52 protein-coding genes and 1 pseudogene (2 of these 53 running past the window's edge) are annotated in these 56,917 nt (G+C 57.9%); 24 read left to right on the top strand and 29 right to left on the bottom strand.

Going from position 1 to position 56,917, the window contains the following annotated elements; all coding sequences use genetic code 11:
* The 4 genes from ABWH92_RS18380 to ABWH92_RS18365 all read right to left on the bottom strand — a co-directional run.
* On the bottom strand, positions 1-230 hold the 5' end (the start) of the coding sequence (locus ABWH92_RS18380) for a molybdenum cofactor guanylyltransferase (RefSeq protein WP_375570901.1). The gene continues 334 nt to the left of window position 1, outside the view; the window shows 230 of its 564 coding nt (coding positions 1-230); the start codon lies at positions 228-230; its stop codon lies off the left edge, out of view.
* Positions 231-322: 92 nt separating this feature from the next.
* Positions 323-1,117: an ATP-binding cassette domain-containing protein gene (locus ABWH92_RS18375; RefSeq protein WP_375570899.1), complete on the bottom strand. Its 795-nt coding sequence runs from the start codon at positions 1,115-1,117 to the stop codon at positions 323-325.
* 1 nt (position 1,118) lies between these two features.
* Positions 1,119-2,243 (bottom strand): ABC transporter permease, encoded by a 1,125-nt coding sequence (locus tag ABWH92_RS18370; RefSeq protein ID WP_375570897.1) that lies wholly within the window; start codon positions 2,241-2,243, stop codon positions 1,119-1,121.
* 122 nt (positions 2,244-2,365) lie between these two features.
* Positions 2,366-3,316 carry a sugar ABC transporter substrate-binding protein gene (locus tag ABWH92_RS18365; protein WP_375570895.1) on the bottom strand — a complete coding sequence of 317 codons (951 nt, stop codon included), beginning with the start codon at positions 3,314-3,316 and terminating at the stop codon, positions 2,366-2,368.
* 209 nt (positions 3,317-3,525) lie between these two features.
* Here ABWH92_RS18365 and ABWH92_RS18360 point away from each other — a divergent pair, with 209 nt between their 5' ends.
* Positions 3,526-4,527 carry a LacI family DNA-binding transcriptional regulator gene (locus ABWH92_RS18360; protein ID WP_375570893.1) on the top strand — a complete coding sequence of 334 codons (1,002 nt, stop codon included), beginning with the start codon at positions 3,526-3,528 and terminating at the stop codon, positions 4,525-4,527.
* 149 nt (positions 4,528-4,676) lie between these two features.
* Here the strand turns inward: ABWH92_RS18360 and ABWH92_RS18355 are convergent, their stop codons facing one another.
* From ABWH92_RS18355 to ABWH92_RS18340, 4 genes are all read right to left on the bottom strand, one after another.
* Entirely contained in the window at positions 4,677-5,390 is a 714-nt protein-coding gene (locus ABWH92_RS18355) for a DNA helicase (RefSeq protein WP_375570891.1), read from the bottom strand.
* A 261-nt stretch (positions 5,391-5,651) separates the two neighbouring features.
* On the bottom strand, positions 5,652-6,809 hold the full coding sequence (locus ABWH92_RS18350) for a Gfo/Idh/MocA family protein (RefSeq protein ID WP_375570889.1): 1,158 nt from the start codon (positions 6,807-6,809) through the stop codon (positions 5,652-5,654).
* 12 nt (positions 6,810-6,821) lie between these two features.
* A complete protein-coding gene (locus ABWH92_RS18345; protein WP_375570887.1) occupies positions 6,822-7,727 on the bottom strand; it encodes a TIM barrel protein in 906 nt (301 codons plus the stop codon).
* Positions 7,728-7,738: 11 nt separating this feature from the next.
* A complete protein-coding gene (locus ABWH92_RS18340; protein ID WP_375570885.1) occupies positions 7,739-8,863 on the bottom strand; it encodes a Gfo/Idh/MocA family protein in 1,125 nt (374 codons plus the stop codon).
* 190 nt (positions 8,864-9,053) lie between these two features.
* Here ABWH92_RS18340 and iolD point away from each other — a divergent pair, with 190 nt between their 5' ends.
* From iolD to iolG, 6 genes are read left to right on the top strand one after another with little or no spacing between them, the layout of a single operon-like run.
* Positions 9,054-10,949: a 3D-(3,5/4)-trihydroxycyclohexane-1,2-dione acylhydrolase (decyclizing) gene (gene iolD, locus ABWH92_RS18335; RefSeq protein WP_375570883.1), complete on the top strand. Its 1,896-nt coding sequence runs from the start codon at positions 9,054-9,056 to the stop codon at positions 10,947-10,949.
* Complete coding sequence (locus tag ABWH92_RS18330; RefSeq protein WP_375570881.1) at positions 10,949-11,788, top strand: phytanoyl-CoA dioxygenase family protein; 840 nt, start codon at positions 10,949-10,951, stop codon at positions 11,786-11,788. Before iolD ends, ABWH92_RS18330 begins: the two co-directional genes overlap by 1 nt.
* The gene (locus tag ABWH92_RS18325) at positions 11,788-12,801 is read left to right on the top strand and encodes a PfkB family carbohydrate kinase (RefSeq protein WP_375570879.1); all 1,014 of its coding nucleotides are present in this window, start codon (positions 11,788-11,790) and stop codon (positions 12,799-12,801) included. The genes ABWH92_RS18330 and ABWH92_RS18325 overlap by 1 nt, the downstream gene beginning before the upstream one ends.
* A 34-nt stretch (positions 12,802-12,835) precedes the next feature.
* Complete coding sequence (locus tag ABWH92_RS18320; protein WP_375570877.1) at positions 12,836-13,678, top strand: 5-deoxy-glucuronate isomerase; 843 nt, start codon at positions 12,836-12,838, stop codon at positions 13,676-13,678.
* A 10-nt stretch (positions 13,679-13,688) separates the two neighbouring features.
* Complete coding sequence (locus ABWH92_RS18315; protein WP_375570875.1) at positions 13,689-14,534, top strand: class II fructose-bisphosphate aldolase; 846 nt, start codon at positions 13,689-13,691, stop codon at positions 14,532-14,534.
* On the top strand, positions 14,535-15,524 hold the full coding sequence (gene iolG, locus ABWH92_RS18310; RefSeq protein ID WP_375570873.1) for an inositol 2-dehydrogenase: 990 nt from the start codon (positions 14,535-14,537) through the stop codon (positions 15,522-15,524).
* Here iolG and ABWH92_RS18305 read toward each other — a convergent pair.
* On the bottom strand, positions 15,521-16,093 hold the full coding sequence (locus ABWH92_RS18305) for a nucleotidyltransferase family protein (protein ID WP_375570872.1): 573 nt from the start codon (positions 16,091-16,093) through the stop codon (positions 15,521-15,523). The genes iolG and ABWH92_RS18305 overlap by 4 nt on opposite strands.
* A gap of 7 nt (positions 16,094-16,100) precedes the next feature.
* On the bottom strand, positions 16,101-17,054 hold the full coding sequence (locus ABWH92_RS18300) for an XdhC family protein (RefSeq protein WP_375570870.1): 954 nt from the start codon (positions 17,052-17,054) through the stop codon (positions 16,101-16,103).
* A gap of 161 nt (positions 17,055-17,215) precedes the next feature.
* Between ABWH92_RS18300 and ABWH92_RS18295 the strand changes: the two genes are divergently transcribed.
* From ABWH92_RS18295 to ABWH92_RS18260, 8 genes are all read left to right on the top strand, one after another.
* Positions 17,216-18,091, top strand: coding sequence for an AAA family ATPase (locus tag ABWH92_RS18295; RefSeq protein ID WP_375574287.1), 876 nt, complete (start codon positions 17,216-17,218; stop codon positions 18,089-18,091).
* A 5-nt stretch (positions 18,092-18,096) separates the two neighbouring features.
* Positions 18,097-19,371 (top strand): VWA domain-containing protein, encoded by a 1,275-nt coding sequence (locus ABWH92_RS18290; protein ID WP_375570868.1) that lies wholly within the window; start codon positions 18,097-18,099, stop codon positions 19,369-19,371.
* Between the two features lie 101 nt (positions 19,372-19,472).
* A complete protein-coding gene (locus tag ABWH92_RS18285; RefSeq protein WP_375570866.1) occupies positions 19,473-19,934 on the top strand; it encodes a CoxG family protein in 462 nt (153 codons plus the stop codon).
* A gap of 85 nt (positions 19,935-20,019) precedes the next feature.
* Positions 20,020-20,490: a (2Fe-2S)-binding protein gene (locus ABWH92_RS18280; protein WP_375570864.1), complete on the top strand. Its 471-nt coding sequence runs from the start codon at positions 20,020-20,022 to the stop codon at positions 20,488-20,490.
* Positions 20,491-20,513: 23 nt separating this feature from the next.
* Positions 20,514-22,871 (top strand): xanthine dehydrogenase family protein molybdopterin-binding subunit, encoded by a 2,358-nt coding sequence (locus ABWH92_RS18275; protein WP_375570862.1) that lies wholly within the window; start codon positions 20,514-20,516, stop codon positions 22,869-22,871.
* Positions 22,872-22,882: 11 nt separating this feature from the next.
* Entirely contained in the window at positions 22,883-23,680 is a 798-nt protein-coding gene (locus ABWH92_RS18270) for an FAD binding domain-containing protein (RefSeq protein ID WP_375570860.1), read from the top strand.
* A 232-nt stretch (positions 23,681-23,912) separates the two neighbouring features.
* Positions 23,913-26,282 carry a methyl-accepting chemotaxis protein gene (locus tag ABWH92_RS18265; RefSeq protein ID WP_375570858.1) on the top strand — a complete coding sequence of 790 codons (2,370 nt, stop codon included), beginning with the start codon at positions 23,913-23,915 and terminating at the stop codon, positions 26,280-26,282.
* Between the two features lie 239 nt (positions 26,283-26,521).
* Positions 26,522-27,148, top strand: coding sequence for an outer membrane protein (locus ABWH92_RS18260; RefSeq protein WP_375570857.1), 627 nt, complete (start codon positions 26,522-26,524; stop codon positions 27,146-27,148).
* Positions 27,149-27,342: 194 nt separating this feature from the next.
* On the opposite strand, the gene xylB is transcribed toward ABWH92_RS18260, so the two are convergent.
* The 9 genes from xylB to ABWH92_RS18215 all read right to left on the bottom strand — a co-directional run bounded on the left by xylB (position 27,343) and on the right by ABWH92_RS18215 (position 36,539).
* Positions 27,343-28,782, bottom strand: a complete 1,440-nt coding sequence (gene xylB, locus ABWH92_RS18255; RefSeq protein WP_375570855.1) for a xylulokinase — start codon at positions 28,780-28,782, stop codon at positions 27,343-27,345.
* 10 nt (positions 28,783-28,792) lie between these two features.
* On the bottom strand, positions 28,793-30,421 hold the full coding sequence (locus ABWH92_RS18250; RefSeq protein WP_375570853.1) for a dihydroxyacetone kinase subunit DhaK: 1,629 nt from the start codon (positions 30,419-30,421) through the stop codon (positions 28,793-28,795).
* A gap of 11 nt (positions 30,422-30,432) precedes the next feature.
* On the bottom strand, positions 30,433-31,440 hold the full coding sequence (locus tag ABWH92_RS18245) for an ABC transporter ATP-binding protein (RefSeq protein ID WP_375570851.1): 1,008 nt from the start codon (positions 31,438-31,440) through the stop codon (positions 30,433-30,435).
* Positions 31,433-32,542, bottom strand: coding sequence for an ABC transporter ATP-binding protein (locus ABWH92_RS18240; protein WP_375570849.1), 1,110 nt, complete (start codon positions 32,540-32,542; stop codon positions 31,433-31,435). Before ABWH92_RS18240 ends, ABWH92_RS18245 begins: the two co-directional genes overlap by 8 nt.
* Entirely contained in the window at positions 32,535-32,954 is a 420-nt protein-coding gene (locus ABWH92_RS18235) for a DUF1801 domain-containing protein (RefSeq protein WP_375570847.1), read from the bottom strand. The genes ABWH92_RS18240 and ABWH92_RS18235 overlap by 8 nt, the downstream gene beginning before the upstream one ends.
* Positions 32,955-32,959: 5 nt before the next feature.
* Positions 32,960-33,148: a hypothetical protein gene (locus ABWH92_RS18230; protein WP_375570846.1), complete on the bottom strand. Its 189-nt coding sequence runs from the start codon at positions 33,146-33,148 to the stop codon at positions 32,960-32,962.
* A gap of 5 nt (positions 33,149-33,153) precedes the next feature.
* Positions 33,154-34,089 (bottom strand): carbohydrate ABC transporter permease, encoded by a 936-nt coding sequence (locus tag ABWH92_RS18225; protein WP_375570844.1) that lies wholly within the window; start codon positions 34,087-34,089, stop codon positions 33,154-33,156.
* A complete protein-coding gene (locus tag ABWH92_RS18220; protein ID WP_375570842.1) occupies positions 34,086-35,033 on the bottom strand; it encodes a carbohydrate ABC transporter permease in 948 nt (315 codons plus the stop codon). Before ABWH92_RS18220 ends, ABWH92_RS18225 begins: the two co-directional genes overlap by 4 nt.
* A gap of 168 nt (positions 35,034-35,201) precedes the next feature.
* Positions 35,202-36,539, bottom strand: a complete 1,338-nt coding sequence (locus ABWH92_RS18215) for an ABC transporter substrate-binding protein (protein WP_375570840.1) — start codon at positions 36,537-36,539, stop codon at positions 35,202-35,204.
* A gap of 402 nt (positions 36,540-36,941) precedes the next feature.
* On the opposite strand from ABWH92_RS18215, the gene ABWH92_RS18210 reads away from it, so the two are divergent.
* On the top strand, positions 36,942-38,255 hold the full coding sequence (locus ABWH92_RS18210) for a diguanylate cyclase (protein ID WP_375570838.1): 1,314 nt from the start codon (positions 36,942-36,944) through the stop codon (positions 38,253-38,255).
* A gap of 33 nt (positions 38,256-38,288) precedes the next feature.
* Here ABWH92_RS18210 and ABWH92_RS18205 read toward each other — a convergent pair whose 3' ends face one another.
* Both ABWH92_RS18205 and ABWH92_RS18200 read right to left on the bottom strand, forming a co-directional pair.
* Entirely contained in the window at positions 38,289-38,882 is a 594-nt protein-coding gene (locus ABWH92_RS18205; protein WP_375570836.1) for a GNAT family N-acetyltransferase, read from the bottom strand.
* 76 nt (positions 38,883-38,958) lie between these two features.
* Entirely contained in the window at positions 38,959-39,903 is a 945-nt protein-coding gene (locus ABWH92_RS18200; protein ID WP_375570834.1) for a homocysteine S-methyltransferase family protein, read from the bottom strand.
* Positions 39,904-40,090: 187 nt separating this feature from the next.
* Between ABWH92_RS18200 and ABWH92_RS18195 the strand changes: the two genes are divergently transcribed.
* Positions 40,091-40,705 carry a TetR/AcrR family transcriptional regulator gene (locus tag ABWH92_RS18195; RefSeq protein WP_375570832.1) on the top strand — a complete coding sequence of 205 codons (615 nt, stop codon included), beginning with the start codon at positions 40,091-40,093 and terminating at the stop codon, positions 40,703-40,705.
* Positions 40,706-40,717: 12 nt separating this feature from the next.
* Here ABWH92_RS18195 and ABWH92_RS18190 read toward each other — a convergent pair whose 3' ends face one another.
* The 4 genes from ABWH92_RS18190 to ABWH92_RS18175 form a co-directional block, all read right to left on the bottom strand.
* Positions 40,718-41,122 (bottom strand): hypothetical protein, encoded by a 405-nt coding sequence (locus ABWH92_RS18190; RefSeq protein WP_375570830.1) that lies wholly within the window; start codon positions 41,120-41,122, stop codon positions 40,718-40,720.
* A 41-nt stretch (positions 41,123-41,163) separates the two neighbouring features.
* Positions 41,164-42,339, bottom strand: a complete 1,176-nt coding sequence (locus ABWH92_RS18185; protein ID WP_375570828.1) for a Gfo/Idh/MocA family protein — start codon at positions 42,337-42,339, stop codon at positions 41,164-41,166.
* Positions 42,340-42,342: 3 nt separating this feature from the next.
* Entirely contained in the window at positions 42,343-43,401 is a 1,059-nt protein-coding gene (locus ABWH92_RS18180; RefSeq protein ID WP_375570826.1) for a sugar phosphate isomerase/epimerase family protein, read from the bottom strand.
* Between the two features lie 65 nt (positions 43,402-43,466).
* Positions 43,467-44,495 carry a LacI family DNA-binding transcriptional regulator gene (locus tag ABWH92_RS18175; RefSeq protein WP_375570824.1) on the bottom strand — a complete coding sequence of 343 codons (1,029 nt, stop codon included), beginning with the start codon at positions 44,493-44,495 and terminating at the stop codon, positions 43,467-43,469.
* Between the two features lie 148 nt (positions 44,496-44,643).
* Between ABWH92_RS18175 and ABWH92_RS18170 the strand changes: the two genes are divergently transcribed.
* Entirely contained in the window at positions 44,644-45,753 is a 1,110-nt protein-coding gene (locus ABWH92_RS18170; RefSeq protein WP_375570823.1) for an S-(hydroxymethyl)glutathione dehydrogenase/class III alcohol dehydrogenase, read from the top strand.
* Positions 45,753-46,595, top strand: a complete 843-nt coding sequence (fghA, locus tag ABWH92_RS18165) for an S-formylglutathione hydrolase (protein ID WP_375570821.1) — start codon at positions 45,753-45,755, stop codon at positions 46,593-46,595. The genes ABWH92_RS18170 and fghA overlap by 1 nt, the downstream gene beginning before the upstream one ends.
* Here the strand turns inward: fghA and ABWH92_RS18160 are convergent.
* The 3 genes from ABWH92_RS18160 to ABWH92_RS18150 form a co-directional block, all read right to left on the bottom strand.
* Entirely contained in the window at positions 46,592-47,404 is an 813-nt protein-coding gene (locus tag ABWH92_RS18160; RefSeq protein WP_375570819.1) for a hypothetical protein, read from the bottom strand. The genes fghA and ABWH92_RS18160 overlap by 4 nt on opposite strands.
* 2 nt (positions 47,405-47,406) lie before the next feature.
* Positions 47,407-48,738 carry a hypothetical protein gene (locus tag ABWH92_RS18155; RefSeq protein WP_375570817.1) on the bottom strand — a complete coding sequence of 444 codons (1,332 nt, stop codon included), beginning with the start codon at positions 48,736-48,738 and terminating at the stop codon, positions 47,407-47,409.
* 96 nt (positions 48,739-48,834) lie between these two features.
* Complete coding sequence (locus ABWH92_RS18150) at positions 48,835-50,292, bottom strand: methyl-accepting chemotaxis protein (RefSeq protein WP_375570815.1); 1,458 nt, start codon at positions 50,290-50,292, stop codon at positions 48,835-48,837.
* 322 nt (positions 50,293-50,614) lie between these two features.
* Between ABWH92_RS18150 and ABWH92_RS18145 the strand changes: the two genes are divergently transcribed.
* Positions 50,615-50,905, top strand: coding sequence for a hypothetical protein (locus ABWH92_RS18145; protein WP_375570813.1), 291 nt, complete (start codon positions 50,615-50,617; stop codon positions 50,903-50,905).
* Positions 50,906-50,972: 67 nt separating this feature from the next.
* Here ABWH92_RS18145 and ABWH92_RS18140 read toward each other — a convergent pair.
* Positions 50,973-51,930 (bottom strand): annotated as a pseudogene (locus tag ABWH92_RS18140) (DUF808 domain-containing protein).
* 152 nt (positions 51,931-52,082) lie between these two features.
* On the opposite strand from ABWH92_RS18140, the gene ABWH92_RS18135 reads away from it, so the two are divergent.
* The 4 genes from ABWH92_RS18135 to ABWH92_RS18120 all read left to right on the top strand — a co-directional run.
* On the top strand, positions 52,083-53,255 hold the full coding sequence (locus ABWH92_RS18135; RefSeq protein ID WP_375570811.1) for a nucleotide sugar dehydrogenase: 1,173 nt from the start codon (positions 52,083-52,085) through the stop codon (positions 53,253-53,255).
* Between the two features lie 5 nt (positions 53,256-53,260).
* Positions 53,261-54,292 (top strand): NAD-dependent epimerase/dehydratase family protein, encoded by a 1,032-nt coding sequence (locus ABWH92_RS18130; protein WP_375570807.1) that lies wholly within the window; start codon positions 53,261-53,263, stop codon positions 54,290-54,292.
* A gap of 207 nt (positions 54,293-54,499) precedes the next feature.
* On the top strand, positions 54,500-55,474 hold the full coding sequence (locus tag ABWH92_RS18125) for a TAXI family TRAP transporter solute-binding subunit (RefSeq protein WP_375570805.1): 975 nt from the start codon (positions 54,500-54,502) through the stop codon (positions 55,472-55,474).
* An 84-nt stretch (positions 55,475-55,558) separates the two neighbouring features.
* Positions 55,559-56,917, top strand: partial view of a TRAP transporter permease gene (locus ABWH92_RS18120; RefSeq protein ID WP_375570803.1) — the 5' portion only. The gene runs 561 nt beyond the window's last position; the window shows 1,359 of its 1,920 coding nt (coding positions 1-1,359); it begins with the start codon at positions 55,559-55,561; its stop codon lies off the right edge, out of view.

The raw sequence follows: 56,917 nt of genomic DNA, 5'->3' as shown, positions 1-56,917 counted from the left end.
GCCAAAGCGCCAAAGATGCCAGCAAGCGGTCCTCGAAAGGCTGGATCGTCAGAAATAATTGTAAGGCCGGTGCCGTAGTCGGTTGGCCCGACCAAACAAACCTGATCCACCTGGGGTGAAACCCGCGCGATGACGCGGTCCACCAACCGCTCACCACCCAGATCAAGCAGAGCTTTGTCTTCGCCCATGCGGCGGCTTTTCCCGCCGGTCAGGATGGCTGCAATACGCATTCTTTCTGTTTGGCGGATTTGGTCGCAAAGCGCAAAATAAATCCCGCGCCAGCCTTCGCCAACGCGGGATGTTTAAGGTGCTGAAAGAACGCTTACACGGTGCCGCCAAGCGATCCTTCCAGTGTGGCAAGCTCTTGGCCACCGGCCATCAAGTCTTGCAGCTCTTCCGGCGTGATCTGACCGCGCTGCGCTGTGCCAAGCGTTTGGCCGCGATTGAGCACGGTGAAACGATCCCCCACCGCCATCGCATGGCGCACATTGTGGGTGATGAAGACCACGGCGACATCCTGCTTGCGCACCTTGTCGATGGTGGCCAGCACATTGGAGGTCTGTCGCACACCAAGGGCTGAGGTTGGCTCATCAAGGATGAGAACCTTGGCGCCAAAGTGCACCGCGCGTGAAATGGCCACCGTTTGGCGTTCACCGCCGGACAGCGTTCCAACGGCCTGATCAGGCCCACGGAGATTGATGCCCATTTTGCGCATCTCATCCATGGTGATTTGATCAGCCTGCTTGCTGTCAAAGAATGAGATGCCCATCACCTTCTTCGTGGGCTCATTGCCCATAAAGAAGTTGCGGCTCACCGACATCAGCGGGATCATCGCCAGATGTTGGTGCACCGTGGCAATGCCTGCATCCATGGCATCGCGCGGGTTCTCAAAGTTCATCGGCTTGCCTTCGAAGTGAATCTCTCCCTTCGTTGGCTTGTGCACGCCCGACATGGTTTTGATGAACGTAGATTTGCCGGCGCCATTGTCACCGAGCAGGCAGTGGCATTCGCCTGGATAGATATCCACCGAGACGCCAGCCAGCGCGATCACCGAGCCGAAATGCTTCTCAATGTCTTTCATCTGGATGATGGGAGCGTGTGTTGTACGAGTGTTCATATCAGCGCTCCCCCGTGATCATGCGGCGGATGTAGGTGTTCAAGATCACCGCACCGAGCAGAATGACACCCAGGAAAACGCGGAAGAGCGAACTCTCCACCCCGGCGAAGAATAGGCCTTGCTGGACAACACCGAAGATGAGGGCGCCCAATGCCGCGCCGATCACAGAGCCGTAGCCGCCGGTTAGCAAAGCGCCACCAATCACCACGGCGATGATGGCTTCGAACTCTTTGAGCAAGCCACGGTCAGCACCAGCCGAACCAAACTCCATCACCTGGCAGGTGGCAAAGACGGTCGCGCAGAACGCGGTGAACATGAACATCAGGATTTTCACCCGGTTCACCGGCACACCGGAGTTGCGTGCGGATTCAGCATCGCCACCAGCGGCATAGATCCAGTTGCCGAAGCGGGTTTTGGTCAGCAGCACATGTCCAAACACAACCAGAATAATCGCCCAGACGATCAGCATTGGAATGCCGTCGATCACCGCCTCGCCAGCACGGTTGCCGCGCTCAAAGGTTGCGATCAGATCGTTGTCACCCAGCCATTGGAAGAATCCGCCACCGACTTTGCCGCCAAACACTGGGGCCAGCCAATCGCCTTCAGCCGCATCACGGATGCCGCCAATGATGGTTTTGTTTTCAATCGTCTGCGGCAGGTAGATCGTGAAACCGCGCAGAATAAACAGGAAAGCCAGCGTCACAATGAAGCTCGGCAACCCCGTTCGGATCACAATGAAGCCGTTGAGCGCGCCGATCGCCAAGCAGATCGCAAAGGTCAAGATGATCGAAATCCAAATCGGCCAGCCCAGCGTGACGCCCATAATGGCGATCATCATGCCGGCAAAGCCGATCATGGAGCCAACAGAAAGATCGAACTCACCGGCGATCATCAACAGACACGCGCCGACGGCAATGATCATGAATTGGGCCGAAACAATCGACCAGTTGAGAACGCCTTGTGCGGCGAACATGCCGCTGTCGAAGGCAAACAGTAAGAAGAAAGTGAAAACGGCAAATGTGCCGACGATACCGCCCAGTTCGGGCCGGATGAGTGCCTTGCGAAACGCCGACATCTCTTTGACGCGTTCATCGCTCGCTTCAGGCGTTGTGGCCGCCTCTGACATGATGGTCCCCCTATCGCGCGTGTTTCGGCGCTTTAAGCAAAAGAGGCCACGCCAGGGGCGTGGCCAGGTGACGAATGGGAGGTGGGTGCTCCGAAACACCCACCCCCTACGCTGCAGGGAGGTTAGCGATATTCGCCAGCAAACTCTTCAACCAGCTCCAGGCCATCAGCGGTCACAAAACCTGGGCCGGAGTTGATGTTGTTGCCTGGCAGCACGCCGTAGCGATCATAGTTGGCCAGAACCACAACAGGCAGATAGGCCTGCAGGAATGGCTGCTGGTCGATGCCCCAGTTGATGGTGCCATCTTTGATGGCTTCCACAATCTCTGCGCCCAAATCGAAGGTGCCGAAGTGGATGTCACCGGCCATGCCGTTTTCTTCCAGAGCCGCAATGGTTGGATCGGCAGAGACAGGACCGAGGGTCAGGATGCCATCGGTGTCAGGGTTGGCTGAGAGGTAGGCCAGAACCTTGTTCTTGATCTCCGCAGGGTCCGTGCCGGAGTCCATCATCGAATCGCCGAGATCCACACCTAGACCGTCGGCATAGCCGCGGCAGCGCTCACCAACAGTTGGCTGCTGAATAGCGTGGTTCACACACAGGAAGCTCGTCACGCCTTCGTCAGCTGCGCGCTGTCCAGCGGCGAAACCAGCATCATATTCGGGCTGACCGACATACATCAGAGCGCCCACTTCACGGGCCTGCTCAGGCGTACCGGTGTTCATGATGATGACGTTGATGCCTTGGTCGACCGCATTGGTGATTGGGCCTTGCAGCACGTCATAATCAGCCAAGGTAGTGATGATGCCATTCGGGCTGGAAGCAGCGGCCTGCTCGATGATGCGTGCCATGTCGGCAATGTCACCGGTTGGCGGGTTGCGATACTCAACTTCAACGCCAAGCTGCTCACCGGCCAAAGCGATGCCATTCTTGATGGTGTTCCACCAGCTATCGGAGTCAGGTGCGTGGCTGACCAGCACATAACGCTCGCCTTCGGCATGGACCACGGTTGCGCTCATCATCGGCGCAGCGATGACGGCAGTTGCAAGTGCAAATTTCGCGAGAAGCGATTTCATGATTGTCCTCCCAGACAATGTGGTTGTTCTTGCTTGCGAGGGGGTTGCTCCCCTTCATCGCGGAGCAAAGCACAGCGCGACTGTATTTGCAACCGGTTGCAAAATTGAAGCTACACCGCCATTCTTTCTGGTGGTAGTTCAAGCGCTTGGAACGCGGGAGCTGGAAGGGAACGCGCCGGGCAAGTCGCCGTGTCGCGATGGAAATGGGCATGAATGTAACGCTGAAGGATGTGGCGCTGCGAGCTGGAGTTTCCCGCTCGGCGGTCTCGCGAACGTTCACCGATGGTGCGTCGGTATCGGCCAAGATGCGCCAGAAGGTGGAGCGTGCGGCACGGGAGCTTGGCTATCACCCAAACGCGCTGGCCTCATCGCTGACAACCGGTCGTACCAAGCTGATCGGACTGATTTCAAACAACTTCCACAACCCAATCTTTTTGCAGGTCTTCGATCTTTTCACCCGCGGACTTCAGGACCGGGGCCTTCGACCATTGCTGGTCAATCTGACCGATGAAACCGATCCCGAAAAATCGGTGCGCATGGTGCGGCAATACTCGGTCGACGGGGTGATCGTCGCCTCATCCACCCTCAGCCCGGATTTCGCCAAAGCGTTCAAAGAGGCGGGCATTCCGGTGGTCCATTCTTTTGGGCGGCATACAACCAGCCCGAAAGTGCATGTTGTTGGCATCGACAATGTGGAATGCGGACGGATGGCAGCGCGCGAGTTGATCGCTTGTGGCTACACCGATGTTGCCTTTTTGGGTGGCCCAGAATCAGCGACCTCGACCCAAGATCGTTACACTGGTTTCACCACCGAGATCGCGCGCCATTCGGGCATCAAGCTGCGCTACAGCTTTGCCAAAGCCTATTCGTTCGATGCCGGTCGCGATGAGATGACGAGGTTGCTGAAAGATCAAAGCGCGATGGCGCAGGCCTATTTCTGCGGCGATGATGTGTTGACCATCGGCGTGCTGTCGGCGCTTCAGCATGCCGGCAAGAAAGTACCCGAGGATATTGGGCTGATCGGCCTCAACGATATGGAAATGGCCCGCTGGGAGAACATTGATCTCAGCACCATTCACCAGCCGATTTCGCAGATTGTAAGCTCATCCATCGAGCTTGTGGTGTCCATGCTCGACGAGCCTGACCGCTACCCCGAAGCGCGGCTCTTTCCTTGCCGGGTTGTACGAAGGGGGACCTTGCCGGAGGTGTAGGCCGATGGTGTTACCAATTCGCTCGATCGTCATCCCGGACGGCCATAGGCCATCCGGGATGACGAAATGGGAGTAGGTTTCGTTCAGCTCGGCGCGGTCGTCAGGTCGGTGGACCTTCACCGAACGTCCGCGAAGTAGGTTAAACCAGTCTATGCTGCCATCTCTATCTGGACTTTGCCGTCATGTAAGAAGCATTTTTTATCGAAAAGCGACAGATCGACGGGATTTGGCAAGCGGATGTCATCAATGCCTGGCAAGCCAATTGAGGATAGCTCAAATGCCCGGTCGATCTGTGAGATCATGACGACAATCGCCCCACGTTCGGTGGCAAACGTCTTTAGCGCCCGGACTTGTTCATCAAGTGGTGGATTGCTTCGCTTTTGATCTAATAGCTGTAAGTAATCGACAACGATCAATGCCTGATCGAGAGTTTTTTTGAGGCGCTCGATAATATGTGCTGCGCAGATGTTGTCCGAGGTATCAACGAAAACGCGACCATCAGATTCTCTGGGATTAAAGCCAAGCTTTTCAAACCGATCCCAGACATCCGTTTCATTGTAGTGCAACGTGAAAATATAGCCCGTTCGATTGATTCTTTCAGCCAAAGCAATCAGTTCCAACCCCAAAAGGGTTTTGCCGTGTCCCGGGCGAGCACCGATAAGCACCATATCGCCGGAACTCATCTGGCGAATGATCTTCTCGGCAGGTGTCGTTTCGGAGTAGTTGGAGGCCAAGTGGCTCCAATCCTTGAAGCCTTCTTTGGTGGCAATCTGGTTGAGTGCCTCGTGTAGTCGAATGTTGTTGTCGCGTGCCAGCAACTTTGCCCGACGCTTGAGCTTATAGATTGGTGATGACAGTTTCATCTTGAACCTCCTCTTTCGAGCGGTCTCCGCAATCCCTCCTTATGCGCGGGCTCGAACAGGTTGGGTTCGAATTGGTATCGCTCCGCATGTGAGATGCTGCCCCGGTGGAGGGGGGAGGCCCGAGCAAGGCCGCATGCACATGCTACCCTGATCGTTTGAAACACTCAATTGAGCTTCAGTCATTCGCTGCACGCTGACGAAAATCCAGGTTGGGCTCTAAGCCGCCGCTGACACCCTCACTCTAGCTTCTGGCAACCACCCCTACCGAAACATTGGCGGTCTTGCATCCACCCAGGCGCCTTTCTGTTTGGCCGATTCCACGCTGGCATAGACCGCTGCCATAGAGCGCAGACCGTCCTCAGCTTTGGGAAAATGGTTGGCCACTGGATCAAGCGCCTCGCCAGACTTCTGCGCGTGAATTGCTGCCGCCAAATCCACGTAGATGTTGGCCACAGCCAGCGGGAAACCTTCTGGGTGGGCAATCGGCACACGGGATAGGCGCGCGGCCATGTCGGAGATGCCAGCTTCGCCTTTCTCGATGATCTGCGTGCGGCCTCCTAGCGGGCTCCAATAGACCTGGTTTGGCTGTTCAGATGCCCAGCGCAGGCCACCTTTCTCGCCAAAAATTTGAATATCGAGGCCGTGCTGACGGCCAAGCGCAATCGTGGATGTCCACAGCCGCCCGACCGTGCCTTTGGCGGTGCGAAAGTTCACCATCGCATCATCTTCCAGCACCCGGCCTGAAACCGTGGAGGCGAAATCAGCCGACAGCTTTTCAACCTCATCGCCTGCAATAAAGCTCGCCAGATGCAGGGCATGGATGCCGCAATCGGCCATCTGCCCGGACACGCCCGCCTGCGCCGGATCATAGCGCCAGCGCACGCGCGGATTGTCCGCATCATCGCCTGCTGCGTGATGGCCATGGCTGAAATTGGCAACCACCGTGCGGATGGCACCAAGATCTCCAGCATCCACCATGTGCCGCATGTGGCGGATCATCGGATAGGCGCTGTAGGCGTAGTTGACGGCACACACTTTGCCTGACGCACGCACGGTGCGCACAATGTCTTCGCCCTCTTCCACGGTCATGGTCATCGGCTTTTCACAAAGCACGTGAAACCCAGCGTCCAGGAAGGCTTTGGTGATCTCATAGTGGGTGGAGTTGGGTGTCGCGACGGTCACAAGATCGATGCGGTCCGGGCGGTCCTTCTCACCCTTCAGCATTTCTTTCCAGTCGCCATAGGCACGGTCTTCAGCGATGCCAAGCGTTTGCGCATAGGCGCGCCCGGCCTCTGGATTGTGGTCCAGCGCGCCCGCAGCCAGCGTGAAGTGCCCATCGGCCATGGCTCCCATACGATGCGCCGGACCGATCTGACTGCCTTCGCCACCGCCGACCATACCCCAAGATAGACGTTTCATAGTTTGAGCCTTCTAAAAACCGATGGAGGCGAGATAGTCGCGATTGTATTTGGCGTCGGCCAGCGGGTCGGTGTTGCCGAGCGTTGGATCGATGTCTTGTTCCACCGTGCACCAGCCCTCAAAGCCTGCATCCAGCAACACCTGGTGGACTTCGGGAAAGTCCACATCACCCAGCCCAAGTTTGCAGAAAATGCCTTGTCCGCACGCGTCATAAAAGCCGGTGCGCTTGGCGATTACATCGGCCTTCACCACCGGGTCGATATCCTTGAAGTGCATGTAGGAGATACGGTCCATATGCCGCTTCATGAACGCCACCGGATCAAAGCCCGCATAGGAATGGTGCCCTGTGTCGAAGCAGATTTTGAGGATGCTCTCGTCCACCTCATCCAGTAAGCGTTCCAGCTCCGGCTCAAAGTCCATGAAACCGCCCGCATGGGCGTGGATGCCCACCGTCAGCCCATACTCTTCGGCTCCCATTTTTGCCACATGGGCGATGCGGTCGCGATAAGCTGCCCACTCGGTCGGGTCCATCTGTTCAGCGGCATCGGCGCGGCCTGCGGTCGGTGCGCGGCGCGGCGAAATGCTGTCGATGATCACCAGATGCTTGGCGCCATGGGCGGTGAGCGCTTTGCAGGTGCGCACCGACCCGTCGAGCACATCGTCCCACTGGGCGGGGTCGTGAAAGGCGCGGAAGATCACACCACCGATCAGTTCCAGATCGTGCTCGGCCAAGGCATCGGCCACCTGCGGCGGATCCTCGGGCATGAACCCGACCGGACCCAGTTCAATGCCTTTGTAGCCCGCTGCCGCATTGTCTTTCAGCACCGATCGCCAATCGGGGTTGCGTGGATCGCCTGCAAACTCCACGCCCCAGGAGCAGGGTGCATTGCCGATTTTAATGGCTGTGGGGGTAGTCATTGGGAATATCCTTAGGAAGAGGCCACGGGTGCCCAAGTCTTGTTGGCTTTGGAGGCGCGGATGGCCTCGATCACTTCGCTCACCGCCAGCCCATCCTTGAACGTGGGCCAGACGGCTTTGCCGGTTTCAATGGCGGTCAAAAAGTCCCGCGCTTCAATGATGATTTGGTCTTGATAGCCGGTGCCGTGGCCTGGGCCCTGGCAGAACGCCAGATAGTTGGGGTGAGCCGGGCCGGTCAGAATCTTTGTAAAGCCGCGCTGCGCCTCCGGCCCTTCGGCCTTGTAAAGCCAGAGTGCGTTCTGATCTTCCTGGTCGAAGCGGATTGCGCCTTTGGTGCCATGGATCTCATAGGCGTAGCCCATCTTCCGGCCTGTGGCGATGCGGCTGAAGTAAAGGTGCCCCATAGTGCCGCGCGTGAACCGGCACATCATCTGAGCGTGATCATCATTCTTCACCGCCACACCACCGCGCGATGTGTGCACGGTTTCAAAGTCACCCATCACGCTCTCGATAGGGCCAAGCAGCGCCAAGGCACAATTGATCATGTGTGGGGCCAGGTCCCCCAGCGTGCCGGACGCATCATCTTCGGTGCGCCAATTGGCGGGCAGTCCAGGGTCAGCCAAAAAGTCTTCGGTGTGCTCGCCGCGGAACCAGGTCACGTCTCCGATCACACCCTCTTCGATGAGCTGGCGCGCATAAGAAGAGGCAGGCGTGCGGATATAGTTGAACCCCACCATGTTGGGTTGGCCAGAGGCTTCCGCTGCCGCGACCATGGCCCGCGCGTCGTCTATGGAGGCGCCGAGCGGCTTCTCGCAGAACACAGGTTTGCCGAGCGCAAAGGCGGCCTCTGCAATCTCACGGTGAAACGCTTGCGGTGAAGCAATCACCACCGCTTCAACGGCAGGATCGTTGACCAACTCGCTCCAGTCAGAGGCAGCGCGCGCAAAGCCAAACGCATCAGCATAGCGCTGCGCAGAGGCCTGACTGGAGGCAGCGATCATCTCAAGGCGCGGGCGCAGTTTGGTTTCAAAAACCGCGCCAACAGCGCTCATCGCAGCGGCGTGAGCCTTGCCCATATAGCCGCCACCGACAATGCCGATGCCTATGTCTTGGCCAATCTCCTGGCTGTTTTGCATGAGGCTCACTCCCGGAAATCCGTTGTTTCGGACCTGTTTTCGTCGGTTGCGGGTGAAAACATATTGCAACCGGTTGCAAAAGCGGTATCCTCACATCGCGTTTTGGTCAATGGGCAAGTTTGCTGGGGCAAGTTTGATCCGCTGTTCAATGCGCCAAAAACAAATGAGTTGATCACAGGGGATGGACACGATGTCCCAAGGTTCGCAAGCAAGCGAAACCATCACGCTGACAGTAGCGCAGGCTATTGTCCGCTATCTGACGGCGCAGTTCATCGAGATTGATGGCCAAAAAACGCGGCTTTGCGGCGGTGGCTTCGGCATCTTCGGTCACGGCAATGTGCCGTGTCTGGGTGAAGCGCTCTACGATGTGCAGGATATCTTGCCGCTCTATCGCGGGCAGAATGAGCAGTCGATGGGCTTCGCTGCAGCCGCTTATGCCAAATACCATCTGCGCCAGCGCTTCATGTTCTGCACCGCCTCAGCTGGCCCAGGTACCGCGAACCTTTTGACCGCTGCAGCGCTGGCCCATGCCAACCGCCTGCCCATGCTGATGCTCTGCGGCGACACGTTCTTGACCCGCTTGCCCGATCCGGTGCTCCAGCAGTTGGAGCATTATGGCAACCCGGCGCTTGGCCTCAATGACGCTTTCAAGGCCGTCAGCCGATACTGGGACCGCATCACCCACCCGGCGCAGATCCTCCAAAGCTTGCCAGCTGCCATCGCGACGATGCTAGACCCTGCCGATTGCGGCCCGGCTTTTCTCGGCCTGCCGCAGGATGTGCAAGGCTGGACCTATGACTATCCTGTCGCCTTCTTTGAAGAGACGACCCACCGTATTCGCCGCCAATCACCTGATGTTGCCGAAGTCACCGATGCTGCTGCTGCCCTGAAAGGCGCGCAGCGACCGGTCATTCTTGCCGGTGGCGGTGTGCAATACTCCCGCGCCGTTGCCGAACTCACAGCCTTCGCTGAAGCCCACAACATTCCGGTGATCGAAAGCATCGCAGGCCGCGCGAACTTGGTCGCCACGCACCCGCTTAACATCGGTCCCGTCGGTGTGACCGGTTCCAACAGCGCCAACACCATTGCCGAGCAAGCCGACGTGATCCTTTCGGTCGGTTGCCGCCTGCAGGACTTCACCACCGGATCGTGGACGGCTTTCGCGCTGGATGCGCAGATCATCGGCCTCAACGCCGCGCGCCATGATGCGGGCAAGCATCGCTCGCTGCCTGTTGTCGGCGATGCCAAACTCGGGCTCAAAGCCCTTGGTGCGGCGATCAGCGGCTACACCGCCCCAACCGCGTGGACCGATAGCGCCAAAGCCGAACGGGCCAAATGGGACGCCTATGTCGCCGACAATGTCAGCACCACGGCCACCGATGGGTCCAATCGACCCAACTCTTATGCGCAGGCGATTGGCGTCGTGAACGCACTTTGCAACCCACGCGACCGTGTTGTGACGGCCGCCGGCGGTTTGCCCGCAGAAGTCGCCGCCAACTGGCGCACGCTTGATATCGGCACAGTGGATGTAGAGTTCGGCTTCTCGTGCATGGGCTATGAGATCGCCGGCGGCTGGGGCGCACGCATCGCCCAAAGCGAAAACGAGCCGGACGCTGAAACCATCGTCTTCGTTGGCGATGGCTCTTATCTGCTAATGAACTCCGACATCTATTCTTCGGTGCTCACCGGCAAAAAGCTGATCCTTTTGGTGCTCGACAATGGCGGCTTTGCGGTCATCAACAAGCTGCAAAACAATATGGGCCAAGAGAGCTTCAACAACCTCATTGCCGACTGCCCAACGGTGCCTGAACCTTTCAATGTGGATTTTGCCGCTCATGCCGCCTCCATGGGCGCGCTGGTCGAGCGCGTGGACAATCCCGCCGAGCTTGGCGAAGCCTTCGAGCGCGCCAAAGCTGCCAACTCCACCAGCGTCATCGTCATGAATGTTGACGCCTATGAGGGCTGGACCAAAGAGGGCCACACCTGGTGGGAGGTCGGCACGCCGTTCGTGTCCAACAAGCCCAACGTGCGTGTGGCCAATGCTGAGGTGGAAAGCGCCCGTGACCGCCAACGGAAGGGTGTCTGATGAAACGCTTCACACAGGACACGCTTGACGTCGACGCCATCGTTCAAGAGCTGCTGAACGGTGAGGGCGCAGTTCTGATCTCTGGGCTTTTCACGCCTGAGCAGATCGCTGACGCCCGCGCCATCATCATGGAGCACTCTGAGCAGGCCGCCGATAAAGTCACCCATTTCCAAGGCGCTGCCGAAGCTGAAGGAACAATCAGCCTGCAACGACGGGTGTGGAACCTGCTGGCCAAAGGCGAAGTGTTCTCAGAAATGGCCGCCCATCCGGTGTTGATGCAGATCCTGCGCAAGTTTCTTGGCAGCGAGTTCATTATGGGTTCCATCGCTGCCAACCGGCTTTTGCCGGGTGGGCCGGGTCAAGAGCCGCATGTCGACTATCCTTATTGGGATTTCCATTCGCCCGAGACGCACCCGATTGGGCTCAATGGAACTTTCCCGATGAACGCCCAAGTGTCGATTATCTTGGACCCGTTTACCGAGGAAAGCGGCGCGACGGCCTATGTGCCGGGGTCCCAGAAGGAACTGCGCTACCCGCAAGAAAGCGACAAGTTTTTCGAGCGCTGCAAACGTATGCTCGGCGAGCCAGGCGACACGGTGCTTTTCTATGGTGTCACGTGGCACTGCGCCATGCCCAACCGATCCAATCACGACCGCAATGCGGTGCTGATCAATTACCTGCCGAAGTTCGTCAAACCTCTGGAAGACATGCCCGCAGCTTTGCCTCAGGCATTTCTTGACCAAGCCAGCGCCGATATGCGTCAGCTGCTCGGTTTCAACTATCCTTATCCTGAGGTCTTGGATGCGGCTCAAGCTGGCAATGCAGAAGGGCGTGTTTAGTGAGTGCTCACCTCACCATGGAAACCCTTCTGGCGGGTCTTGCCAAAAATCGGTTCATCATTGTTGGGCGTGTTGGCATGGATGTTATTGCCGATCCGCCGGGCACGCGCACCGAAGACATGCAAACGGCCATCGTTGCCATGGGTGGATCCTCCGCCAACATCGCCGCAGGCATCGTCAAGCTGGGTGGCCATGCTGATCTGGTTACCCGCGTCTCTGATGACTCAATCGGTCGCTACTGCACCAATCAGCTCAAACACTATGGCGTTGGAACGCAGTATGTGCAGCCGGTGGGTGGCGAACATCGCTCATCATTGGCTGTCTATGAAAGCACGATCGAAGACCACCAAACGGTCATCTATCGCAATGGTGCCGCGGACTTCGCCCTATCGGAACAGGATGTCGAGGCCGTCGATTACAGCGCTTATGGCGCCTTGATAACGGCTGGCACCGTCTTCGCCGCTGAGCCTTCAAGGTCTGCCACCTTCCGCGCGTTTGAACTGGCCAAGCAGGCCGGTCTGCCGATCATCTTTGACGTGGATTACCGACCTTACTCCTGGCCGTCGCGTGAAGTGGCGGCGGACGTGCTCTCGCGCGCCGGTGCCTTGTCGGATGTGATCGTCGGCAATGATGTCGAGTTCGGCTTTATGGCGGGCGACTATGACAAGGGACTCGATAAGGCGCGCGAGCTGGCCGAACAGAGCGCCATCATCACCGTCTACAAAATGGGCGAGAAGGGCGCGATCACCTTTGCTGGCGGCGAAGGCAGCATCAGTGAGGTGCGCACCGGCATCTATCCGGTGGATGCGCTGAAACCAGAAGGTGCTGGTGACAGCTTCATGGCGGGTTTCATGGCCTCAATGGCATCTGGCCATGGATTGAAAGAAACCCTGCTGCGCAGTTCTGCCTGTGCTTCAATCACCGTCTCCAAACCAGCCTGTGCCCCGGCCATGCCCACAATCGCCGATCTGGACGCGTTTTTGCAAACTCATCCTGGCCCGACCCAAGCCTAAGAAGAAAAAGGCCGAATGGCCGAAAGGACACGCCATGCATATCCCGCCCTATGACAACAAGAACGAGCCCATTGTCGATGTGGAAGATGGCGTGGTGCCGCTCAACTATTTCAACATCGTCAAGCTGAAAAAGGGTGAGAGCTTCGGCTATGCCGTGCCTGGCTATGAGACCTGCATCGTACCCGCCACCGGGCTGATCGATGTTTCGGTTGGTGGGTTTGACGCCAAGAACCTTGGCGGTCGTGGCGTTGATGTTTGGGATGGAGAGCCGGAAGGGGTTTACGTACCCACGGCTGCCCAAGCGCGTTTCACATGTCTGTCCGATGAGGCTGAGGTGTTTATCGCCGGAGCAAAGTTCGAAGAGACCTTGGAGCCGTTCGCGGTCCGTAAGGACGAGCTAGACCTGGTGCAGTATGGCTCCGATGACACAAAAACCCATCGCAAGATCAAACACATTCTTGGTCAGAAGCAGAAAGACCAGGTGGGCCGCCTGCTGGTGAGTGAGCTCTACACGGTGGGGCAGGGCGGATGGTCTGGCTTCCCCAGCCACAAGCACGACACGGATCGCCTGCCGGATGAAACCCGGCACGATGAAACCTACAATTTCCGTTTCCGCCCGAACTACGGGTCAGGTGTTCAGATGTTGCAGCGTGTCGATAACGAACCTGGCGACGCCTACCACATCGTTGACGGGTCCACGATTTGTCTGGACAAGGGCTACCACCCCTGCGCGGTGCTGCCGGGCTATGAGATGTACTATTTCACCATTCTTGGTGGCCTCTCGCAGCGCTCGCTGATCCAATACTTCCAACCCACACACGCGGCGCAACTGCACACCATTCCAGGCATTCTCGATATGGTGGCGAAATTTAAATGAGCCTTTTGAAATGACGGTTGCGACCCTCGCTGAGGTTCTTCAGCCTGCCCTAAAAAACGGCCATGCCGTTGGCGGTCTTGTGTGCCTTGGTTGGGAAGATATGCGCGCCTATGTGGCCGCCGCTGAAGCAGAAAACGCGCCGGTGATCCTGCAAGCTGGGCCAAGTTGCCGCGAACACACCCCGTTGCCGGTGTTGGGTAAAATGATGCGCCATCTGGCGGAAAACGCATCTGTGCCCGTCGTGCTGCACCTTGATCATGGTTACACGTTTGAAGAGTGCCAGGAGGCCTTGGACAGTGGCTTCACAAGCTTGATGTTCGACGGTTCGCGCAAGCCACTGGCCGACAACATCACCGAGACCGCGCGCATTGCTGAGCTTGCCCACGACGCCGGTATCTCCTGCGAAGGCGAGATTGGTTTCGTCGGCTATGACGGCGGTGAAGCATCGGCAGGCACCGATCCGCAAGAAGCCGCCCAGTTCGCCCGCGAAACAGGCGTTGATGCTATGGCGATCTCGGTTGGCAATGTGCATCTCCAGCAGGAAAGCAACGATGGCCTGGATGAAGATCGTATCCGCGCCATTGAGGCCCTGAGCGACACACCGCTTGTGATCCATGGCGGCTCTGGCGTGCCGATGGCGCAGCGCACGCACCTGGCAACGACATCCAAAATTTGCAAGTTCAACATCGGCACCGAGTTGCGCATGGCGTTTGGGCAGGCGCTACGAACGGCGGTCAGTGCTGACCCGGATCGCTTTGATCGGGTGCAGATTTTGAAAGAAACCCATGACCCGGTGGAGCAGGCCGCTCGGGCGGTTATCCGGGCCTTTCGTGCGCCCCCTCAAAGGAATGTTTAGATGCTGCGTATCGGACTTTTAGGCTGTGGTCGTATCGGCCAGGTGCATGCTCTTACACTGGCCGGTGTGGAGGGCGCAAAGCTCACCGCTGTCAGTGATGCGATGCCCGCTGCTGCCAACGCCTTGGGCGAGAAATACGATGTGCCGGTCATGGCATCACAAGAGCTAATCGTTTCCGGTGAAGTGGACGCGGTGGCGATCTGCACACCGACAACCACACACTTTGATCTGATCCATGAGGCGGCACGGGCTGGCAAGGCGATCTTCTGCGAAAAGCCCATCGACCTTTCCACCGAGCGCACGCGCCAATGCATCGCGGCTGTCGAGGCCGCTGGCGTGCCGTTCATGACCGCCTTCAACCGCCGGTTCGACCCAAGCTTTGCCCATTTGGAAAGCCAGCTTCGTCAAGGGGTTGTGGGCGATATCGAGCTAGTGACAATCCTCTCGCGTGATCCATCGCCACCGCCTGTTAGTTACATCGAGCAGTCCGGTGGTTTGTTCCGCGACATGATGATCCATGATTTCGATATGGCCAGGTTTCTTCTGGCCGAAGAACCGATCCGGGTGCATGCGGTTGGATCAAGCCTTGTCGATCCGGCAATCGGACAGGCCGGCGACGTCGATACCGCCGCTGTCACCCTACAAACGGCATCGGGTCGCATCTGCCAGATTTCCAACTCCCGCCGCGCCACCTATGGCTATGATCAACGCATCGAAGTGCATGGTTCCAAAGGTCTTTTGAAGGGCGAGAACCAGCACGAGCACTCCGTTGTTCTTGCCAATGGCGATGGGTTCCAAGGCGCGCCAACGCAGCATTTCTTCCTGGAACGCTATGCTCGCGCCTACGCCCGTGAGATGGAGCATTTCGTGGAGAGCGTTGGCAAAGGCGCAACGCCATCGCCATCGATCCATGATGGACTACGAGCCCAGATGCTTGCCGATGCAGCCCAGCAATCGCTGGAAACCGGCCAGGCGGTGGATATCAGCTAGTCGAGGTCGGCTACTGTATCCACATCCTTGAGCATCGCAGGCGAGGCATGCACCAGTGCTTCATCGGGCAGGGCTTTGAGCAACGGTCCGGCACCGCGATCACCGGTGACCTCCAACAGATCATCGATCTTTGAGGCCGGAAAACAGGCTGGTGGCATGCGGCGTTGTCCATCGGTGCTAGCAGACGCAGAATGATCTGTGCAGCGATCCACAACGGCGCGCAAATGATCGCTCGTGACCAAGGGCATATCACCCAAAATGACCAGAATTCGCGGCGGACGGTCTGCTAAAGTGAGCGGACTAAGGGCGGACCAATGCAGAATTCCGGCCTTTAAACTGGCGGACTGGGGCAGACCGTCCGCCGTTAGTCTGCACAGATCGAAACCATCGAGCAGCTTCGCGACCTGATCATCGCTTACCACTGCAATCAGATGATCGAGCTTAGCATCACGCATCGCATCTGCAGCATGGCTCACCAAAGGCTTCCCGCGATAGGGGGCAAGCAATTTGTTAACCTCGCCAAACCGACGCGAGTGTCCGGCGGCAAGCAGCAGACCAACGGTCGTCATGTTTGGGTCATTGTGAGGTCATTTTGGGGGTCATGGCGCGAGCAAGCACCTCAGCCAAAACCGAGACAGCCAACGTGCCAGCGTCGCGTGCTGACGGGATCAGCCCGACCGGTCCAACCAGCCGCTCGAGGTCAGGCTCTGCAACGCCCATGGCTGTCAGTGTGGCCAAGCGTGCATCGCGAGCGCGCTGGCTGCCTTGCGCCCCGATGTAAAATGCGTTGGTTTTTAGCGCACCTGCCAAAAGCGGCGGCTCCCAATCATGATCGTGAAAGAAAAGCACCACCGCGGTGCGATCATCCACGGCCAAATCCTCCGGGAAAAGCTGACGTGTCAAATGCTGTGTTGGGCAGCCGGAAGCCCTGCCATCAGCCAAGGTTTCAGCATCAGGCGATAGCAGCAGGTTGGGATACCCCGCAGACTGCACCAGCGCAGCGAAGGTGCTCGCTTCAGGTCCCTTACCGAACACCAGAAAACGAATGTCGGGCTCCAAATGCACGCGCAGCATGTCGCCGTTGCGCCCTGTCTGGCCTTGGTCTTCCAGGCTCATCGCTCCGGTGATGAGATCGATCGCCAGCGTGCAAGGGGTCCGCGCCTGCCGGTTCTCGGCCACTTGGGCCAAAACAGTTCGGTCCGGCTTTGGAAGCAGCGCGATGTCCAAGCCACCACCGCAGGGCAGCTGAATGTCCATGAAAGGCGATCCCTGCCCGTAACGCACAACGGTGGGCTGACCCTTTTCGCGTGCATCCATCGCATGCAGCGCAATGTCAGATTCCACGCATCCAGACGATAGCGTGCCCGCGCGTTCACGTGGGCCAAGCACACTCATCATCGCACCCACCGGACGATAAGACGGGCCCTCAACACCAGCAATCACGGTGAGCACAGCATCGTCCGGCCCATCCAAAAGCGCCTGGATAGGGTCTTTTGCCGGGCTGGTCGTGGCATCAAGAATCGTCATCATTGCTCTTTTGGCGGCCTTTCTAGACACCGCCATGTGCTCCGTTTTAGGGTCGCGATCCACATCGTCTCTCCAAGACAAAGCAAAACGGACGCGCCTTGACCAGCCCCAATGCACCAACCACCACAACATCGCCGCCTTCTTCCATCGATGCGACGATCAGCATGCTGGCTGGAGAGAACTATGTTTGCGGGCGCGACCTTGCGACCGTGGCGTTTCTCTCGCTCTCGCTTGGCAAGCCCCTTTTTCTGGAAGGCGAAGCTGGCGTCGGTAAGACCGAGATTGCCAAAGCGTTGGCAAGCGGCCTTGGGCGAAAGCTTATCCGCCTGCAATGCTATGAGGGATTGGATGCTGCTTCAGCGATCTATGAGTGGAACTTTGCCGCGCAGATGATCACGATCCGCACCGCTGAAGCGGCGGGCAATGCCGATCGTGAAGAGCTTCAAACGGAGCTGTTTTCCAGCGATTACCTTATTCGCCGTCCGCTGCTTGACGCTTTGCAGCCGCATGCCGAAGGCCCACCGGTACTGCTCATCGATGAGGTGGATCGTACCGATGAACCCTTTGAAGCGTTTCTTCTGGAAGTGTTGTCGGACTTCCAGGTGACAATTCCAGAGCTTGGACCGATACGGGCTGTCGAACCCCCTGTCGTGATCCTTACCTCCAATCGCACACGAGAAGTCCATGACGCGTTGAAGCGCCGTTGCCTCTATCATTGGGTGGATTATCCAGCATTTGAGCGCGAGCTGGAAATCGTTAGGGCGCGCGTGCCCGAAGCCACCGAAACACTGTCAGCGCAGGTCGTGGCGTTCGTGCAAGGCTTGCGCAAAGAGGATCTCTTCAAAGGGCCAGGCGTTGCTGAAAGCATTGATTGGGCTCGATGCCTGGTGGCGCTTGATGCCGTTGCGCTGTCACCAGAGCTGATCACTGACACGCTGGGCGCGGTGCTGAAGTATCAGGATGACATCGCTCGTATCGCAGGCGCTGAAACCACCCGCTTGCTGGACGAGGCGCAGGCGACGCTCGCCAAGGCTTCCTGACTTCCATGGTCCAGACCACCCGCCACCTGTCTGATCTTGATGGGCGCTTGGTGGAGAATGTCATCCATTTTGCCCGCGCATTGCGCAAGGCGGGCATTCGTGTTGGCACAGCGCAAGTGGAAACCGCGCTCCGGGCGGTTGAGCAGGCAGGCTTCACCAGCCGCATTGATTTCTACCACACGCTGCGCGCGACCATGATCCACCGCTCCGACCAGTTGGAGGTGTTCCACCAGGTGTTCGCCATGTTCTGGCGTGATCCAGAATTCTTGAACGCGATGATGCATATGCTCTCGCCACAGCTGCAGGACACAACGCCGCCGAAAAAGCGCGATGCTGGTGCGCGCCGGGCCGCCGATGCCTTGGGCGATCCGCCGCCTCCGCCGCAAGATGTGCCCGAAGACAACCAGGTTGAAACCGAGGCTGCTCTGAGTTGGTCAGCGCTTGAGGTGATCCGCACCAAAGACTTTGAGCAAATGTCTGCCGCCGAACTGCGCGAGGCCGAAAAGGCTGTCGCCACGCTTTCGCTGGATGCGCGCCCGCTTGCCTCGCGGCGTCTTCGACCCACCACACGGCGGGCTCGACCCGATGCGCGCGCGACCCTGCGGGCCTCCATGCGTCGTGGCGGGGAGTTGGTCCGCATCGCGCAGCGTGCGCCAGAGGTTCGTCCGCCCGATCTGGTGGCAATCTGTGATGTGTCGGGGTCCATGGCCACCTATGCTCGCATGGTGATGCGCTTTCTCCATGCACTGGGTCATGCATCACGAGCGAGCAGTAACACTGGCAAAGGCCAATGGGGTCGCTTGCACGCTTTTACCTTCGGCACAGAACTGACCAACATCTCGCGTGCCATGGCCCGTGGTGATGCCGATACCGCGTTGGAACATGTTGGCCAGGAGGTACGCGATTGGGAAGGCGGCACGCGCATCGGCCCAGCGCTGGAGGCGTTTAACAAGCGGTGGAGCCGCAGGGTGCTGGGGCGTGGCGCGATTGTCTTGTTAATCACCGATGGGTTGGAACGCAGCGAACTTGATCTGCTGGATGCGCAGATGGAGCGGTTAGCCCTCTCTTCGCGCCGTCTTATCTGGCTCAATCCCCTGCTCCGCTGGGATGGCTTTGCGCCCGTGGCCGGCGGCATTCGCACCATGCTGCCCCATGTCGATAGCCTGCATGCATGCCACTCGGTAAGCTCGTTGATCGAATTGGCGGAGGCTCTGGGAGACCCAGGCAGGGTGCAAACAACCCCGTCGATGCATAAGCATGCTGCGGTGCATCCAGCCTAACGTTGCATAAGCAACCCCGTTCTTGCGCCGTGTTGTCGCTTGATTTCTTGTTTTCACAAGATACGCTCCGGGTAACGAGAATAAGATCGGGAGGTTTTGCAGTGGACATGCAAGGCGAACACCGCATCGCTGCACCGCGTGAAGCGGTGTGGGAGGCACTGAACGATGATGACGTTTTGCGGGCCTGTATTCCTGGCTGTGAAAGCCTGGAAAGAACCTCAGACAATGAGTTGCACGCCGTTGTGGTGCAAAAGATTGGTCCGGTGAAAGCCCGCTTTGAGGGTGAGGTGGAACTGGCCAACATCAATGCGCCCGAAAGCTACACCATTCAGGGCGAAGGCAAGGGCGGTGTGGCTGGCTTTGCCAAAGGCGGCGCAGATGTCACCCTGACCGAAGAAGATGGCGAGACCATCCTTTCCTACACGGTGCACGCCATGGTCGGTGGCAAGATCGCCCAACTTGGCAGTCGCCTGATCGACTCCACCGCCAAGAAGTTGGCGGGCAAGTTTTTCGACAATTTCCAGGCTCACCTCAACCCTGAGCCTGTTGAAGAAACCGCCTGACAAACCGGGCAGAATAACCGCCGGGCCAACCGGCGCGGACAAAGGATGCGGGGGCAAACCCTCGCTTGATTGGGAGAAACCTTAGATGACCAACGTCTCAATGACGGTGAACGGGAAGGCTGTAAGCCACGATGTCCCTGACACCACCCTGCTTTCAGAGTTTCTGCGTGAAGCTTTACGCCTTACCGGCACACATGTTGGTTGCGATACCAGCCAGTGTGGCGCTTGCGTGGTGCATGTGGATGGCAAAGCTGTGAAGTCTTGCACAGCGCTTGCCGTATCGCTGGAAGGGGCCTCAGTCACCACGGTTGAGGGCGTTGCCAATGGCGATCTGCACCCCATGCAGACAGCGTTCAACGAGCATCACGGCCTGCAATGCGGTTTTTGCACGCCGGGCATGATCATGACCGGTATCGATATGGTCAATCGTTACAAGGCCGCCGGCAAGACACTTGATGAAGCTGCCATTCGCGATGAGCTGGAAGGCAATATCTGCCGCTGCACCGGCTACCACAACATCGTCAAAGCAATTGAAGACGCCGCCGCCAAAATGTGAGCGAGCCTTAAGGGAGAAACACAATGAGTGACGGAATTGGCGCCCGCGTAAAGCGCAAAGAAGACAAGCGGTTTCTGCTCGGCAAGGGCAAGTACACCGACGATATTCGAGTTGAGAACCAATCCTACGGGGCTTTTGTGCGCTCGCCCCACGCCCATGCGCGCATCAAGGGTATTGATGCCTCCGCCGCGCTTGCCATGGACGGTGTGATCGCTGTTCACACTGGGCCAGAGCTGAAAGCCGACGGTATCGGCGACATCATCACCGGTTGGGCCATCACGTCCAAAGACGGTGAGGCGATGAAAATCGGTGCCTGGTCACCGCTGGCCACTGAAAAGGTGCGCTATGTCGGTGATTCCGTGGCCATCGTGGTTGCCGAAACACAAGCCTTGGCGCGTTTGGCCGCCGAAGCGGTTGAGGTGGACTATGAGGAGCTTGCTCCGGCAGTTGCCACCGGCGAGGCGATGAATCCAGGCCAGCCGCTGGTGCATGATGAGATCGCCAACAATATGTGCTTCGACTGGGAAGTGGGTGATGAGGCCAAAACCGATGCCGGGTTGGCAGGCGCTGCCCACGTCACCGAGATCGATCTGATCAACAACCGCTTGTCGCCCAATGCCATTGAGCCGCGCTCGGCCATTGCGGTCTACGATGACGCTGAGGATCACTACACCCTCTACTCCACCTCGCAGAACCCGCACGTCGCGCGTCTGGTGTTGTCGGCGTTTTACAATGTCGCGCCAGAGCACAAGCTTCGGGTGATCGCGCCGGATGTCGGTGGCGGCTTCGGGTCGAAGATTTACATCTATCCTGAAGAAATCACCTGCCTATGGGCGTCGATGAAGACTGGTCGCAGCATCCGCTGGACGGCGGAGCGCTCTGAATCTTTCATGACCGATGCGCACGCGCGTGACCACGTGACCACGGCAAAGATGGGTTTTGATGCCGATGGCAACATCGTTGGCTTCAAGGTCGACACCATTGCCAACATCGGCGCGTATGCGTCGCTGTTTGCCACCGCCACGCCGACATACCTTTATGGCACGCTGCTTTCGGGCCAGTACGCCATGCCTGCGATCTACTGCAATGTGAAGGCGGTCTACACCAACACGGTGCCGGTGGATGCCTATCGCGGGGCAGGGCGCCCTGAGGCCACCTATGTGGTGGAACGCATCATGGAGAAAGCGGCCCGCGAGATGAACATGGATGTGGCGGAACTGCGCCGCAAGAACTTCATCCGCGAGTTCCCTTACCAGACCGAAGTGCTGCTCGCCTATGATGCTGGTGACTTCGATGCCGTGCTCAACATGGCGCAGGAAGCAGCTGACGTTGCCGGTTTCCCTGCACGCCAGGCAGAGGCTGCCTCGCGCGGCAAGATGCGCGGGATCGGCTATTCCTGCTTCATCGAGGCCTGTGGGTTGGCGCCATCGGCAGCGGCCGGTTCACTTGGGTCGGGCGTTGGTCTTTGGGAATCCGCTGAGGTTCGGGTGAACCCGGTGGGCACCATTGAAATCCTTACCGGTGCGCACAGCCATGGCCAAGGCCACGAAACGACCTTTGCCCAGCTCGCCGCCGATCGCTTCGGCCTGCCCATCGACAATGTCGCCATCGTTCATGGTGACACTGACAAGGTGCAGTTCGGCATGGGCACGTATGGATCGCGTTCCGGCCCGGTGGGCATGTCAGCGGTGATGAAAGCGCTGGATAAGGTTGAAGCGAAGGTGAAAAAGATCGTCGCGCACAGCCTGGAAGCTGCCGAGGATGACATCGTCATCGAAGGCGGTGAAGCGAAGATCGCTGGCACTGACAAGAAGATGGCGTGGCATGAGATCGGCCTTGCCGCCTACATGGCGCACAACCTGCCTGAAGGCATGGAGCCGGGTCTCAAGGAGACCAGCTTCTTCGATCCGGTGAACTTCTCCTTCCCCTCTGGCTGTTTCATCTGTGAGGTTGAAGTGGACCCTGAAACAGGGGTTACGCAGATCGTCCAGTTCGTGGCCGCTGATGATTTCGGCACCATCATCAATCCGATGATTGTCGAAGGCCAGGTGCATGGCGGCGTGACGCAGGGCATCGGCCAAGCGCTGATGGAAGGGGTCGTCTACGATGATGATGGGCAACTGCTCACCGGTTCGTACATGGATTACACCATGCCACGCGCCGATGACGTGCCCAGCTACACCATTGGCCATGGCTGCACCCCATCCCCCAACAATCCGTTGGGCTTGAAGGGTTGCGGCGAGGCAGGTGCCATCGGCTCACCGGTTGCTGTGATCAACGCGATTGTCGATGCCATCGGCACCGATGTTGAAATGCCCGCCACACCCAGCCGTGTTTGGGCTGCCATCCAATCCTCCGCCATGCCGCAAGCTGCAGAGTAGGGAGACGCACAATGTATGCATCCAACTATCATAAGCCATCCTCGCTCAGCGAAGCGGTCTCGGCCTTGTCGTCCAATGAAGATGCCAAAGTGCTGGCGGGAGGACAGACGCTTCTGCCAACCATGAAGCAACATCTGGCCGCTCCATCCGATTTGGTGGACATTCGTGCCATCGACGGGATGGTCGGTGTGTCGGTCTCAGGTGACACAGTGACCATTGGTGCTGCCACAACCCATGCAGAGGTCGCCGCCAGTGCCGATGTGCAGGCGCACATTCCGGCACTGGCATCGCTGGCTGAAGGCATTGGTGATCCAGCGGTTCGCCATATGGGCACCATCGGCGGTTCTATCGCCAACAATGACCCAGCGGCTGACTACCCGTCTGCGGTTCTCGCCCTCGATGCGACAGTGGTGACATCGAAACGCGAGATCGCAGCGGATGATTTCTTCGATGGCATGTTCGCCACAGCGCTCGATGAAGATGAGATCATCACAACGGTGAGGTTCCCCAAACCTGCTAAAGCAGCTTACGCCAAGTTTCCCAACCCGGCGTCACGCTATGCGATGGCAGGCGTGTTCGTCGCTCAAACGGGTGGCGGGGTGCGCGTTGCGGTCACAGGGGCAGGTGCCGATGGTGTGTTTCGCCACAATGGCATGGAAGCTGCCTTGTCCGGCAACTTCTCAGAGGCAGCCGCCGACGGGGTGGCGGTCTCTGCCGATGATATGCTGTCGGACATTCATGGAGACGCAGCCTATCGCGCCAATCTGGTAAAAGTGATGACCAAACGGGCGGTGGCCAGCGCACGCTAATTGCCATTATCTTCGTTACAATAAGTAAGCCGGCGCAGTGTAAATTTGCGCCGGCTTATTTTTGCGTTATGTAATTAACGTTACGTCATAAGCATAAGTATTGATTTGTAATATTGAAAACGGAAAAAATGAAACCGTTTTTATTGTCAAAATTGAGTAACGTATTGTGGTTACTAGGATTGTATTAAGAATGTTGGGCAAAAGGTAACTTCTCACGTAAGGGGAAGATGCCATGGCTCGCATGATGCTTAACGTCAACATTTATACACGTATTCTCATTTTGTGTATGATCCCACTTGTCGCGTTGATCGGTTTGGGTGCTTCAAAGCTGATCAATGAGCGCAAGTACATTGTGTCTTCGACATCAGTTCTGGGTGTTGCTGAACTTGCCCCAACCGTTTCCCACTTGATGCATGAGCTTCAAAAAGAGCGTGGGATGTCGGCGGGGTTCATCGGATCGGGCGGTCAAGCATTCGCCGACACGATTGAGGCGCAACGCGCATTGACCGACCGCGAGTTGGCCGCATTCCAAGCGGCGTTGGCGCAGATCGACTCCGAGGCCAAAATCCATGTGATTGATGAACCTGTGCAAAGCGCTCTGACAGCACTGGCAGATTTGCGCGCACGCCGTGCCAGTATTGATGCGCTCGAAAGTACAGTTGGAGAGATGGCAGGGTACTATACGCCCGTCATACGCGACCTGTTGGGCGTCGTGTCCAGTATGGCAACCGTGATCGATGATGCTGCGATGCTGCGCCCAGTGCTCGCTTACATCGGGCTCTTGGAAGGCAAGGAGCGTGCGGGCGTTGAGCGCGCCATGGGCACGGCAGGTTTTGGCACCGGCACGTTCTCTCAAACGGTGTACGACAACTTCATGCGCCTGGGTGCCATGCAGGAAGTCTACTTCGATGTCTTCCACTTCAATGGCCACCCCGATGATATCGCTTTTTTCGATGAACAGATGGCAGGCCCAGTGGGAGCCGACGTGGAAGCCCTGCGCGCGTTGGCCGCTGGTGAGCCCTTTGGAACAGACATATCGGGCGTGACCGGTCCACAATGGTTTGAGGTGAGCACGCGCCGAATCGATGCTCTTAAGCAAGTTGAAGACCGTATTGCCATACATCTTGGCGAGGCTGCCGCCGCCAACGTCGCCGCCGCCCAGCGGGAGTTTTGGGCCGTGGCAGGCATTCTGCTTGCGCTCATTATCTTCACATCGCTTGTGTCCTACTATGTGGCCAAGTCCATAGCGCCTCCCATTCGCAAACTGGCGGCCACGATGCGTTCGATCGCAGCCAACAATTTTGAGACTGTTGTTGAAGGCGCTTGGCGATCTGATGAGATCGGCGAGATGGCCAAAGCAGTTGAGGTGTTCCGAGAGAATGGCCTCGATCGACAGCACCTTGAACAGAAGGCCCAAAACGACCGCGAGCAACAGCTGCGCAGGCAGGAACATGTCGAAACGATCGTTGAAGGATTCCGAGAAAACATTGCCAGCTCAACCGAGCAGGTTGCTGAGCAAACTGGGGAGATGCGCGAGCTGGCCGCTCGCTTGATGGGCGTGGCAGGCAACGCTTCAGACGAGGCGCAGACTGCTCATGCTGCTTCCAACGGCGCGTCATCAAACGTTCAAACCGTCGCCGCAGCGACAGAAGAACTCACCGCATCCATTCGTGAGATTGCTACCCAGACAGACCGGGTGAGCACACTCATGGATGCCGCTGCTCAGCGTGCATCTACCACCAATGAGGATGTCGGCCACTTGTCGCAATCGGCTGATCGCATTGGTACGGTGATCGGACTGATCAGCGACATCGCCGAACAGACCAACCTGTTGGCGCTCAATGCAACCATTGAAGCGGCACGAGCCGGTGAGGCTGGCAAGGGCTTTGCAGTTGTTGCTTCTGAGGTGAAAGAGCTGGCGACGCAGACCGCCAAAGCCACCGAGGAGATCGGGCTGCAGATTGCAGGCATTCAGACATCGACGACAGGGACCGTGGAATCGATCCAGGCGATCACGGACTCTGTCGATGAGATCCGGCAGCTGACCACGGCTATTGCTGGAGCGGTTGAGGAGCAAGAGGCTGCAACCCGAGAAATCGCCAACTCTATTGGCGCAGCGTCGGACGGAACGGAGACTGCTGCTGACAAAGTGGCTTCAGTGAGCAAAGCCATCGATGAAACCGCTGCTGAGGCCAATACAGTCAACCAAACGGCCGATATTCTTACCGAGCACTCCAAAGACCTAATGACGCAAGTGGAAGGCTTTCTGACGGAAGTCTCCAAGGATGTTGAAGAGCGTCGCGGCGCTCTGCGCGTGAAGATGTCTGAGATTGTCATCATCTGTGATGCTGGCCGTCGGCGGAGAACTCAACTGGTTGATGCCAGCAAGACAGGCGCCAGGGTCGCACCGGTGGAAGGTATGGAGGTTGGCCAAAAGGTCAGCGTTGAAATGGCTGATGGTCGCACGCTCATAGGCACGGTGCGGCGGAACAGCGATGATGGGATCGGCTTGGAGTTTGATGAAGCGATTGACGATCCCACCTATCTGATCGGGCAAGGCTTGAAAGACGATGGCGGCGCTGAAGAATCAAAAGCTGCCTAGCAAATCGACCTCACCGTTCATGATGTGAGCGCTGTGGCCACCTTTGGTTTCTGACAAACCAAGGGTGGCCACACTTTCAATGATCACCACAATTTTGTGTGGGATGCGCCTGCAACAGACAGGCGGAAAGTGCTCGCAAACCCCCGTAGCCAGGCGCTTCGGGGTTTCATGCCTTGTCTCTGGCGCGCGCTGGCTCCTACGCTTGAGCCATCAGATCGCACAGATAGAAAGGCTCAGTCATGCGACGTTCAATGCTCGCGGCGGCGTGCTTTGCAGCCAGCGTGGCGTCTGCTCAAGCAGCAGATGCGTATTCGTTCTCACCCACACCGATGGCCTACAATTGGACCGGCTTTCACATCGGCATCGTTGCTGGCCTTGCCGGCGGTCAATTCCAAAACAACGCACCAACCAACATTGGTCCACTGGATGAAGGCGGTGGTTTCACAGGTGGTGCAGTCATCGGCTACACGCACCAGCTCAGTCCGAATTGGGCGGCGGGTATCGAAGGCGATATCTCCTACCTCGACATCGATGCGCGCACCGGCACTGCCTCTTTCGAAGAGCAATGGATGGGCACGTTGCGTGTGCGCGCAGGCTATACATGGGATCGCTATTTCGCCTACGCCACGGCCGGTGTTGCGATGACTGATGTTGAAGTGGGGCTTGGCACCGCTTCCAACTCCGACACGGTTGTCGGCTTCACGGTGGGCGCCGGTCTGGAGGGATACATCACCGGCAATTGGACCGGGCGGATTGAGTATCTGTTCGTCGATGTTCCCGAAGAAACCTTCACCATCACCGGCGGACCCATTGTTGGTGGTTCGAACAACCATGTTGGCCGCGTTGGCGTGTCTTACCGTTTCTAACCGCCTAACCTAAGGAGACTTACCATGCTTAAAGTGCGCACATTCCTTGTTCTCACATCCCTGTCTGTCCTGCTGATGGGCTGTGTTGGCGGCATGACCTAACCAACTCTCTGGGTGGCGCGGCGTCGCATCAAAGGCTGCGCCACCTGTTGTGAAGACACCTGATACCAAGCGCAGACTCTAAAAGAACGCGCCTAAGCGAGCCCTCCTATCGCGTCGCGTGCAGCAACGTAGCGCCCATATCCATCCTCAAAGGCACTGGCGAGGGCAGCATTTGGCTCAACGGATCGGGCCATGGTGGGCTGCGTTGCAATCTCAGCGCCCGCGCCCGTCGCTGCCATAAGGCCGAGGCGTGCTGCGCCGAACGCACCGCCCAGGTCACCGGCAACTGGCACATCAATGCGCACACCGAGGGCCGTGGCGATCGCAGCAAGCCAGTAGTCCGATGCGCTGCCACCGCCCACTGCAATCACACTGTCCAGCGTGGTGCCCGTCGCCGCCAGTGCTTGCTGGCAGTCCTTCAGGGCAAACGTTACACCTTCAAGCACTGCGCGCGTGGCAGCGTGTCTGTCCGTGGCATGCTCCAGGCCAAGAAACGCACCGCGGATGGCAGCATCGTTGAGTGGCGTGCGTTCCCCGCCAAGGTAAGGCAGGAAGAGCGCTTTGCCTGGCGCTTCAAGATCGCCCAGAGCCCCAGTCAGGCTGGCTGGATCATCGTCGACGAGCCCAGCATACCAGGCCAGCGCGTCGGTGGCCGCCAGGATCACGCCCATCTGGTGCCACGTGCCTGGTACCGCGTGGCAGAATGTGTGCACTGCCGTGTCAGCATCCGGTCGGTAGCTGTCATTGGCAGCGAAGAGCACGCCCGACGTGCCCAGTGAGACGAAGGCTTCACCGGCTTTTACCACACCCACACCAATTGCAGACGCGGCGTTGTCGCCTCCGCCACCGGCAACGACTACCCCTTTAGAAAAACCAAAACGCTGAACCAGATCCTCGCGCAAGTCTCCGGACACCGCTGATCCTTCAACCAGCATTGGCATCTGGTCGCGGGTGAGGTGGCATTTGGCTAGCAACGTGTTTGACCAGTCGCGGGCACCGGTATCCAGCCAGCTTGTACCAGCGGCGTCCGACATGTCGGAGGCATAGGTCCCCGTCAGCCAAAGCCGCAGATAGTCTTTCGGCAGCAGAACTTTGGCAATTTTCTCAAAGATGTTGGGATGATGCCGACGCAGCCAGTCCACCTTAGGCGCTGTGAAGCCTGGAAAGACAATGTTGCCGGAAAGCGAGCGGAAATCAGGGTCAGCATCCATCGCGGCAGCTTCTTCAGCCGAGCGCGTGTCGTTCCAAAGAATGCTGGGCCAAAGAACCTCGTCCGCCGCATCCAAGGCAGTTGCGCCATGCATCTGACCAGAAAGCCCAATGCCGCGAATGGCAGCCATATCCAGTGAGCCCTGAAGCTCGGCGAGCACCGCTTCACAGGCAGAAATCCAGCTCATTGGGTCTTGCTCTGACCAGCCCGGATGCGGGCGTGAAACCTCCAGATCAGCTTTGGCAGAGGCGACAAGCGCCTGTTCATCATCAATGACAACGGCCTTTAGGCCTGAGGTTCCAAGGTCCAGTCCAAGATACATGAGGTTTTCGTCACTCCGCTGTTGCTGCAATCTGTTCTAGCAGACGAGCGACAGCCTCGGCACCTGGATCATTGTGACCAGCGAGTTTTTCCTCAGAGATATAGGTGGCACGACCAGCCTTAGCTTTGGTGATCCTCGCCGTACCATCAGCGCCAGCACGCGCAGCGACCGCCGCAGCTCCCAGACCTTGCGGTAAAGCTTCCAGGGCCGGTTGCAGCGCGTCGATCATGGTGCGGTCCCCAACGCCTGCACCTCCGACCTGGGAGATACGATCAAGCCCTGCTTTCAGCGCGTCCATCGTGTTGGTGCCATTGGCCGAGGCATCGCCGGCTGCAGCGAAAAAGATAGCCAGTAACACGCCCGATGACCCGCCCATGGTTTGGCTGAGCTCTTGGCCAATGGCGCGGTAAAGCTGCGTGGTATCTGCCAGAGGCAGGCGCGGCATGGCATCGATCAGGGCGCGCGACGCTGTTGCCAGTGTCGAGCCAGTGTCGCCATCGCCCGACTTGGCATCCAGCGCATTGAGGTCATCCTCGGCGCTAATCAGAATGGTGCAACAGCGGGTCAGGAAATCCTCTGTCCGTGCGTGGGCGGAGGGGGTTGGCTGAATAGGAGTCAAACCGTCAGGTAACGGAAGCACAGCCTCAGCTGCCACAGGCAGGCAGCCTGGCCATGCATGCGGCGCAACAGGTGCCAACAAAGCTGCCTGATCACCCTGCGTCATAGGCAGCAAGGACACCGAAAAGCCCTGCATGTCCAGTGATGTCATCAGCGGTGCTGGGCCTACCATCCAAGTGATTTGCTCGCCGATAGAAGAGCGGGCCAGCTCTTCGGCCAGGACCGACATTTCAAGCGGTGTCGCGCCGCCCAAATTGTTAAGCAGTGCCACATGCGGTCCATCGCCGATGTTCGGCGCAAGTTTGTCCACCACCATGGCCATCGCTTCTTGCGCGCCGGAATAGTCAACCTGCTCGATACCAGCTTCGCCATGGATGCCGAGGCCAAGTTCAGCTTTGCCGAACTCGATCCGCGCCTCTTTCGGCGAGCCTGGAATGGTGCAGGTGTCCAGTGACATGCCAATCGACACCACTTTGGAAATCACGCCGTGAGCAGCTTTGGTCACCGTCTCAAGATCAGCGCCTTGATCGGCCAAGGCCCCAGCGATTTTGTGGACGAACAAAGTGCCAGCCACGCCGCGCGCCTGGGGTAGATCGGGCAGGGCCACATCATCATCAACAACAACCATCGAGACCCGGTGTCCCAGGGCACGTGCCCGCTCGGCGGCTAGGCCAAAATTCAGCCGGTCACCGGTGTAGTTTTTCACGATCAACAGACAGCCCGCTGGGCCGGTCACAGCCAAAATTCCAGCCAACACCGCATCAACCGATGGCGAGGCGAAAATGTCACCGCACACTGCCGCCGTCAGCATGCCTTGGCCGACAAAGCCAGCATGGCTGGGCTCATGGCCAGAGCCACCGCCTGAGACTAAAGCCACCTTGGACCTGTCCCAGTCCGTGCGCACGACCACTTTGATGTGTGGATAGCCATCCAGCCGCGCCAGCTTGCCATCAGCCGTACGCAGAAGCCCATCAATGGCTTCGGTGACCAACGTCTCTTTGGTGTTGATGAACTGTTTCATGATCGGTGTCCTCAGGCTAAGCGAGCGCCATCAGCGGCAAAATAGAGTGGTTTGCGTGGTTGAATGGCCAGCGTGTCGCCGGTCTCCAGCGAGGTGTGCACATCGGTGAGGGTAATGATGTCATGGCCTTCCAAGGAGAGGTGCAGCCGCGTTTGGTCACCCAGATGCTCAACGCGAACCACTTTGGCTGGTTTACCAAAAGCGCCTTCGGCACCTTGTTGGATGTGCTCTGGGCGCATGCCGATGGTGGCCGCACCATCGGGCGCTCCAGCAAACAAATCGGCCGGCAAGAGGTTGATGCGTGGCAGACCTAAGCGACCGGCGACATAGTGGCTGACTGGGTTCTCATAGATCTCGCGTGGCGAGCCAAATTGCACCAGCTTGCCTTCATCCAGAACGCCCACATGGGTGGCCATAGTCATGGCTTCGATCTGGTCATGAGTCACATAGAGCAACGTTGCGCCCAGGTTGGCTTGAATACGTTTCAACTCCACCCGCAGGTCGGTCCGCAGCTTGGCATCAAGCGACGACAGCGGCTCGTCCATCAGATAGATGGATGGATCGCGAACCAGTGCCCGGCCAATGGACACGCGCTGCATTTCACCACCGGAAAGCTCTGTCGCCTTGTTGTCCAACTTGTGCGGGATCTGCAGCACCTCGGCCACCTCCTGCACTTTCTTGGCAATCTGATCTTCCGGCGTTCTGAGGATGGGCGAGCGCAACGGAAAAGCCAGATTGTCCCGCACCGTCATGTGCGGATAGAGCGAGTATTGCTGGAACACCATAGCCACATCGCGCTGCGCTGGGGTGAGACCGGTGACCGAATGACCACCGATGCGGATGTCGCCAGCATCAGGTTTTTCAAGGCCAGAAATCAGCCGCAGCGTGGTGGTTTTGCCAGCACCGGTTGGGCCGAGCAGCACCACAAAGGCCCCATCAGGAATATCCATGGTGATGTCATGAACAGCTTGCGTCGATCCGAACGCTTTGCTGATGCCTGAGAGCGATACCTCAGCCATGAGCACCTCCCATGCCGAGAACGCCAATGTTGAGATTGGAGCGCAGGGCGTTGCCGGTTTGGCTGTTGAACAGCGTCAGCGTGGAGGCGTTGAAGGCAAGGCCCACAGTATCGCCAACGTTCGCGCGGCGCTCTGAGCCGATACGCGCCTTCAGCTCACCTGCGTCTGTCGCAAGGGTTACAATCTGCGTGGTGCCCAAATACTCAGTGGCGAGGATTTCCCCGCGATAAGACCCCTCGTCCGACAGACGCACATGCTCTGGCCGCACGCCCACGGTGATGTCGCCATCAAAAGGCTCACGCATCTCCGGAATGAGTATGGAATGATGACGCAGGTTCACCGCCGTCGCGCCGACATCCAGGGTGCCATGACCTTTTAAGAAGTTCATCGGCGGTGAGCCGATAAAGTTGGCGACAAACATGGTGGCCGGTTTGTCGTAGATATCCTGTGGTGTGCCAAATTGCTCAATCACACCATGGTTCATGACGACGATCTTGTCGCCCATCTGCATGGCTTCCAGCTGATCATGGGTTACATAGACCGTCGTTGCGCCCATGCGGTCGTGTAGGGCGCGTAGCTCTTCGGCCATATGTTCGCGGAATTCAGCATCCAGCGCCCCAAGAGGCTCATCCATCATGAACGCTTTGGGATCGCGCACGATGGCACGGCCAAGAGCAACGCGCTGACGGTCACCCCCTGAGAGACCGCCAACGGATCGATTGAGAATATCTTCAATGCCAAGGATTTTTGCGACTTCGGCCACTTTCTCCTTCACCTGAGCGCCAGGCATGCCTTGCGAAACAAGCGGGTAAGAGATGTTCTTGCGCACATTCATGTGCGGGTAGAGCGCGAACATCTGGAACACCATGGCAATGTCGCGTTGGCTGGCAGGCTTTTGGCTGACCTCTTCGCCATCGATGTAGATCTCGCCAGAGGTTGGCAATTCCAGACCGGCAATCATGCGCAACGTGGTTGTCTTGCCGCAGCCTGATGGCCCAAGCAGCATGAAGAACTCGCCATCCTCGATCTTGAAGGAGGAGGACTGCACCGCAGTGAAATCGCCGAACTCTTTGCGCAGGTTCTTGATGATAATCTCAGCCATGCTGCGCTCGCTTGCTGCTGTGATAGGTGAGCGCCGCGCCGATGCAGAGTGAGAGTTCTTCGGTTGGCAATGGGCCTTCGGGGTCAATCAAGACGGCTCGGTTTCCTTCATAGGCAAGGCGGTCGCCAAAGCGGCTGCGCCAGTCGTCGACAAGGCTTGTTTGGCAATGGACGAACAGTTTGGCGCCGCCCGTCACATCGTCAGCACCAAGGCGAATGGTCGTGCCAGAACGACCAGGCAGGTAAGATGGCTGGCCCCATTTGAGTGTTTCTTCCAGAGGAGCGATGCCGCGCGTACTGGCTTCAGCAAGCACTAGGTCGCGCAGTTGCAGAACCCGCGCGCGTGATGGTTCTGGCATGGCGTTGATCGCCTGGGCGACATCGGCTGGCATGGTGTTCGGTATCTTGGCCATGCCCGCTACTCCCGGAAATGGCTGACAATGATGAACATCACTGTGCCCACCAACGTGACGATGAAAGAGTAGGTATAGAGCTCAATGGCAAACGGCTGCATGAGCATCACCACACCGGTAGCGATGAGGATGGTGGCAACCATTTCCCAGGCGCCACGACGAAGACCAAAAAGGCCGGAGAAGAACTTGGTCATCGCCATCATTTTCTAACTGCCCCAAACGTAATGCCTCGTAAGAGGTGCTTGCGCAGCATCACCGTGAAGATCATGACCGGCAGCAAGAAGATCGTTGCGCCTGCCGCAACAGCTGGCCAATCGAGCCCACCCACACCGATTATGGTCGGGATGAACGGCGGTGCGGTCTGCGCCGTACCGGAGGTGAGCAGCACGGCAAACGCGTACTCATTCCACGCGAAAATCAGGCAAAAGATAGCCGTGGAGGCGATGCCGGTGGCAGCCTGTGGCAGCACGATCTTGTAGAAGGCTTGGAAGCGTGTGTAGCCGTCGATCAGTGCCGCTTCTTCGTACTCGCGCGGGATCTCGTCGATGAAGCCTTTCAGCAGCCAGACGGCGAGCGAGATGTTCACCGCCGTGTAGAGCAGGATCATGCCCAGATGCGTGTCCGACAAGCCAAGCTCGCGGTACATCAGGAAGATCGGGATCGCCACCGCAATGGGCGGCATCATGCGCGTAGAGAGAATGAAGAACAGCAGATCATCGGCAAGCGGTATACGGAACCGGCTAAAGGCGTAGGCTGCCAGCGTGCCCAGGAACACCGATAGGAACGTGGAACCAAACCCGATGATAACGGAGTTGAGAAAGCGCTCGCCGAACTTCGATGGGCCGACGATCACCATGTCGTACTGGCGCACGATCTCATCGTACCATTCTTCCGGTGGGTTGGCGTCCAGAAACTCCTGTGTTTGCCGCGTGCGCTGGGTGAAGAGGTTCACATAGCCTTCCAGCGTCGGCTCAAAGATCACCTGCGGCGGATAAGAAATCGCATCGGCGGGCGACTTGAAGCCGGTGATGAAAATCCACGCCAGCGGGATCATCGTGATCACCGCATAGAGAATGACCAGTGTTCCAGCGAACCACTTTTGGCGCTTGGACGGTTCGGTGATGGAAAAGCTCATCGTTCTTTCACCTTGTTGAGCGCCTTCACATAGATCGAGGCGAGGCCAAACACTGTGACGAACAGAATAATCGCGTAGGCCGAGGCATAGCCGGTGCGCCATTTCTCAAACGCTTCACGCTTCAGATTGATGGAGGTGAGTTCGGTCACCGAGCCCGGACCACCGCCGGTGAGCTGTACCACCAAGTCAAACATCTTGAAGTTTTCAATGCCGCGAAAGAGCACTGCCAGCATCAGGAAGGGCAGCACCATCGGCACGGTGATCGTCCAGAACTGTCGCCACTTGGACGCTCGGTCGATTTCGGCCGCCTCGTAAATGTAGTCGGGAATGCTCCGCAGCCCGGCGAGGCAAATCAGCATCACGAACGGCGTCCACATCCAGGTGTCGACAATGATGATGGACCAGGGCGCTAGGCTAACGTCCCCGATCATCTGGAAAGAGGACGGATCAACGCCGGTGAAGAACGAGATCACATAGTTGAAGAGCCCAATCTGGGGTTGGTAGAGAAACGTCCAAAAATTGCCGACCACAGCAGGCGATAGCATCATCGGCAGCACGATGATGGTGGTCCAAAGATCATTGCCCTTGAACTTCTTGTTGATCAGGTAGGCGAGCGTGAAGCCGATCACCACTTGCAGCGCGATGGTCCAGAACAGGAAGTGCGCTGTGGCCTGCATTGTCAGCCAGATATCGCTGTCGGTGAGGATGCGCTCATAATTGCGCAGGCCGATATACTCCACCTCGCGATTTGGCCGATTGGCGCGAAAATTGGTGAACGACAGATTGATCGTCCAGATCAGCGGAAAGATGTTGATCGCCAGCAGCAGGAAGATCGACGGTCCGACGAAAATCCAGGCAATCGCGCGATCGCTAAGCCCCCGGATTTTGCGCGCAACGGAGGGCGGCGTCGCTCTAGCAGCGCGCTCTATCGTGTTCTCTGACACCGGTCGATTTCCTTAGGTTTTCGACGTCTTTGGGCATGGGCAAAGGCTAAACCCCACCATGCCAGCCCTACAAGCCCAACAGCGATAGGCCGCTGGAAGATGGGCCGCCCAGGGAAGGGTGGGGCGACCCAAGGTTTTCGCGAGGCCAAAGCCTGGCGGGGAGGATGCTTAGAGCAAGCCCTCATCTTCGAAGACTTCCGTCCAGTCTTCCACCAGAAGATCCAGTGCTTCTTGGGCCGTGCCTTGATCGGCGACAATGTAGTCGTGCAGGCGCTTTTGCATGGCCAAGAGTAGCTCAGCATAGGCTGGCTCCTGCCAGAAGTCCTGAACGCCAGCCATCGCCTCCAAGAAGTCGCCGGCAAACGGCGCGCTATCGACAAAGCCTGGGTCGTTCAGCACCGAATTGTGTGCCGAGTAACCACCAAGCTCCCACCACTGCGCCTGAACCTCAGGCTGAGCGAACCAAGCGATGTATTCCAAAGCGGCGTCTTGCTTATCTGAGTAGGAGACAACCGAAATGCCCTGTCCGCCCAGCGTGGAGGCTGCGACCTCTTGTGGTGGATTGACGAAGAAGTCGATCGTGTCGCCGCCAATATCTGGATCGGCATAAAGGCCGGGAAAGAAGGCGAACCAGTTCATTGCCATGGCCACCTGGCCTGACTTAAACGCGTCCAGCGACTCGCCCATATAGCTGTCGGTGTAGCCAGGAGGCGTCGCGGTCTCGTAAAGCTCTTTGTAGAACTCCAGCGCTTCAACCGCGTTCGGGCCGTTGACAACACCTTGCATGTCATAGGAGCCCGGCTCGCTTTCATACTGGAAGCCCCAAGCATAGAGGGCGCCAGTCGCTCCCATCGTGATGCCTTCAGAGCCACGTTCGGTGAAGATGGCCGCGCCATAACGGGTCTGACCGTCGATTTCGCGCTCCTGGAAGAACTGCGCGATTTGCAGAAGTTCACGCTGCGTTTGTGGTTCGCGCAGTTCCTGACCGGTTTCGGCCATATAGGCCGCGCGTATGTCCTCACGCTCAAACCAGTCGCGACGATAGAACCAGCCATTGGCATCGCCCATGGCGGGCAGGGCGTAATAGTTTTCTGAACCCTTCGGCCAGGTGGAATAGGCATAGACGGTCGCCGGCGCGAAATCATCCATCGAGATGCCTTCATTGTCGAAGAAGTCGTTCAGGCGCACATAGTGGCCGTTCTCTGCGCCGCCGCCGATCCACTGGCTGTCACCGATTAGCAGGTCGCAGAGTTGACCGCCCGAGTTCAACTCGTTGAGCATACGGTCGGCAAAGTTGGGCCATGGCACAAACTCAAAGTTCATGGTGTGGCCTGACTCTTCTTCAAATTGTTTGGAAAGCTCAACCAGCGCATTGGCAGGGTCCCAGGCGGCCCAGCACAGCGTGAGGTCTTCAGCTTGCGCGGCGGTGGCCGGAAGGCCAACAGCGCCAGTAAGGCCGATCGCGCCGGTGAGCGCGGTTGCAGCCATGAATTTCAATGTCTTCATAGGAACAGTCCTCCCGTTACATCCCCTGCCGCCTTTTGCGGCGTTTCTCGAGGATTGCTGAGAACCTAATTGAGGTACGCACCTCAAAGCAAGAAAAAAATGAGGTGCGTACCTCAAAAATCACGCTGATGTGCTTGGCGACCGACTGCTTGTGCGCAGAAATGGCCGTGTTTCAGTCGGTTGGAGACAGACCAAAGATGAGAAGGGGGAAAGCAAAAACGGTCGTAGTAAAGTCTCTATACAACTTCAGGTTTTACTTGTGAAAGACTCAATTTTCCTATCAAAATCAAGATTTTGTTAAATGTGACCGGGGGATACTTTGCTGGCGTAAGAGTGACGGTGGAGTAGGTCGAAGCAATGAATCCAGCAACAACTATGGCCCCTAACAAGCATGGCCAAAGGATGAAGCCCGTTCTGATCGCTGGTCAGGTTCGCATCGCGGGCCTCCTGATGGCCGCCTTGGTCCTTATTGTTGCGCCACTCGACACTCTGTTTGGTCTGTTTGATCAGCTTTACGCTGAGGGACATGCCCCGCGTACCCATCCACTGACATGGACCTGCCTGCTGCTGGCCATGATCGCGACGTTGAGCCAGCGCCCATTGCGCACAAGCACGCCTCTTGAACGCTCCATGTGGGTAGGGGTGCTTGTGTTGGCGGCGGTTAAACCGTGGCTTGGGCCATTCATCAACCAACTGGTCCCGGATGTTCGCCTGGGTTCTATGGGTTGGAACACAGCCATTGGGTTCGCCTTGGTAGCCTCCGGCCAATTGCTACGCCAATACCAACCCAAGGTCGGCATGACTGTTGCCATCGGTGGTGTGTTCATGGCCTGTGTTGCGCTGAACGGATTGGTGCTTGGCAATCACAATTTTTATGGTGAAATGGCCGCGCCAACAGCGCTTGCGATTTTTGGCATCGGTCTGGCCAACCTGCTGCGCTTCAGCCGCCGCTCTGGCTTCAGGTTGATCCTAAGTGACACCCCTGCCGGCCGTCTTGTTCGTCGCCAGGTCATGCTGTGGGTGGGATTGGCCTGCATCATGCCACTTGCCCTGCGCTCAATGCAGTTTTCCGATGGGGCAAGCTTCGCGCTTCTCTACACGGCGCAGATGGCAGCGGTGCTTGTGGGCATCCTGTATTTTGGCGTGCGTTTCGCCGGACTGCTCGACAATGCGCGGCGTCTTGAACGCGAACTTGTACGCGATGTTGAAACCGACCCGCTGACCGGTGCCGCCACACGTCGCGCCGCGATTTCTTACTTCGTTAAAAACAGCTGGCGCAGCACGATGGGTGTGGTGCTTTTGGACCTTGATCATTTCAAGCAAGTCAATGACGAGCATGGGCACGCAGTCGGTGACCTGGTCTTGCAAGCCGTTGTTCGCGCCCTGCGCAAAGAGGTGCGCATAACCGATCTGATCGTTCGGTGGGGTGGTGAAGAGTTGTTGGTGCTCATCCCGGCCAGCGACACAAAAACACTGCGCGTGCGCGCTGAAGCTCTGCGGGTCGCCATTCAAATGGAAACAGCAGCTGATCCATCCATTCCAGGTGTCACGGCATCCTTTGGCCTGAGCATCGCCAAGCCGGGCCTGGAGCCCGACATGACGGCCGTCTTGGATAAGGCAGACCAGGCGCTCTACCAAGCCAAAGCCGCTGGTCGAAACCGTGTTGTGGTCTTTGGTGATCCGTCAGCAAAGCTGACGTTGGTCAAGGCCGCTTAGGCGGCGAGCATCGACGGCTTTGGTGTTGATGCCCTAGGAGTTCAAAGGCTTGAGCAGAAGCAGAACATCCTCATCATAGTAGGGTTGGCAAGGGTGCTCGCGTACGCGTGCTCGCGCATGATCGCGGTAGCCAAGTCGCTGATAGAGCTGCACTGCACCCGCATTCTGCGAGTAAACCTGGATACTCATCGATCCGTACCCAGCCTTTAGCGCTAGATCTTCAGCAGCTTGCATAAGCGCTGAGCCGACGCCTGCGCCGCGCCAGCCAGCCGAAACGGCCAGCGCATTGACGTACCATGTGCCAACCGATTGAGCCTCTAACTCGACGAAGGGCGCGATAGGTGCAGGCAGATCATCGGGATCGTCGTCAGGTGCCGTGTCGATAGCATAGCTGAGCACCATGCCGATCGGCCGACCGTCCCGCTCTGCGACAAGCGCGTTGCGATAGGAAAAGCCACCTTCGGTGCGATGCGCGCGCTCCGCGCCAACGTCCAGCGGGTCTTGGCGATCGGAGCTGGATCGACTCCAGAGCCAGCGTGGGATGCCCTCGCCAGCAATATCAATCAGCTTGGCAAGGGTGGGCGCGTCGGATGGCTCGGCCGGACGGATACGAGGTGATGGGGACATTGTGTTTCACTCAAACTCTTGGAGGGGAAGCGGGGGCCTGGGCAGAGAAGCCGCCCAGGCATGGGGCGATTAGGGGCTAGGCCGCAGAGCGAACATCGTGGTGATGGGCCATGCAGCCGACATGGCGATGATCGGTGCCACAACAGCCACCGACAACGCGAACATTTGGCAGCAGTTTTAGAAGCTCCATGCTCAGATCGCTCAGTTCAACGGGGTTTCCATCATCCAACTCTTCAGCTTCATCCAGCTCGGCATGGCTCATCCGTGAAGCATTGCAGCGGATGCCGCCAATACGAGATGTCCAAGCTGCGCTGTCATCGAGCACATCGCGGAAATGGTCCGGATGGGCACAGTTGATCATGTAATAGAGCGGCGCTGACCCTGTAGCGGCGTCTACCTGAGCAATCGCCTCATGCAGCGGCTGGCCGGACGGCAGGCGACCATCGGTTTCCAGTGTGAAGGCAAGGACAACCGGTAGATCAATTTCTTTGGCCGCGCGTGCCATGCCACTCGCTTCGTCAGCGTTGGTCAGCGTCATCGCGCTGATCATATCCACACCAGCTTTGCCAAGCGCATGCACTTGCGGCGTATGGATCTCGAATGCTTCACCGTCGCTGAGCAGCGTGCCAGGTGCATAGGCATCGCCTGCCGGACCCACCAAACCGTTCAGAACAATAGGCAGTGTGCCACTTTCATGCTGATCTCGGATGGCAGAGACAAAGGCGACCGCACGTGTGTTGATCGCCAAGACGTCATCAACTGACAGGCCAAGCGGTTCCGCCCAGGCAACACCAGCACGCCACGTTGGCGCATCGATAACAAAGCCACGGCCCGATGCGCGTGCGAGGCCGATATAGGTCTCGTAGTAAGCGGTCAGATCGCGGCGTCCAACATCGCTATCCAGCAAGGCGGCAGCAGAAAAGCAGGGGAGGTCATGACCTTTGTCGAAGATCATGAATGTCTCCAAGCCACCATCGGCAAGATAAAAGCGTTGGGCGTTTGAGAGGTGTTCAGTTCGCATAGCATTACTCCTTCAATGATTGCCGCAAGGAGTAGATTGCAGTACCCATCAGACGATAGTGGCCGCGTGGTTTGGTTGGTGTGATGATTTTTTCGCAATGCAATCAAAGGTTAAGCTGGATTGTTGTATGGCCAGTCACTCCACGGCCCGGGATGACTGCACTCACGGTACAGTTGGAACAAAACCGATGACCGAGAAAACCAACACCCGTTCCAAGATTCTCGATATTGCTGAAGCCTCCGTGCTGGAAAAAGGCTTTGAGGCGACCTCGATTGAAGAGATCGTGGCGGGCGCTGAGATCTCCCGCAGTGGCTTCTTCTACCACTTCAAGGATAAGAACGCGCTCGCCCGGGCCATGCTGGAGCGCTACATTGACGCCGAGAACGCGCTCTATGACGATATCTTCGCGCGCGCGGCGGAGCTGAACGATGATCCGCTACACTCGATGCTGATCGGTCTGAAAATGCTGGCGGAGATGTTGGCCGATATGCCCGACGGCCATCCCGGGTGTGTCATTGCGTCCACGGCCTATCAAGATCGCCTATTCGACAAGGGCGTGCAGGACTTGAACCGTGAGGCCATTCTTGGGTGGCGTCGTCGCTTTCGCACCATGTTCGAGGAGATCGCTGCCGTTTATGAGCCGCGCGACGCGGTCAACATGGACGCGCTGGGCGATATGGTTTCCAGCGTTGTTGAGGGCGGTCTGGTGCTTCAGCGCGCCTTGCGAGAGCATAACAGCGCCTCTGAGCAGATCATGTTGCTGCGCTCATACCTCAAACTGCTGTTCTCCCCAAAAGCGTGACCTTTGCGGCGCCTAGCTTTCGCAGGTGACCGCATACACATCACGATCCCCGATGGCGAGTATCCCAACATGAGCGGCTTGCCGGTCGCGATAGGCTTGCAGGGTGCGCAATGTGACCAGGATGTCTTGGACGTTTGGATCGGCGAAATCGACCGAGAGTCCATCGGGTGTACCGAAGGCTTGGCCGACGATGATTTCAGTATGCCCGTCGCCCGGCAGCATCGCATAGGTGCCCGAAGGTGTTTCGATGGTTGCGTTGACAACGGCTAAGACGGGGACGCTGCCCAGTGTCAGCGTGACGTGCACCTGGTGGTCGTCGACGCCAACGCAGGCCAGAGTGGCCGTCGCTGATGCTGGTGTCGCGAACAGCATCGCAAGAAGAGCAACCCCACCGAGTCGATGCACAAGCCTGATCATTGCTCCACTCTCTTTTCTCTCTGCAGGGCTCATGTTTCCGCTTAAAGGTTCAAGCTGACCCAGGCTCCATTGCGACCGGATGAGCGCACACAAGCATCGACAAACGCAACGCCGATCAGCCCATCCTGCACGGTGGGATACACCACATCGGAGGAGACAGATTCGCCAGCCTGTGCCGCGTGGATCGCTTCGGCCGCTTCACTGTAGATCGTCGCAAAGCCTTCCAGATAGCCTTCAGGGTGACCAGGTGGCACGCGGGTCGCCCGGGCCGCAGCCTCGCCTGATCCAGCGCCGCCACGTGTGATCAGCCGCTTGGGCTCACCCAGCGGTGTGAACCAGAGATAGTTGGGGTCCTCCTGACTCCACTCCAGGCCGCCTTTCTCGCCATAGACGCGCAGCTTCAGCGCGTTCTCATTGCCTGGTGCCACTTGGCTTGACCAGAGCATGCCCCGTGCACCGCCCTTGAAGCGCAGCATCACATTGGCGTTGTCATCCACCCGGCGACGATCAACAAAGCTTGTGAGTTCCGCGCACAGCTCGTCAAGCTCCAAGCCCGACACGAACGAGGCAAGGTTGAACGCATGGGTGCCGATATCGCCGATGCAGCCGCCGGCGCCGGACTGCGCGGGGTCTGTGCGCCAGGCCGCCTGTTTCATGCCGGTCTGCTCCAACGGTTCGGTCAGCCAATCCTGCGGATACTCAGCTTGCACAACGCGCAGCGTGCCGAGCTCCCCGGCGGCGACCATCTCGCGGGCCTGTCGCACCATGGGATAGCCGGTATAATTGTGGGTGAGAACAAACACCGCATCCGACTTCTCAGCCGCCGCGACCATCTTTTTCGCTTCGCCAAGCGTCGCCGTGAGTGGCTTATCGCAGATCACATGGATGCCGCGTTTCAAGAACTCACGCGCCACCGGGTAGTGCATATGGTTGGGCGTGACGATGGCCACCGCGTCGATGCCATCTTTCAGCCGTGCCTCGCGCTTGGCCATGGCGGTGAAGTCATCATAGACACGCGACTGATCAAGCCCGAGGTCAGCGCCAGAGGCTTTGGATTTCTCCGGCGTGGATGAAAAGGCGCCGGCCACCAACTCGAAACGATCATCAATGCGGCTGGCGATCCGGTGCACACCTCCGATGAAGGCATCGCGCCCGCCACCCACCATGCCGAGGCGGATCCGTCCCGCGTTCTGCTCTGATTTGCCTTCAATCGCCATGGGTCAGCCTCCAATTCCAAGCATTGTGCGGTTTGCCGCATCATCTGTTCCACCATCGGCAAAATCGTCAAAGGCGCGTTCCGTTACGCGAATGATGTGATCCTTCACGAACTGTGCGCCCTCACGCGCGCCGTCTTCAGGATGCTTCATGGCGCATTCCCATTCGACGACGGCCCAACCGTCAAAATCGTACTGGGTGAGCTTGGAGAAAACCTGTTTGAAATCCACTTGGCCATCACCCAGCGAGCGGAAGCGCCCGGCGCGATCTACCCAGCTTTGATAGCCACCATAGACGCCTTGCCGCCCGGTCGGGTTCAGTTCGGCATCCTTCACGTGGAACATCTTGATCCGCTCGTGATAGATGTCGATGTTGTCCAGGTAATCCATGTGCTGCAGCACGTAGTGCGAAGGATCATAGAGCATATTGCAGCGGGCGTGGTTGTTCACACGCTCCAGGAACATCTCGAACGAAATCCCATCGTGCAAATCCTCGCCTGGATGGATTTCATAACAGATGTCCACCCCGTTCTCTTCGGCATGATCTAGGATCGGCCGCCAACGCTTGGCGAGCTCATCAAATGCGGCTTCCACCAAACCGGCAGGGCGCTGCGGCCAGGGATAGACATAGGGCCAGGCAAGCGCACCGGAGAAGGACACATGTGCGGTGAGGCCCATATTCTTCGACGCCGTGATCGCCTTCATCACTTGGTCCACCGCCCAGGCTTGGCGAGCATCTGGGTTACCGTGCACCGATGGATCGGCAAAGCCATCAAAGGCTGCGTCGTAGGCTGGGTGCACCGCCACCAACTGTCCTTGCAGATGTGTGGAAAGCTCGGTGATCGTCACACCGTTTTCAGCGGCCTTGCCCAGCACCTCTTGGCAATAGCCTTCGCTTTCCGCGGCCTTGTCCAGGTCGAAAAGGCGCTTGTCCCAGCTTGGCATTTGGACACCGAGATAGCCGCACTCAGCTGCCCATTTTGTGATGGCGTCGAGCGAGTTGAACGGCGCGTCGTCGCCGGCAAACTGCGCCAAGAACAGCGCGGGCCCTTTGATGGTTTTCATGCGGTTGGTCTCCCGAGTGATGGATTGGGTTGGCGCATTTGCTGCGTCTCAACATGGTCTGATGCTTAGGGAAGGTTTTCCCGCAGTACAATCTCAATGCGGATGCGTTCCTGGCTTTCAATGATCTCACGGCCATCGCATTTGGCACGCAACACACGCGTGGCACTGCGCACCAGGTGGCCCACATTCTGTGTAATCACCACATCCAAAAGGCCGTCTCGCAGCCCCTGCTCAGAGTGGGTGGTGAGCTCATGGCCGATCACAACAAGCTTGTCCGCCAAGCCATGATCGGCAATCACTTTGGTAACGCCCCGTGTACCAGCCCCCGCGCAGTAGATACCCACCACATCATCATGGCTGGCAAGCGAGCGATCAATCACCTGGATGGTGCGCTCAAGTTGATCATGTCCTTCCAATGAGGGCAGGGCATCAAGCGCGGGAAACTGCTCGCGCATGACAGCATCAAATCCCAGGCGTCGTTGCACCATATCGCGCGCATGGGTCGTGTTGACCACGACAATGATTTTTCCAGACCGTCCACCGACAAAGCGGCCCATTAGAACCCCTGCGGTTCGCCCTGCGGCGACATTATCGATGCCGACAAAATGGTCGCGTTCGGCGTTCGGTTGGTCACTGACAAGGGTGACGACCGCGATGCCGCTTTCTTTCATGTGTGCCAGCATATCGCGCACAACAGGCGTTTCATTGGCCATAATCGCCAGGCCATCGATCTGTTGGGCTTGCAGGGTTTCCAACGCGCGTATCATGCCCACCGAATCGTTCAGCGGCACTTCAATGGTTTCCAGCTCAGCACGATCCAGCCGCAGGCCCGCGCCGGCTTCTTCAATGGCATCGCGCAAGGCTTTGAGAAACTGGCTTTCGCCTTCGGGAAGAACAAACGCAAAGCGATACTGCCGTCCACGCGCCAAGTTGGCAGCGTGCACATCGCGCACATACCCCAACTTATCGATGGCGTTGTGGACTCGTCTTGCTGTCATTGAGCGCACGCCTGGGCGCTCGTTAAGCACGCGGTCGACGGTAGCCAGGCTTACGCCAGCCTCCTCTGCAATGTCATGAACTGTGGGTTTTCCCATCCCTGCCTTGCGTGCCTTTGCCAGTGCATCTTTTATAGGCCGTAAGGGTAGGATGGCTTTTTGAGGTACGTCAATCAGAATTAGTTGATGCTTGCGATGTCGGCGTCTGGTCTGTAGCTCTTAGAAAAATCAATCGGGGGAGTGAACCATGAAAACGCGTGCAGCCGTCGCCTTTGAAGCAGGCAAGCCATTGGAAGTGGTCGAGGTTGATCTGGAAGGCCCGAAAGCCGGCGAAGTGCTGGTGGAGATCAAGGCCACCGGCATCTGCCACACCGATGAGTTCACGCTTTCAGGCGCTGACCCAGAAGGCGCCTTCCCCGCGATTCTCGGCCATGAGGGTGCAGGCGTTGTGGTCGAAACCGGCCCCGGAGTCACCTCGGTGAAGGTCGGTGACCATGTGATTCCGCTCTACACGCCTGAGTGCCGCGAGTGCGACTATTGCCTGAATGGCAAGACGAACCTCTGCCAGAAAATCCGCGCGACCCAAGGCCAAGGGGTGATGCCCGATGGCACCAGCCGTTTTAGCTACAAGGGCGAAAAGCTGCTTCACTATATGGGCTGCTCGACCTTCTCCAACTATTCAGTGCTGCCAGAAATATCGCTTGCCAAGGTCCGCAAAGACGCGCCGTTCGACAAGATCTGCTACATCGGCTGCGGCGTCACCACTGGCGTCGGTGCTGTGATGTTCACCGCCAAAGTGGAGCCCAACTCCACCGCTGTGGTTTTCGGTCTTGGCGGCATTGGTCTCAATGTGATCCAGGGTCTGAAACTTATTGGCGCCAGACAGATTGTTGGCGTGGATACCAACCCTGCCAAACGCGCGATCGCTGAGCAGTTCGGCATGACGCACTATGTGAACCCGAAAGAGATTTCCGGCGATCTGGTGGGTCATCTGGTGGAACTCACTGGCGGTGGCGCGGACTACTCTTTTGAGTGCATCGGCAACACCGAGGTGATGCGCGCTGCGCTCGAATGCTGCCACAAGGGTTGGGGCGAAAGCATCATCATTGGCGTGGCGCCAGCAGGCGCCGAAATCTCCACCCGTCCGTTCCAGTTGGTCACAGGGCGTGTGTGGCGCGGTTCCGCGTTCGGCGGGGCGAGGGGGCGCACGGACGTGCCGAAAATCGTCGATATGTACATGGAGGGCCGCATCGATATCGACAGCCTGATCACGCATACCATGCCGCTGGATGACATCAACAAGGGCTTTGACTTGATGCATGCGGGTGAATCGATCAGGTCAGTGGTGCTCTATTGATGGCGCTTCAGCCCGTTCAAGCCATCGCCTCGTTCGGTGGCAAGGTCGAAGTGTTCGACCATGCCTCGGATGCGTGCAACAGCACCATGCGCTTCGCGGTTTATTCCCCTCCGCAAGCAGCTAGCGGGCCGGTGCCGGTGCTTTGGTATCTCTCCGGCCTTACCTGCACATGGGCCAATGTGAATGAGAAGTCCGGCATCCAGCGCTACGCCGCGGAGCACGGCACCATGGTTGTCTTTCCGGATACTTCGCCACGCGGCGAGGGGGTCGCCGATGATGAGGGTTATGATCTGGGGCAGGGCGCTGGCTTCTATGTTGATGCGACACAAGACCCTTGGGCAGAGCACTTCCAGATGGAGACCTATGTCACCAAAGAACTGCCGGCATTGATCGGAGAGCGATTTCCCAATGCCGATATGGCGCGTCAAGGCATCACCGGCCATTCCATGGGCGGGCACGGTGCACTGACGCTGCATCTGAAATACCGTGACTCTTACGTGAGCGTCAGCGCGTTTTCACCCATTGTCGCGCCAACACAGGTGCCATGGGGCCAGAAGGCGTTCACAGCGTATCTCGGCAGCGATACCACGCAATGGGCCAAGCATGACGCGTGCGAGCTGGTGAAACAGGCGACCACCAAGGCGCACATTCTGATCGATCAGGGTGCTGCCGATAACTTCCTTGACGAGCAACTGCGTCCGCAGCTGTTTGGCGATGCGTGTGCCGAGGCTGGCCAGGAGGTCAGTATCCGCATGCGCGAAGGCTACGACCATTCCTATTATTTTGTCTCCAGCTTTATCGGCGAGCACATGGCCCACCACGCCAAAGCACTCAAGGCCTAGTTGGTCACCCAGTCTAGATCGGCCAGTTCTTCCTGACTGAACAGGTAAAGCTGCTCTTTGGGCGTTGCCATGGCGTGGATCCAAGCGCGCGGATCAACACCCATATCCACCAGCAATTGCTGCGCCTCTGATGAGATGTGCTGCGCGCCAGACATGCCATCTTGAAGCGTTCCGATTTCAGCGTCCGATGTGAACACCTGGTGTACGCCGAACCAAACCGGGTCGGGCAGAGACCGCTCAACCCCGCCAGAAAAAGCGAGCGGGCAGGAGGAGGCGCAGTAGCCGTGGCGGGCGACCGCGGTGTTGATCTCGCGCTCGCGGAGCAGTTCGGCCATCGCAATTGCATCGCGCACGCTGCCGCCAGGAGAATGGAAGGTGAGGGCGGTCAGTTCTGGGCTGGCGTCGATGAATTCTTCGAACGCCACGTAGCTCCCTGGATCAATGCGCCCGACGGCGCTGGCCGTGCCATTCTCGCCCATATGGAAAGTGATCGAAGACGAGATTGCATCATCTGGGTCACCCTCAAAGCCAGGCAAAGCAACCTGCTGATCTGAACGTCGCGCGGGCGCGGAGCGCGGATCGTAGCGGCGTACCTGATCATCATTGCCGGGCGTCCGTCGCGGGCCAAAATCCACGCGGCCTGGATTGCCAAACGGGTTGCCCGTTTCAAAGGCCTGTTGCTCACCGAGAAGCGAGCGGAAATCATAAGCAAGCGCCGCCGCTGATCCAAGGACCAGCGCGGTGAACAAGATGCCAAGCACAAGATCGCTGGTGTCGAACTTGCTATCGCTGACACTATTCTGGGCCACGCTTATCGATCCCGCGTGATGGTGGGTCGAGCGGTGGGTAGTGGTGTCACACCCGGCTGATTGATATCGGCCTGCTCAGCGCGCTCGCGTTCGTCTTCCTCTGGTTCGGGTGCGGCATCGGGCTCCGGGTCAGGTGGGTTAGGCGGCGCTTGAACGGGCTGCACCAGCTGCATGGCATTGTAGAGTTTTAGCGCCTGGTTCATCTCGTGCACTGTCACGTGATGGGCATCCATTTCCTCTCCCTCTTCCCGGCGGATGGCCGAATGCACACCAGCCAGGATCAGGATCAGCACCGCAGGCAGGAGATCGATGGAAATGGCACCGGCCCAGGAGGGCAAAAAATCTTCGGCGTAAAGCAGCACAGCTTCGGGCGTGGAAAGCGGTACGAAGCGCACCGGCACAACAGGCTCTCTGGCCAGAATGGCATCAGCGGCGCTGGCCAGTGCATTGGACTGCACCTCAATGGCCGACTCCACCCGAGAGACGATAGCAGCCTGACGCGAGGCGAGGTCTTGCGTTCCGCCGTCCACCTCTGGCGCCACGAACGCCGCTGAGAGGTCTTCTGCCGCCCGTCGCACCGCAGGTGCAATGGAGGTTTCAGACAGAGCCGCGATGATACCGGTCAGCGCCACAGCTTCTTCGGCATAGGCGATAGCACGTGGTTCAATAGGCCCGGCGGCAGAGACGATGCGGCGCATATCGCCCAGATAGTTGCCGCCTTGCTCGAACAGCGCATCGGATTCAACGCGAGCAGCCCGCACCTCAGCCGCAAGGCCTTCCAACTGGCCGGACATTTGATTGAGGAGCTGCACCACAGTGCCCGAGCCGGATGACCCGGTTAGCGATCCGGTCGCCAGTTCCTCTTGTGCTAGCCTGCGGAAACGTTCGCTGGCAAGCTCAATGTCAGGCAGCAACCCTTGCGCGGCGAGCGCGTTGTTGTGCGCCTCCGACAGCCTGGATTGATACTCTTCGGTCGTATTCGCCAAATGCTGTTCGATGGCGGCACCACCGGCAAGCGCCGCCGCGTTGAGCCAAGATGACATGGCCACAATCATCAGCGAGCCGAGCACCATGGCGATCAGCATGGTCCGCTTTTCGTTGCCATGCTTCACATGTGGCACAAACTGGATGAGGTAGGACCAGAAGGCATAGATGCCGATGGAGACGGCGGTCGAGTAGATGAGCGCGCCGAAAAATACCACCGGCCCAATGCCTTGCAGCAGGCCGCGCACACCCAGATAGGTGTAAACGCCACTGGCCAGGGCAAGAATGGCCAAGGTGAGCTTGGTGGTGGTCTCAAGACGGCTGACGCCGCGGCGCAGTGCTTCGGCCATGCGGTTTCCTTTGCGCACAAGAGCATAATCAGACGTGTGCCTGACGCTGCACTATGGCGAAAGTCGGACCAGCGTGGAAGGCCGATAAGGTTGGGCTTAAACCTTGTAGGCTAAGCGCAGTGCGCCCCAGTGACGCCCCTGCACGTAAATCGGCACCGACAAGTCTTTCATGATGGTGAATTTGCCGCCGCCCATATCACGTCGGTATGACTGCATGAGGAATGGCTCTGTGCTTTGCCCAGCGCGCAGACCCACCTTGTCATTGAACATGCGTCGGTTGCGGCTGTTGGCGGCGTTCCACACGGGATCATCGCCCTGCGGCTTACTGAACGCTTCATTGTGCGTCGGCAGATAGCCGTTTACATCGACGCACGCGCAGAAAACGATGCGATCATGACTCTGGGCCACCGGCTCTTGGATGCTTGGCAGGACGCGATCGGCAATGGCGGTGAAGAGGGTTGTCACCTGCTCTGGGTCGGAACCAGCCACTGGCTGATAGTCCTGGTCAAAGAAGTCTCGTGTGGTTGCCCGTCCAGCATCGATCTCAGCAGCAAAGGCGCTTTGGACGGCTTCGACGGCATCGCGCGCCATGGCGAGGAAGCGTCCCTCTTCGGTGTCGATATCGCTGTCTGCAGTCACGCCCACCAAGCGATCTGTGTCATCGACAGCTTTACCGATCCGCTCGTGGGCAGAGTCGAGGATCGCGCTGTTGCTGGTGACGGTTTCCTGCATTGTCGTGACGTTGGAGGCGAAGTCTTGCGTCGCCGTCTCGATATCAACAATGCCAGTTTCCACCACGCTGGAGGATGAACCGATCTCATCGATAGCTTCTGACAGTTCTTGCACCACCTCATCCAAAGCGCTGGTGCTTGTCTGAACAGCCGACACGCCGCTCAACGCGCCTTCACCAAGCCCGATCAGGGCGTCGGCCTCTTGATTGAGCTGTGTCAGTGTGTCCTGGATCTGCTGCGTGGCATCCGATGTTTCTGACGCAAGCTGTTTCACCTCACCGGCGACCACAGCAAAACCGCGACCTGCCTCTCCAGCACGAGCTGCTTCGATGGTGGCGTTGAGCGCCAGCAAGTTTGTCTGCCGGGCAATTTGATCAATGGACTGCGAGACATCGCCCACGCTGACAAGTGCGCTCTGCAGGCCTTGTAGCTGGCTGTTGATTTCTGTGACGGAGGCAATCAGGGTTGCGATATCATCAGCAGCCTTGCCCAAAGCTTCGCGCGAGCGCTGCATGGTCTCGCCCGATGCGTTGGCAACCATCGCGGTGGTGGTGACGGCCTCCCGGATGACACCGGTCTGAACCTGCGTTTCTTCGGCAGCTTGGCAGAGCAGGTTAAACGCTTCTTGCAAACCGGTGGTGGCAGCGTTGGCTGTTTCGATGGTGCCTGACACATCCACCATTTCCACACCAAAAGTGGAAAGCGCTTCAGCAACCGAAACCAAAGTCTTCGACGTTTGATCACATGACGTTGACGCGATCTCTTCTGTCACGTTGGCGTTGCTGGCCATGTCTATGGCTGTGTCAGGTGGCACGTCGTTCAACGGCATATCTTTTGATTTGCGTTTCAAAGAAAACATTGGCTTCACACCCACCGTGTGCCTGAGTTGATTTCAGCATCAAGCAATGAAGCTTTGAAGTTAAAAATATAGAAACATACATCCCCAAACGGTGATGAATTGGCGTAATGCGTAAGGTCATTACTTACCAATTTTTACTGAGATAGATTCAAAGTTCTTGGACATCTGACTAGGATGTTTCTGGCGCGCGTCGGAATAATTTCAGGCTCTGTCGACCTGCAAGCGTTTGCATGCCATTGGCGCCGCGATAGACTTGATCTCCTTTTGGCCGTTGAGGAGGGGCTGGATGGCAACTTCGCAGGATAAAGGTCAGTCATCGAGCAGAACAACTTCACGACTGCTTTGGCTGCTGTTTGTTGTGTGGGGGATTGCGTTTGCCGGATCGTTTGTCGCTTACGCGCTGATTGAGCCAACAGGCTCCAGTTTCACCAGGGGTATGAACAGGGCAGGTGCATTTCTCGGCTGGCAGGCGGTCGCCATCGGTTTCGCGGTTGTGCTGTGGTGGAGAGTGCGCCAAGCGCCACTTGCTACAGTTACGCGATGGCTGATGCGAGTGCCGATCCTGATTGCTGTATAGGTACTTGTCGCTTTTCTGATCTTTGTCGGCTGGGGCGTCTGGGCTGGTGGTAGCGGAGCCCTTTAGCTTAGCTGCGCGAGGTCACCAGCTTGACCAACGGATTGATACCCGCCGCGACAATGGGAATGAGGACCAATCCCCATCCTAGACCGATCACACCATCCAATGCGGCGGTGACGGCCCATTCGACAAAGCCTTGCGCTGTTGCCATGCCGCTAGCACCCAGCTCAGCCCAGTGGTGGATCGTATCGTAGACTTGCGGGAACCCTAGGTCCTTCACGCCGTGCACCATGATGCTGCCACCCACCCAAAGCATCGCAGCAGTGCCGACAGTGGAGATGATCAGCAGGATCATCGGCATGGCTTTAACCAAACCGCGGCCAAAAGCACGCGTTGCCTCAAGTCGACCAACTTGCGTCAGCTTCAAACCGACATCATCCATCTTTACGATGAGGGCGACGGCTCCATAAACGATCGCGGTGATGGCAATGGCCACGATCGCCAAGGTGATGCCACGCGTGACGACGCTGTCAGAACTCGATGGCTGATAAGGTGATTGTCATGATCTCGGCAGACAGAATGAAGTCGGTCTTGATAGCCCCCTTCACTCGTTTTTCTTCCAGATGAGCCGCATCAAGCCCATGCTCCGTATCCACTGCATGGTGCTTTTTGTGTGAGAACAGGTGGGCAATCTTCTCCGCGCCCTCATAGCAAAGGTAAGACCCACCCAGCATCAGCAAGGGTGTCAGCATCCAGGGCGCAAAAGCGCTGAGCAGCAGTGCGACGGGCAACAGGATGATCAGTTTGTTGAAGAATGAGGCGCGTGCGATCTTCCAAATGATCGGGAGCTCTCGGGTGGCTGGTAATCCCGTCACATATTTTGGGGTGACGGCGGCATCGTCGATCACGATGCCTGCGGCTTTTGTGCCAGCCTTGCTGGCCTGTGCGGCCACATCATCCAGCTGGCTGGCGGCAAGTTTGGCGATGGCTGCAACATCGTCCAGAAGGGCAAGGAGACCACTCATGGCCACTCCATATGTCGTTTGGCCCAGTTAAACCCAACACAGACGGATCACAATGGTTAGGCCGCCGTTTGATGCCTTGCTCACCCGGGCGTGGCTATGCGAAGGGTGCGCCGCAAGCGGCAGGAGCTTTTGGCCGCACTGAAGGATCAATCATGTCTGTTCACTTTGCTGTCGCCGGGCTTGGCTATGTGGGCCTTTCCAATGCGGTGTTGCTGGCGCAGAAGTTTCCTGTCATCGCCTGCGATATCTCCGCAGAGCGCGTTGAGATGCTAGGCGAGCGCAAATCGCCCATCAGCGATCCGGAGTTGGAAGACTATCTGGCGAACAAAACGCTCGATCTGACAGCCACTCTAGACACTGAAAGTGCCTATCGGTCGGCCAGCCATGTGATCGTGGCCACACCCACAAACTATGACCCGCAGACCAATGCGTTCGACACATCCTCTGTTGAGGCTGTGATCGCCGACGTTTTGGCCGTTACTGACGAAGCGCTGATCATCATCAAGTCGACCATTCCGGTGGGGCTTGTTTCAAGCTTGCGGGAGAAATTCAGCTCTGACCGGATTGTCCATTCGCCGGAGTTTCTTCGTGAGGGCAAGGCGCTTTACGACAATCTCCACCCGTCGCGCATCGTGGTGGGGGAAAGGTCGGATCGAGCGCAGGCGTTTGCGCAAATGTTGGCAGACTGTGCCATAAAGACGGACATTCCGGTGGTGTTGACGGACCCCGATGAGGCAGAGGCCATCAAGCTTTTTGCCAACACCTATCTTGCCATGCGCGTAGCCTACTTCAACGAGTTGGACACCTATGCTCAGATTGCCGGTATGGACACGCGGCAGATCATCAAGGGCGTGAGCCTCGATCCGCGTATCGGTGACCACTACAACAATCCATCCTTCGGGTACGGGGGCTACTGCCTGCCCAAGGATACCCGACAGTTGCTCGCCAATTATGACGCCGTGCCGCAGAATTTGATCCGTGCCATCGTGGATGCCAACACCACGCGTAAGGATTTCATTGCCGATTCTATCATTGCCAAGAACCCTGATTGCGTGGGTGTTTATCGCCTGACCATGAAAGAAGGATCGGACAATTTCCGTGACTCGTCCGTCCAGGGCATCATGAAGCGCATCAAAGCCAAGGGCATTCCGGTCATTGTGTATGAGCCGGGTCTTGAGGCAGTGCACTTCTTCGGATCGGCGGTTGTGCGCGACCTCTCTCAGTTCAAAGCAGAGAGCGACATCATCATTGCCAACCGGCAGGCTGACGAACTGGCTGATGTCAAAGACAAAATCTTTACCCGCGATCTTTTTGGAGTCGACTAGCAACCATGACCGCCGCAGCGCAGAAAACAGCTCTTGTGACCGGCTCAGCCGGATTTATCGGCTACCACACCAGTCAAGCTTTGCTGGACGCTGGCTATAGGGTGGTCGGATTCGATGCGCTCACCGACTACTACGATGTTCAACTCAAAAAGCGTCGCCATCAAAGGTTGCTTCAAAATCAGCATTTTAAGGCGGTTGAAGAGCGCCTTGAAACCCCAGGTGTGATGGTTGATTTGGTGGCCAAGGAGAAACCCGACCTTATCATTCACCTCGCGGCCCAAGCAGGCGTGCGCTACTCTATCGACAACCCGCGCTCGTACATGGACAGCAACTTGGTCGGCACGCTTGAGGTTCTGGAAGCAGCCCGCGCCACACCACCCAAGCATTTGATGATGGCGTCTTCAAGCTCGGTCTACGGCGCGAATACGCAGATGCCTTACGCCGAGCACCAGAAAGCTGATCTGCAGATGTCGTTCTACGGGGCAACCAAAAAAGCCGCTGAGTCGATGACCCATTCGTACGCTCACCTTTATGGTGTGCCGATGACCCTGTTCCGGTTTTTTACCGTCTATGGGCCTTGGGGCAGGCCGGATATGGCGCTGTTTAAGTTCACCAAGGCGATCCTCGAGGGGCGCCCCATCGACGTTTACAATCACGGCGATATGCGCCGCGATTTCACTTTCATCGATGATCTTGCGCGCTCCATCGCCGCCTTGGCTGATGTGACACCTACATTGCCCGATACTGTCGAAGACGAAGACCGTGATGCGCTTGGTCTTTCGCCTGTGGCACCTTGGCGCGTGATCAACATCGGTAACAACCAGCCTGTGCAACTCACTGACTTTATCGAGGCCATAGAGAAGGCCTTGGGCATCGAAGCGAAGCGGAATTTACTACCGATGCAGGCTGGAGATGTTCCGATGACGTGGGCCGATGCGACCTTGCTCTCGCGCTTGATCGATACCCCACCGTCAACATCGGTTGAAGAAGGCATCGCCCGCTTTGTCGCCTGGTATCGCGACTATTATCAGGTCTAGATCACCCTGAGTCTAAGCCTGTTTCGTGGGCGTTCGTCGCTGCACTGCATCATCGAGTCTGAACAAAAAGCTTGAGCAAGAGCCTTGCCGCTACGCCAAGTGCCGTGTATTGCATACGAATGCAAAGCCGGATTACGTAAAACCACTAGGCGGCGCAAACACCCCATGTCCGCGTCATCAAGAGCGCGATTCTCAGGAGGAAACCACATGACATTTTTCAAAACGATGGCGGCAACCGGCCTCGCGCTCGGCCTCATGACCGGCGTGGCCAGCGCGCAAGATCAGCGCTTGGCCTTTGGTGCGACCAACGCTCAATCCTCACATTATGCCTACTTCGCTTCTCTCGCGCAGATCGTGAACGATCACGCTGAGGGCTTCCAAGCCTCTGTGGTCGAAACGGGTGCCACGGTTGACAATCTTCGTCGTATGGCGCGCGGTCAGTTGGATATTGGCTTGGTCACGACGCCGGCGCTCTATCACGCCAATGAAGGCATCAACACATTCGAAGGCGAGCCTATCGCCTCCCAGCTTCTCTGGGCTTACTCTCTGGCGCCACAGCTGATCATCAGCCGTGCGGATTCTGGCTATGAGACCGTTGAAGACTTGGATGGTGAGCGTTTTGGCCCTGGCCAGCGCGGGTCTTCGACCGAAGCTACATCGCAGATGGTGATGGAGCTTCTGGGTGTGACCCCTGAATGGGTGCGCGGTACCAACGGTGAACTTGCCAACTTGATCAAGGATGATCGCCTCAACGGATTTGTGAAGTCTGCTGTTGGCACCGATTTTGATCCACTGACCACTGATATCGCCACGCTCACGCCATTGCGCGTGCTGCCGGTGTCTGACGCGGGCATTGCAACAATCCAGGAAAATCTGCCTGAGCTTTCCATTGTTGATATGCCAGCCAGTGAGCAGCAGGGTCGCGATGAACCTTACCGCACCTGGGGCTTCATGATCGCCGTGTCTGCTCAACCCGATATGAGTGAAGAGACTGCCTACGCGATCACCAAGGCTGTGCTTGAAAACCAAGAAGCTCAGGCAGCTGCCTTCCCAGCTCTTGAAGGCATCGACATTGGTTCGTTGACGGTCGATTTCGCCACAACGCCCATGCACCCTGGCGCCATCCGTGCCTTTGAGGAGCTTGGCTATGATGTGCCCGACAATCTGCGTCCGGCGATGTAACGACGCGTAAGCGCGCAATCTGTTGGGGCGATGCGCACGCGTGTCGCCCCAATAACCAGAAAACGGCAGAACAGGGCAGTCACCATGATCGAGGTTGACGACAAGGTCGGCACCGAAGAAGTCGAATCCCGCTCGCTCAGGGAAAAAGCCGTGATCGCGGTCGCGGTGGTGCTTGGCTGCTTCATTTTTTACACCGCAGCCTTTGGAGCTTTTGAAAGCCTTATTCAGCGCTCCATTTTTGTTGGGCTTGCTTCCACACTTGCGGTGCTGCTGACCCCACTCGGTGGTGGCAAAAAGTGGCGTGTGCTCGGCATCGTTATCGATGTGGCGATGCTCGCCATCGTCTGGTTCGCTGTCTACTCGACCATCACACGCTTTGAAGAGATCATGGTGCAGCGGCCCTTCGCTGAAAACCCAGATGTCTGGCTGGGCGCGGCGACGCTTGTGGTGATTTTGGAGCTGGCACGGCGGACTGTCTCCTTTCTATTCCCATTGCTTGTTGGCTTGATGGTCGCCTACGCCCTGTTTGGCGACCAAATTCCTGGACGGTTCGGCCATCGCGGTTTTGACCTCTACTATGTCACCGAGACGGTTTTCCTTTCCGACCTTGGTCTCTGGGGCATGCTGGTGGGCATCGCATCCACCACCCTTGCAGCGTTCGTGCTGTTCGGTGCTTTTTTGCTGCACACAGGTGCTGGCAAAACCTTTTTTGATCTGGCCGCACGCGCAAGCGGATCATCACCAGGCGGCGCTGCCAAAATCGCCACCATCGCCTCCGGCTTTTTCGGCATGATCTCCGGATCGACGGTGGCCAATGTTGCAACCACCGGCAACTTTACCATCCCGCTGATGCGCAAGCTAAAATACTCACGTGCTTATGCTGGCGGCGTGGAAGCCATTGCATCGACTGGTGGGCAGCTCGCTCCCCCCATCATGGGAACGGCCGCCTTCGTGATGGCCGAGCTTGTTGGCATGAACTACTGGACGATTGCTGCAGCTGCCCTCATTCCCGCGATCCTTTTTTATCTCGGCATCTTCATGACCGTGCACGTAATCGCCAAACGGCGCGACTTCGGCAACATTGACACCGAAGGCATGCCCACCTGGCAGGAAGCCTTGGACTGGCGACGCATTGCACCCATCATCGCGTCACTGGGCGGCATTGTTTACGGTGTCCTGAACGGCAATTCAGTTGAGACCACTGCCTTCTATGGCATCGTGGCGATGATCGTTGCGTTTATCGTCGCGCGTATGACGGCTGGCGAGTCGCTCTGGTTTGCGATCAAACAGTTGGCCCCCGCCATCGTAACTGGCGGCAAAGGTGTGGTGATCGTCGGCATTCTACTGGTCGCAGCACAGGTGTTTGTTGCGTTGCTCAACTTGACAGGTGTCGGCGTGACACTGACCAGCATCATTCTTTCCTACGCCGGTAACAACATCGCT

The sequence above is a fragment of the Ahrensia marina genome (genome assembly GCF_042140245.1).
Taxonomy (GTDB): domain Bacteria; phylum Pseudomonadota; class Alphaproteobacteria; order Rhizobiales; family MH13; genus MH13.
The sequence above is the reverse complement of the archived record's forward strand: the minus strand, read 5'-3'. Positions and strand labels throughout refer to the sequence as shown.

Excerpts from the sequence above, each read along its gene's own strand:
- ABWH92_RS18375 (WP_375570899.1), bottom strand. The coding sequence starts at position 1,117 with ATGAACACTCGTACAACACACGCTCCCATCATCCAGATGAAAGACATT.
- ABWH92_RS18370 (WP_375570897.1), bottom strand. The coding sequence starts at position 2,243 with ATGTCAGAGGCGGCCACAACGCCTGAAGCGAGCGATGAACGCGTCAAA.
- ABWH92_RS18365 (WP_375570895.1), bottom strand. The coding sequence starts at position 3,316 with ATGAAATCGCTTCTCGCGAAATTTGCACTTGCAACTGCCGTCATCGCT.
- ABWH92_RS18360 (WP_375570893.1), top strand. The coding sequence starts at position 3,526 with ATGAATGTAACGCTGAAGGATGTGGCGCTGCGAGCTGGAGTTTCCCGC.
- ABWH92_RS18355 (WP_375570891.1), bottom strand. The coding sequence starts at position 5,390 with ATGAAACTGTCATCACCAATCTATAAGCTCAAGCGTCGGGCAAAGTTG.
- ABWH92_RS18350 (WP_375570889.1), bottom strand. The coding sequence starts at position 6,809 with ATGAAACGTCTATCTTGGGGTATGGTCGGCGGTGGCGAAGGCAGTCAG.
- ABWH92_RS18345 (WP_375570887.1), bottom strand. The coding sequence starts at position 7,727 with ATGACTACCCCCACAGCCATTAAAATCGGCAATGCACCCTGCTCCTGG.
- ABWH92_RS18340 (WP_375570885.1), bottom strand. The coding sequence starts at position 8,863 with ATGCAAAACAGCCAGGAGATTGGCCAAGACATAGGCATCGGCATTGTC.
- iolD (WP_375570883.1), top strand. The coding sequence starts at position 9,054 with ATGTCCCAAGGTTCGCAAGCAAGCGAAACCATCACGCTGACAGTAGCG.
- ABWH92_RS18330 (WP_375570881.1), top strand. The coding sequence starts at position 10,949 with ATGAAACGCTTCACACAGGACACGCTTGACGTCGACGCCATCGTTCAA.
- ABWH92_RS18320 (WP_375570877.1), top strand. The coding sequence starts at position 12,836 with ATGCATATCCCGCCCTATGACAACAAGAACGAGCCCATTGTCGATGTG.
- ABWH92_RS18315 (WP_375570875.1), top strand. The coding sequence starts at position 13,689 with ATGACGGTTGCGACCCTCGCTGAGGTTCTTCAGCCTGCCCTAAAAAAC.
- iolG (WP_375570873.1), top strand. The coding sequence starts at position 14,535 with ATGCTGCGTATCGGACTTTTAGGCTGTGGTCGTATCGGCCAGGTGCAT.
- ABWH92_RS18305 (WP_375570872.1), bottom strand. The coding sequence starts at position 16,093 with ATGACGACCGTTGGTCTGCTGCTTGCCGCCGGACACTCGCGTCGGTTT.
- ABWH92_RS18300 (WP_375570870.1), bottom strand. The coding sequence starts at position 17,054 with ATGATGACGATTCTTGATGCCACGACCAGCCCGGCAAAAGACCCTATC.
- ABWH92_RS18295 (WP_375574287.1), top strand. The coding sequence starts at position 17,216 with ATGCTGGCTGGAGAGAACTATGTTTGCGGGCGCGACCTTGCGACCGTG.
- ABWH92_RS18290 (WP_375570868.1), top strand. The coding sequence starts at position 18,097 with ATGGTCCAGACCACCCGCCACCTGTCTGATCTTGATGGGCGCTTGGTG.
- ABWH92_RS18280 (WP_375570864.1), top strand. The coding sequence starts at position 20,020 with ATGACCAACGTCTCAATGACGGTGAACGGGAAGGCTGTAAGCCACGAT.
- ABWH92_RS18275 (WP_375570862.1), top strand. The coding sequence starts at position 20,514 with ATGAGTGACGGAATTGGCGCCCGCGTAAAGCGCAAAGAAGACAAGCGG.
- ABWH92_RS18270 (WP_375570860.1), top strand. The coding sequence starts at position 22,883 with ATGTATGCATCCAACTATCATAAGCCATCCTCGCTCAGCGAAGCGGTC.
- ABWH92_RS18265 (WP_375570858.1), top strand. The coding sequence starts at position 23,913 with ATGGCTCGCATGATGCTTAACGTCAACATTTATACACGTATTCTCATT.
- ABWH92_RS18260 (WP_375570857.1), top strand. The coding sequence starts at position 26,522 with ATGCGACGTTCAATGCTCGCGGCGGCGTGCTTTGCAGCCAGCGTGGCG.
- xylB (WP_375570855.1), bottom strand. The coding sequence starts at position 28,782 with ATGTATCTTGGACTGGACCTTGGAACCTCAGGCCTAAAGGCCGTTGTC.
- ABWH92_RS18250 (WP_375570853.1), bottom strand. The coding sequence starts at position 30,421 with ATGAAACAGTTCATCAACACCAAAGAGACGTTGGTCACCGAAGCCATT.
- ABWH92_RS18245 (WP_375570851.1), bottom strand. The coding sequence starts at position 31,440 with ATGGCTGAGGTATCGCTCTCAGGCATCAGCAAAGCGTTCGGATCGACG.
- ABWH92_RS18240 (WP_375570849.1), bottom strand. The coding sequence starts at position 32,542 with ATGGCTGAGATTATCATCAAGAACCTGCGCAAAGAGTTCGGCGATTTC.
- ABWH92_RS18235 (WP_375570847.1), bottom strand. The coding sequence starts at position 32,954 with ATGGCCAAGATACCGAACACCATGCCAGCCGATGTCGCCCAGGCGATC.
- ABWH92_RS18230 (WP_375570846.1), bottom strand. The coding sequence starts at position 33,148 with ATGACCAAGTTCTTCTCCGGCCTTTTTGGTCTTCGTCGTGGCGCCTGG.
- ABWH92_RS18225 (WP_375570844.1), bottom strand. The coding sequence starts at position 34,089 with ATGAGCTTTTCCATCACCGAACCGTCCAAGCGCCAAAAGTGGTTCGCT.
- ABWH92_RS18215 (WP_375570840.1), bottom strand. The coding sequence starts at position 36,539 with ATGAAGACATTGAAATTCATGGCTGCAACCGCGCTCACCGGCGCGATC.
- ABWH92_RS18210 (WP_375570838.1), top strand. The coding sequence starts at position 36,942 with ATGAAGCCCGTTCTGATCGCTGGTCAGGTTCGCATCGCGGGCCTCCTG.
- ABWH92_RS18205 (WP_375570836.1), bottom strand. The coding sequence starts at position 38,882 with ATGTCCCCATCACCTCGTATCCGTCCGGCCGAGCCATCCGACGCGCCC.
- ABWH92_RS18200 (WP_375570834.1), bottom strand. The coding sequence starts at position 39,903 with ATGCGAACTGAACACCTCTCAAACGCCCAACGCTTTTATCTTGCCGAT.
- ABWH92_RS18195 (WP_375570832.1), top strand. The coding sequence starts at position 40,091 with ATGACCGAGAAAACCAACACCCGTTCCAAGATTCTCGATATTGCTGAA.
- ABWH92_RS18190 (WP_375570830.1), bottom strand. The coding sequence starts at position 41,122 with ATGATCAGGCTTGTGCATCGACTCGGTGGGGTTGCTCTTCTTGCGATG.
- ABWH92_RS18185 (WP_375570828.1), bottom strand. The coding sequence starts at position 42,339 with ATGGCGATTGAAGGCAAATCAGAGCAGAACGCGGGACGGATCCGCCTC.
- ABWH92_RS18180 (WP_375570826.1), bottom strand. The coding sequence starts at position 43,401 with ATGAAAACCATCAAAGGGCCCGCGCTGTTCTTGGCGCAGTTTGCCGGC.
- ABWH92_RS18175 (WP_375570824.1), bottom strand. The coding sequence starts at position 44,495 with ATGGGAAAACCCACAGTTCATGACATTGCAGAGGAGGCTGGCGTAAGC.
- ABWH92_RS18170 (WP_375570823.1), top strand. The coding sequence starts at position 44,644 with ATGAAAACGCGTGCAGCCGTCGCCTTTGAAGCAGGCAAGCCATTGGAA.
- fghA (WP_375570821.1), top strand. The coding sequence starts at position 45,753 with ATGGCGCTTCAGCCCGTTCAAGCCATCGCCTCGTTCGGTGGCAAGGTC.
- ABWH92_RS18155 (WP_375570817.1), bottom strand. The coding sequence starts at position 48,738 with ATGGCCGAAGCACTGCGCCGCGGCGTCAGCCGTCTTGAGACCACCACC.
- ABWH92_RS18145 (WP_375570813.1), top strand. The coding sequence starts at position 50,615 with ATGGCAACTTCGCAGGATAAAGGTCAGTCATCGAGCAGAACAACTTCA.
- ABWH92_RS18135 (WP_375570811.1), top strand. The coding sequence starts at position 52,083 with ATGTCTGTTCACTTTGCTGTCGCCGGGCTTGGCTATGTGGGCCTTTCC.
- ABWH92_RS18130 (WP_375570807.1), top strand. The coding sequence starts at position 53,261 with ATGACCGCCGCAGCGCAGAAAACAGCTCTTGTGACCGGCTCAGCCGGA.
- ABWH92_RS18125 (WP_375570805.1), top strand. The coding sequence starts at position 54,500 with ATGACATTTTTCAAAACGATGGCGGCAACCGGCCTCGCGCTCGGCCTC.